The following is a 57,671-nucleotide window of genomic DNA, read 5'->3' on the forward strand; positions in this document are numbered from 1 at the left end:
TGGCTGCGCAGATGGCAGCAAGCGGGCTAAAGCAGTTGGGAAGCGTAACGGCAATGGCAAATCTAAGCAAATGCGGTCTAATGACCGATTTGGGTTAATGTCATACGTTGAAAAGACCTTCCGTGACATGGCAAATATACAACATATAAAGCAAACACATGTATATGCACCAACGGGAAACACTTTTGTTGTTACGATTAATACCAGACAATACAAGATTTAAACACGAGTGGTTTCTGCACTTATATTTTAGCATGTAGCAATTTCGGCTATTTTACTAAGCAATTTCGACGGTTTTACTCGGTAAAACAGCCGAAATTGCTCTCTTGTTCGTGTCTGATTAAAAACCCCAAAACAACCACACTGTAATCAAAAGTGTCACAAATGACAATGCCCGGTGTCAATGTGCGACGGAATATACTCCATGTACGTTTCTACAATATACCCACATACCTTTTTACACGTGTGGATACACCTGTAACTACTCCGACATGTCAAAAATAACAACCGATCGACGAAAGAGAGTGCATATTAAAACCAAAATCGGTCATTAGACCGCATTTGCTTAGATTTGCCATTGCCGTTACGCTTCCCAACTGCTTTAGCCCGCTTGCTGACATCTGCACAGCAATTACATTTCGATGCAGCCCGCTACGCCTTCGATTAAACAGCTGCACATCTGCTCAACAAACGAATAAAATCGGTTGAGGGTTTCTAATGACTGATTTGGGTTAAAAACGACAAGACGATTGTCTCATGAAAAATGGACACAGAAATACAATGATAAAAATGGCAAAGAAAAAGGGACGCGGCATTTGCCACGTCCCTGAATAATATCAGATGAGAAATAAATTATTTCTGAATCATCTTCTTACCGTTCTTAATAACGATACCTTTGTAATCTTTGCCAACTTGCTGACCTGAGAGGTTGAAGATACGGTTGTCTTTCTTAACAGTGTCTGTTGTCACGTTGCTTATGCCTGAAACACTTCCGGAATAATTTACAACAATGTTTGCGAAATAACCCATCCAATAGAAAGATCCTTGAGCATCAACATTGGTACCAATACAATAAACACCGCTGAAGTCTTCTTTTGTATCCTGATTGAAAGTTATAACATTGTCTGCCCAAGTACCCTTTATAGTAACATCTTTAGACCATTTATTTTCAGAGTTTACACCATATATGTGATAAAAATCTCCATAACCTTCGTCTTGCATCTTTTTAGAAGTTCTCTTCACATTCTGTTCCGTACTCATTTCGAATGTACCAGCATCTTTGTCTGCAGTAAGTTTAATTCTTAATTCTCCCACATGACCAAATACAGATATGTCTCCTTCCTCATCGTTTACATATACCGGAATATTGATTTCTGTTACATTATCTTTACCCAATACATGAAGACCTGCCATGGAACCGTTTGCTTTTCCGAATTCCGGTCTGATAGCAAAATCTAAAGCTCCGGCATATTGACCTTCGTCGATTCTCATGAACCAACCATCAAACTTTTTATCATCGTCAATTACGAGCAAGCCATCGTCATTAATTGATAACACGAAATCGTCTTGCAACAAGTTTAAGTTACCGGTTGTTTCATCGGTGAACTTAAAGCCAAAGAATCCCACTTTGCTTCCAAGATCAACGTTTCCTATTTTTATATTAGCACCATCGTTAATATACTGTGCGGGGATGGAAAGTTTGTTATTTTCGAACTTTCCGTAAACCCATAAATCCACAGTACCATTAAATTTAAAAGTAACTTTTACATTCATGTTTTCAACATTTTCAGCTTTCTCGATAAGCGTCAACTTACATGTATAAATATCAGCCTGCTCTTCGTATTCGTTTGAAATCCATGAACCGTACATGCCGGCAGCATCAATCTTGAGCATTTCGGGAGCCTTGTTTACCAAAGAACCGAAATCGATGTTCTCAGAACGTTGAATGTTTGTTGTGATGTCTTTCTCCAAGTTGATTTTTTTAAGTGCAACCTGTGCGTTTACAGAGAAAGAAGCCATGACTGTTGCAGCCAAAAGTAGTAATTTTCTCATAATTATAAAACTTAGAAATTAGTAATAAAATGTAAATATGAATATGCTTTTTATACTCTCCGGCTCCGTAATTCGAGGCCGGAGAGTTTATGGTCGATATTAATGATCGAAAGGATAGTTAACCTGCTCGGCAGACAACGTGAATACGTTGGTGGGCTCGTTAACGTCGGTGAACGTTATTATCGTAGGTTTGCGTGCATTGTCGGTGGTGAGTTTGAAGCGACGTAGTTTAGAACCTCTACCGGCCAAAGACTCGATTATCGGCTTCAACTTGTGCTTACTCATATAGTCCTTAGCCGTTTTGTTGGTAGGCTTATCATTACTATATTTGATGGAAATCTCATTACCTTCCTCGTTTGCATCGACAAAATCTAATCTGACGATACCATAGTCCGGACCTGCCCAGAAATGGAAACCGGTTTTGTTCTCGTATGTACCAACTAAAGCATTCATCAGAACGTTCTCTTTGTTGTTCAATCCGGCAGTCTTAAGTGCTTCGTGGAAATCATCCCAAAGAGGCATCTGATAAGAACCCACCTTAGAGTATGCGAAGAACCACATACCATCGCGAACCGACTCCCACAATGGAGGCACTGCCGTTTCGAGCCATACTTTCTTGTTGTCAGCAAGATAGAAACGCTCGAAAGTATCTCCCTTGGCAAAGTTTCCTATTTTAACACCACGCACCGTGGGTGTATCATACAGGATAAAACCTTCCGGGGTAACGATGAAAGGAGCCGCCACGGTTTGAAGTTCTTCCTTGTCATCGAGATACTGGAATATAAGGCTGCGATAATATTGGCGCACCACAATGTTCACAGTATCGGGGATACCCTCGCCCATGAGACGGTAAGAACGAGACGACATGTAATTGTCGGTTTCCTTAACAGACTTAAGATAGTCTTTCCATTCGAGATTGGCAGGCATCGGATACATTATTATCTTACGCCCGTGCTTACGTCCTGTAAGAACAATCTTCTCGGGAGAAGCCGACAGCACACGGAACTCAAAGTCACCATTAAATCCTTCACCGGCACTACCATAGTCATCATTCTTTGGTTTTGAGAAATAATGGAACACTTCGTTACCTCCGTCGAACGACAACAGCGTACCCATACTCTGCATTACAGTGTAAGTGGATTTCTGCCCTGCACCAACGAGATTTCCCGAATCGTCCAAGCCGGCATTGTGTGTCTTACCCACTTTCTCCGAAGCAAATGTTACATATTCAGAGTCAAACTTGCACAGCACGTTATAACCACCGTATGTCAGATTACCGTAAAACTCCATTCTCCAACCGTTGGGTGCCTCCCTAAGTATCTTCTGAACCTTTGCTATATCCTTTGCCGAACGCTCTGACGAACTTTCGGAAAAATAATTATCAACCTCGCTGGTGCAGGATGACAATGCAAGCACAGACACCAAGAGTGTTAGAAAATAATTCAACTTTTTCATTTCTTAATCAATATGTTAAAGCGTTCTTTTTAATTCTTTGACAAATCGCGCAAATCCAAAGTTCCGATCTCCGACGAACGGCGAAGAACTATGCTGCGGAATTCATCCATGTCAAGTCCCCACTGCTCTTTGAAATATTTACGCATGAGGTCGAGTTTCTTCTGCAACAGCGGAGCACCTTTCTCGCCTGCATTGGTCATAATCATATTCCATGCCTCCGGAGACATCGTAACGTATGTTGAGAAGAGTTCGGCAAAATCCTCGTTATACTCGCTTGAGCCGTAGGCTGTAACGAATCCCTCTTCCTGAACTTTTTTGTCCTTGAGGTTGATCCAGTCCTGCGAGTGGTAACTTCCGGCAGAGATTGTCTTGTATTCCGGTGAATACTCTTTCAACTGCGTGAGGATATGGCAGAACTCGTGATGTACAGTGTGGAACATCCAATGGTTGAGGTCGGCAGGCGATAAACCGGCGTCCTCGTATGGGTCGTCAACATTGATACGCGGGTTATCTATGTCGAACTCGTTAACACCGTACAGCATTATCTTCAAACCACCTTCGGCAGTACCGAGGATTACCGAACCGTTGGGGCCGTACTCGCGCGAACCGATTAACTGTATTTGTCGCGGAGAGTGCTTCTTAAGGAACTCTTCACCGAGAGCCTCGGTATATGCCTCGATCCAAATATGCTTGAACATTATTCCGAGAGCCACAGAGTGATCGTAGTTCGCCGGAACGACGTTATATATCAAGTCGGTAAGGCGGTCGTTGTAACGATACTGAAAATCGATGTTGAACGGAGTCAGATAGTTTTTTACCAACCATTTGTCGAGTTCGTTCTTCGGCTGTTCCTTGTCTCCGTCAAAGACACTCTTAGAGTCGAGCTCATCATCTCCGCAACTTGTGAGTCCGAAACTTACACATGCGAAAAGAAGCGAAGCGAATAAATATATCTTTTTCATGTTATTTCTTTATTAAAGTTATCGTGGATTCTTTGCCAAACCTGCATTTACGACATCAGACGGTATTTGTATTGCACCTCTCAAATCGCCCGGCTTGAATATGATAGGATCTTCACCGGCAACAAAGTGTGTATATGAGATACCATATCGCTTAACATCGTAGAAGCGGTAACCCTGCTGGCGCACCTCGAGACGACGCATGTGGAGGATAAGTTGCAGTACGTTCTCCTGCGTATCCGTACCCGGTGTCAATTCAAATCCCTGCGGGTTGAGAATCTTGCGGATAGAGCGGTCGCGGTTTCCATCGGGTGTAACCGGTGCATACTCAACATGCTTATAGAATGTATCTACAAGAGCCGTTGTCAGAACGGGACGTACTTTTTCTCCATTCGTACCGGCTTTCTCTCTACAGTGAGAAACAATCCACTTGTTCATGTCATCAAGTGCTTTGTCAATATTGTTCTTGAGAGCGTATGCCTCTGCACGCACGAGCAGAGTCTCGTCGGCGGTAAATGCTTGATCCATTACATGAACATAACCGATACCTGCCACCTTGTCGGTGTATTCGAAGAACTCGTACATCTTCGGGAAAATGGCACCCGACTGCGGTCCATAAAGCATATTGCTCCAATAGAGCAGAGCGTCTTCAGAACCTTGTCCCCAAGGAGCCAATGCCCAATAAGTCTCGTAACCGGCAATTGTTCCGTTGTGACCAAAACGCTCTCTGAAAACATAACGCGATGCCGAAGAGTATGTCGGCACGAGTAAGAAGTTTGCCGGCTCCGAAGCACGGTTGTAAAGGTTGTTAATCTCTACCGCACCGAGTTTCTCGTAATTGGCATAGTTGCGCAAGAAGATCTCCGGATTTGCTCCGAGAGCCTTGTCTGCATACTCAACAGCCTTGTCATAGTTCATGTAGTATAGGTTGAAACGTGCTGCGAAAGCGTATGCCGCACGAGTATTCCAATGGTACTTCGGCTTTTTGTAAATAGCATCATTCACATTTGGCAAAGCCTCTTCGATGTCCTTGTTGATAGCCTCGTAAAGTTGACGCAACGTTCCACGCTTATTTTCGGATACACCGGGAACTAACGGATAAGGAAGTCCGGGATATTTGTCTGCTTCCTGCGGATTCCATGCCATGCAGAAAACGTTTGCCAGCATAAACATTCCGTATGCACGGCAGAGTTTTGCCTCGGCAGCCTGTGCTTTCAGCGCTTCAGGTCTTTTAAACTTTGCAATAGCATCAAGAGCCTGATTTGCCACAGCCACTGCCCGGTAGTATCCGTTCCATATATAATAAGGAGAGTCGTTACCCGTAACATCTACGTCTTTGAAGCGATAAAGTTCATCGATCATAATGTCGGAAGAGTATGCCCTGCCGTTATCGCCCATGTTGTCGGAACTCGTCTCACCTATTAACGATATATTACAAGTAGGATATGCCGATACGAGCAACTGCGTAATCTTTTCCTCTGTTGTAAGTTCGGCACGGTCATCAGGCAGTTTGTCCAGATAGTCATCGCAAGAACTGAATGCCAACAATGCCGCCGCTGCTAAAAATAAATATTTGAATTTCATATTATTCGTTCTGTTATGTTAATTATATTCCAAGACGTACTGTGAATGTGAACTGACGTGCCATTGGTACTGCAACACCACCGGCATTTGTAAACTCCGGATCCTGTCCAAGGAGTTTCTTGTCGGAATAGATGAGGAATAGGTTGGTTCCCTGGAACTTCACACTTGCAGATGATAGACCGAGATGCTTAACGAAAGTCTGCGGTATATCATATCCGAGCGAGATTTCTTTCATGCGTACGAAATCGCCTTTAGCCACGCGGTTCTGCGAGTAGTTGTACGAGCCGTATGCACGCGAGAGATATGGGTCGCTACGCATCTGACGGAAGTCCGCTATTGCAGGAATGTCGGTCTTAGCCTCGTCTCCGGGTACAGTCCAACGGTTTTGAAACTCTTTCGGCATCGCGCTCAAGTCAGAGTATCCGAGACCGAATGTCGGGTCGAGACGAACTTTGTTTCCTGCAGCGTATGTGATAAACACGTTAAGTGTGAGTCCCTTGTATGTGAACACGTTTCCGAGTGATCCGGTTATTGTCGGGTCAACCGGTCCGTTGTATATCAAGTGGCTCAGATTATACGACTGGAAATCGAGAGACGAGTATCCGGTGGTACTGTTAACCAATTCTCCGTCTTGATTGATGAATGTAGGCAGACCCTTGTTGTCCAATCCACGGAAATCCATTGAGAAGAGTGCGCGGTACGGGTAACCCTTGCCTGTGAAGCCCGAGCCGCCGATCATGTCGATTACTCGTGTACGAGAGTCAAGTTTGGTAACCTCGCTGGTGTTGTGCGAGAAGATGAAATCGGTATTCCAAGTAAAATCTTTCTTAACGATGTTGCGAGAAGATATTGAGAGTTCGAAACCGCTCGATTTCATAGAAGCCACGTTTGCATACTGAATGATCGAGCCTTTGGTACCGGTTGTACGCTGCGGACCGATAAGGTCGAAGTTGTTACGCTTGTAGTAAGCCAGTTCGACGTTCAGTCTGTTGTTAAAGAAACCGAGGTCGAGACCAAGGTTGAACTCGTGCTTCTTCTCGTAGGTCAGATTCGGGTTTGCAAAATCCTCAATGTTAAGTCCCGATTCCTTGTCATCGCTGAACGGACGCCACGGGTTGTAACTTGCAATGATAACAGCGGCGTTAGTGATTGCAGGTTTGTCTCCGGTGAGCGAGTAACTGGTCTTGAGGGTCGCATGTGTGAGATACGGGTTGAGTTTCTCGAACCATGGCTCCTCGTGAACGTTCCATGCACCAGACATGTTCCAAGTTGGCAGCCAGCGTGCGCTGCGAGCCTTACCAAGACGGTTGCTACCCTCGTAACGTACTGTTCCGTTTACGGTGTAACGTCCCTTCCAAGAGTATGTTGTTGTTCCGAAGAACGATACCTCGCGGCTGTAACCGTTGTTGAGCGAGTAGTAGATGGAGTTCTCTTCGGATGCCTGCTTGAAGAACTTGTAATTGTAACTTCCGAGGCGACCCATATCAAACTGCATACCCACACCATTGAAATACGAGCGGCTGCGCTTAACGTCGTTAACCTCCATACCTCCGTAAACGTTCAAGATGTGACGATCGTTGAACACATCGTTGTAAGAAGCCGTTGCACGGAAATCCCAACTGTTCATTCTATATTTCGTCTCGCGATAAAAACCTCCGCTGGGCAGTACGCTTTCCGGAAGAGTATTGGGGATGTCCGGGTCGGTATAGAGCCACGGGTTGGCATCGCGCATCGTTGCATCGTCCATCATACGGAATGCTATTGCTTGGTTACTATTTTCCGTGATACTGTGGCTCTGCGTTGTCGTAGAAATTTTGTAAGCGCCGAGCAAACTGAGTTCAACCTTTGTAATGGGTTTGTATTTCAACTCTGCTTGGAATTTCATGTCGATAACGTCATAGTTCATGAAGTTGTTGTCCAACTCGTGGAAGATGTTGAACGGTGCGAAACTACGAACATAGAACTCGTTCGGGTCGAGTGTACGAGAAGAATTGAGCGAATAAGAATACGGGTTGATGTCGAAGTCACGCGACACTGCACCGTTCACTGCGTCGGTGGCACGGTTGGTGGTACCCGGCGACTGCTGCTTACGATAACTTGCGTTGCCAATCATGTTCAGTGCAACCCTCTTGTTCAGGTTGTAGTTGGCATTGATGTTTGCCGTGTAACGCTGAACGCGGCTCTTCTTTGTCCACCCCGGGTCATCAAGCAAAGAGAACGATGTATAATACTGAGCCTTATCGGTACCGCTGCTCATGCTTATCGAGTGGTTCATCTGAATAGAGTTTGAGAACAATTGGTCGAACCAGTCTGTGTTCTGGTACTCTGCCTTGCGCAGATATGCTGCCATTGCCTCGGGAGTATTTGCAAGCAGGAACTGCCCCGTTGCCGGATCGTAAGTATTCATCAAATGATACATCTTTCCGAACACACCGCTGTTAGATGCACGGTATGCATTTGCAAAAGAGAAGAAACCGTCTTTCATCATCTCACGATAAACAGACATCTGCTCCTGCGAGTTCATTATGTTGAACTGTGAATAATTCGGCTTAAGACGCATTGTGTATTCACCTGTGTAAGAAATACGAGACGAACCCGCTTTACCACGTTTCGTAGTAACAACAATCACACCTGCCATTGCACGTGCACCGTAAATAGATGTCGCCGAACCGTCTTTCAAGATGTCGAAACTGGCGATGTCGTCAGCATTCAGACCTGCGATTGCGTTAGAGATAACCGTTGCGGCATCACCGGAAGAAAGGGCATCGGCGTCTACCTCCGTAACGTCTTCCATGATCACACCGTCAACAACCCAAAGCGGCTTCGAAGAACCGTAGATAGAAGTTGCACCACGAACGCGGATTTTCGGTGCGGTACCGAACGTACCTGACACGTTCTGCACGCTGACACCGGCTGCACGGCCTTCGAGCGAGCGCGAGATGTCCGACACGCCGTCAATCTTCGCTTTCTCGGCATCGACCTTCGTTGCGGCACCGGTGAACAAACGCTTGTCCATCTTCTGCATACCGGTTATCACAATTTCTCCGATTTGCTGAGCTTTGTCGGGGTTAAGCGTAATCTTCATGTTGCTGGTACCTTTGAGTGTCACCGTTTGCATGCCGATAAAGCTAACTACGATTTGAGGGTTACTAACTTGAGTGGTAATCGAGAAATTACCATCAAAATCGGTTGTCGTACCAACTTGAGTGCCTTTCACTATTACAGAAGCACCAATCAGTGGTTCGCCATCTTCCGATGAAGTGACTGTACCGGAAACAACCGTTTGCGCTTTCGCCATTCCCAAGAAGAATGACAAGCTGACCAAAATCATACAAAGTCTTAATTTCATAAAAAGTTGACTTTTCAGTGTTTTTTAATTAATAAAATAATTTTTTTTACGTTCCGATTGCAAATTTAAGTTTTTTTTCCCTCATAAACAAAATAAATATAACAAAAATGTTTCAGAACGCCTTATTTTTAACAAAGACACATTATTATATATGTTTCCGACCTACATTTTTGAGTTTTACAAAAACGATAAAGGAAGACTTCATCATCATCGTGGGAATAGTTCGACAATTTTGCGATGTCATTCACAGTGAAATCGTTGCCAAATAAAATTGTTTCGTTTTTCACAATCTTTCTGTTTTTTATTTCTCCACAGCAAAATTATAATGATTGCCGTTACAATAAGTCCGAAACATCGACGTTTAAAAATTTTAAAGAACGATAAGAAATGCTTGAAAAATACCATACCGAAGGTGTAATGGAGGCAGGTTGCGACGAAGCGGGGCGCGGCTGTCTTGCCGGAAGCGTGTATGCCGCGGCAGTAATTCTGCCACCCGACTACCATAACGACGAATTAAATGACTCGAAACAACTGACCGACCTGAAGCGCAAACGGCTGCGCGACATAATCGAACGCGATGCCGTGGCATGGGCGGTGGGCATCGTCACTCCGGAAGAGATAGACAAGATAAACATTCTCAACGCATCGATACTTGCCATGCAACGCGCACTCGACAAGTTAACGGTGCGCCCCGAAGCGATAATAGTAGATGGAAACCGCTTCAAACCATACCGCGACATTCCGCACACCTGCATAGTAAAGGGCGATGCAAAATTCCTTTCCATCGCAGCAGCCAGCATCTTGGCAAAGACATACCGCGACGACTACATGGACGGTCTTGCCGAAGAATATCCGCAATATGGCTGGAAGAAGAACAAGGGCTACCCCACAAAAAAACACCGGGAAGCGATCATGTCGCACGGAGTAACGCCTTATCACCGCAAGAGTTACAAACTTTTTTAGAAACTCCGAACACTCGGGAGATTCATAACAGTCAGAGAGTCAGAGGCAATCTTAAAAAACATGCGTCACGACAAACTCGAACGAGAACTCGGTCTGCTATTGTTGTTGGCAGAAAACCGCGGCTACACATTGGAGCAAATATGCGAAAGAATGGAGATGGGACATAGAAATTTCTACTACTATCTCGAGTTTTTCCGCAACTGCGGCTTCATCGTGGAGAAGCGGAACGGAATATACAGCATCGACCGCCAATCACCATTTTTCATGCGACTGCAAGAGCGCATCGACTTTACCGAGGACGAAGTGCTGACCATGAGGCGACTGCTTGAAGCCTCGACCAAACATGATGCCGTGGCAACCAACCTGATGAAGAAACTCGACCGCTTTTACGACTTTAACATACTTGCCGACAACCAACTGCGCGAAAACGTGGCACACAACGTGTCGGCTCTTTACAAGGCGATAAAATTCAAACGTATGGCGGTGCTGCACAATTACCATTCGCCGCACAGCCGAACCGAGAAAGATCGCCTCGTGGAGCCATTCACGTTGCTGAACAACAACAACGAAGTAAGATGTTACGAGCCGGAGTCGCAGATGAACAAGACTTTCAAAGTATCGAGGATTGGCGAGGTGGAGATACTCGACGATGGATGGCTCAACGAGAAACGACACAGAACGGTGCACACCGACATATTCATGTTCTCCGACGAGGAGCAAAAAACGGTGGAGATGCTCCTCGGTTCGCTGTCGTACAACATAATAATAGAAGAATATTCCGGTGCATCCGCATATATCGAAAAAGCATCCGGACAACAATGGCTGCTGTGTCTGCCCGTATGCAGTTACACCGGCATCGGTCGTTTCGTCCTCGGATTGTACGACGACATCGAAGTGAAGGGCGACGACGGTTTCAAAGAATATCTGCATAAGAAAATTGCAAAAATGCAGTCGTACTGACGAGAGACGAACAACAAAAAAGGTCTCGCCAAAAAGACGAGCCCCGGTTAACATTCTTTTCTTATGGTGCAGACAACGGCGGACATGCCATGTGTACACTTTTCACGTTGCAAACCTTAATACTCTCTTCCTTTTTCTCAAACGAACGAATTTGTTTTTAGTTTGAAAAGCCAATGCAGTCGCGACCAAACACTATTTGTATATGAGCGTTGTCATCTTGTCGGGTGCAAAAATTTCCGCCGCCACCTGCCTTATGTCTTCCGGTGTAATTTCATCGATGCGGCGGAAAGTCTCTTCGAGGTCGCGTCCGCTGCCGTAATGGAGGAAACTCTTCCCAAAACTCAACGCAAAGTTCTCGCGATTGTCCGAAGCCACTCCGAGTTGACCCTTCAACTGTCTTTTTGCGGCAGCCAACTGCACCTTCGACAGCGGTTTTGACACGAAACAGGCAAGTTCTCGCCTCACTATGCCGAGACATTTATCCACGTCGGCGGAGTCGCAGCCGAAATACGAACACCACATTCCGGTGTCACCATACGCCACCATCGAACTTTCCACGCCATACACCAATCCCCGCCGTTCTCGCAGCGCGATGTTCAGACGAGTGTTCATGCCCGGTCCTCCTATCATGTTGTTCATAAGATACAGCGTCCATCGCCGCGGGTCGTTGACAGAATATGCACGGTTGCCCGTCATAACGTGTGCCTGATGAGTGTTGAGATGCCTGCACACTTTTCTCTCTCCGCCGCAATCAAGGTTCATCTCCTCGACGGTTCGCGCAGAAACGCCCGTTCTGTCTCCCGTTTCCATGCCATTTACGGGTTGCGAAACATTTTCTTTCCGGCACGAGCCACGAACCGGAATCTCGTCCAACACGGCTTTCATCTTCTTGGTAAGTCCGTCTCCTCCATACACAAACAACACCGCATTGCCCGGAGTATAATACTTTCCTGCAAAACGCAGCGCATCGTCGGTGGTGAAACGGCGCACACTTTCCGTCGTTCCGAGAATGTTGTGCCCGAGCGGATGCCCGCAGAAGAGCAGATTCTCAAAATCATCATAAATGAGTTCTGCCGGCAAATCGTTGTAACTCTCTATCTCGTCACATATCACTTCCACCTCCTTGTCAATCTCCGACTGGGGGTATGTACTGTGAAAAACCATGTCGGTGAGCAGATCGACGGCTTTCGGCAAGTGCTCTCGCAGCACGGCGGCATAATATACCGTATCTTCTTTGTTGGTAAATGCGTTGATGTCTCCTCCCACACGCTCCAATTCGTTTATTATCTTTATCGAGTTTCTGCGTTCGGTGCCTTTGAACGTCACATGCTCGCAGAAATGTGCCAATCCTTCCTCTCCACTCTCCTCGTGGCGCGTTCCGGCCGCTATTTGATAGCCGCAGTAAACCACTTCCGAGTCCGACGGGAGGTGGATTATCCGCAACCCGTTGTCCAATGTATAGGTATTATAACTCATTACGGGCACAAAAATACTTCTTTTTTTTCATTAGTACTATTTTTTTTGTAATTTTGTAGGCTGAAAGTTAAAACCAAACATGTATGAAGGAAATAAAAAGCAATATCTATTATGTGGGAGTTAACGACCGCAACAAGAACCTTTTCGAAGGATTATGGCCGCTACCCGACGGTGTGAGTTACAACTCTTACCTGATAGACGACGAAAAGGTGTGCCTCATAGACACGGTAGAAGTTGGTTTCTTCACACAGTACATAGAGAACATACGCGAGATATTGGGAGACAGAAAGATTGACTATCTCGTAATAAACCACATGGAACCCGACCACAGCGGGTCGATGGCATTGATAAAAAAACACTACCCGGAAGCGAAGGTGGTGGGAAACAAGAAAACATTCGGAATGCTGGCGGGCTTCTACGGAATAAAAGGAGGAAACGACATAGAAGTGAACAACGGCGACACAATAGACCTCGGCAAACATCAACTCAAGTTCGTGCTGACACCGATGGTACACTGGCCGGAAACGATGGTAACGCTTTGCACCGAGAAACGCTCTTCTGCCGCCGGAGCGGAGACACTGCCGGAACAACACGCGGAGAGTACTCCTTCCACACTTTTCAGCGGCGATGCTTTCGGGTGCTTCGGAGCATTGAACGGAGGTGTCATAGACTCGGAGATAAACTGCGACTCGGCATGGCTCGAAATGGTGCGATATTACAGTAACATTGTGGGGAAATACGGAGTGCCGGTGCAAGGTACGCTGAAAAAACTCGCAGGCGTCGACATAGACTATATATGCTCCACACACGGTCCCGTGTGGCACCAATACAAAGAGCGGGTAATTAAGGAGTATGACAGAATGAGCCGTTACGAGACAGACGAGGGCATTGTGATATGCTACGGCACAATGTACGGAAACACCGAACGCATGGCAGAGCACATCGCAGCGGCAGCCTCAAAAGCCGGAGTGAAAGACATTGTGATGTACAACGTGTCGAAAACGCACCACTCGTACATACTGCGAGACATTTTCCGCTACCGGGGACTCATCGTGGGGGCACCTACTTACAACACCGCACTCTATCACGAGATGGACGTACTGCTCTCCGAAATAGCGGGAAAAGACATAAAAAACCATCTCATCGGGTGGTTCGGCTCGCACGGATGGGCGTCGAAAGCCGTGGAGAAAATACGTGAATGGAACGAGAACGCACTGAAATTCGAACCGGTGGGGACACCCGTGGATATGAAGCAGGCCATGACACCGGATATTAAACAGCAGTGTGAGGCTCTCGGAAAGGCAATGGCAGAACGACTGATTGCCGACAGGAAATAAGGAGTGACACGAAAAACAGTGTCCCGTTGACCGTATTCATGTTTCAGTATCAAGCGTGAATAACTGTCAACGGGACACTTGCGTTTATACGGAAAACCGATTGTCTAAACACCTGCATGTGCATAATTCCTGATAATCTGTTTCCTCTTGAACCCAAATCGGTCATTAGAACCCTCAACCGATTTTGTTCGATTGTTAAGCAGATGTGCGGCAGTTTCATCGAAGGAGTGGCGGGCTGCGTCGAGATGTAATGGCTGCGCAGATGGCAGCAAGCGGGCTAAAGCAGTCGGGAAGCGTAACGGCAATGGCAAATATAAGCAAATGCGGTCTAATGACAGATTCGGGTTGAAAAGCAAAATCGGCGAATTTGAAGAGCAATTTCGCCGGTTTTGGAAAACAAATTCGCCTGTTTTACTTTGCAAAACCGGCTGTTTTGTGTGCTCGGAGTACCGATGACAAATATTTGTTCAAACTTAATTATCGATTGAATCGTTTCTTTCCGTTCCGTATCACGATACCTTTCGCATCGGGGTTGACGCGCTGCCCGGCGATGTTGTATGCCGGAGTGCCGTCTGGCGCGGTCTCTGCGGAAACGTCTTTTATGGAATTCACATTCTCCGTTCCCACGAGCATCACGTCGAACCATTCGCTTATTTCTCCCATGTCGTTCGACACCAGTCCTTCGGGGACAACGAGATAGTATTTCACACCTGCCTCGGCGGAGAAAGTAGCGGGTTTCCCGGTTTTGTCGAGACCCATTATTACGATATTGCCGCCATCATGCTTTGCCGTCCATCCGCCTTCGGCGTAAATCTGCGACGTACTCCAGTTGCTACCCTTGCGGAGATGTATGTCGGGATTGGAGTCTTTCAGAGTGACACGGCTGCCGAAATTGATGACAAATTCCATCACGTTCCCGTCGGCATATAGTTCGCCACCGCTTCCGGAAGTTGTGCTTACGGGGCGTAAAGTGCCTTTGTCGCCCTCGACAATATTCATGTATTCGGCATATCCGCCTTTCTCGTAAGATGCCTTTGCACCCTTGGGCACGGTAATGGTGAGCGACGACGGCGACATGTTGTAGAACGGGTGGTCGTAATCTTCGTAAGTATCCATTATCTCCGGTGCCACCGCCGAGCGGCACATAATGTTTTTCAGGGCGGTGCAACCGCTGAAAGCACGGTTGTATATCTGTTTGACACACGATGGCATGACAACGCTCGTGAGCGACTTGCAGCCGTAGAACTGTGCATCGTTTATGTACGGCACGTTCTCGGGGAGGGTCACTTCGGTGAGTTTCGTCTCGGCAAAAGCCTGCTCGTCGATGAACACGAGCGATTTGGGGAAGTTGACAGAGCGTAGTTGAGAGTTCTCGAACGCGCCGAAACCTATGCCGAGAAGACCTTCGGGCAGTGTTATCTCCTCAATGTCAGAGTCCCAGAATGCGCCGCCGTTGATACCCAGTGTTCCCGGTTCGACGACGAGTGTTTTTATACCTTTTATCGGAGCAAGAAAGAGTTTGGTCTTTTCCTTGTCATAGACAATCTCGCCCACCTTCACAAAGTTTTTGCATCCCTTGTCAACAGTTATGCTGTTTACAACCGTTCCGCCAATCACGCTCTCGCCCAAGGTAACAAGTTCTCTCGGGACATTTATCGACTCGAGTGCGGCGTTGTTTAGAAAGGCTTCGTTGCCGATATACTCCACCGTCGATGGCAGAGCCACGTTTTTAAGCACATTGTTGGTGTTGTATGCGTATGTTCCCGATGTGAAAGCCCCCTTGCCGATGTATTTCAGGCCTTCGCCGAGTGTGAGGGTTTGCAGTTTGGGACTGAAAAGGAACGCGCTGTTTGCTATGGTGTCCACCGAAGCCGGTATGACGAGGTTCTCGATGCCGTTGGCATAGAACGCCGCCTCGCCGATGTATTCCAACCCTTCGCTCAGACTGAGTGTCTTGAGGAAGAACTTGGACGACGAGCCGGAGAATGCTCTTTTCCCTATTCGCTTTACCGACGAAGGTATTGTCACTTCCGTCGCCCCTCCCGAATAAGATGCCGAGAAAGCGTTGTCGCCCACCGATGTAACGGTGTACGACATCGTTCCGTCGCTTGCATTTTTCGGAATGGTTATCGTTGTCAACGAAACATTGTCGGCAAAACCTTTTATTTCCACCGTAGTTTCGCTCGTTGTAACAAACTTGAAGTTGCCGTCGGTAAATTCTTTTACATTCTGGGCCTGCACGCTTGTTACCGTAAGCGTTAATAATAACAATAATAAATTTCTCATTTCTGTTGCTTTAAAATAACTTTCATTTCCTTACACAGCGTACACTGTGACCGAAAGTGTAATCGTGACCGCTGTCTTGATAAAGTACAAGATTGGCTGCCTTGTTGTTAAGACGTGCCATGCAGATGGAGTTTGTCTTAGTAAGCGGGTCGTAAACCACTTTGTTGCTCCAGAAGTAAGCATCTATCCCGTCGTGCGAGTCGCCCGTTGCCGACGAGAAATATCCTCCCGGCAGTGCCGAAAATCCCGTGAGATTGGTGCCTTCGCCATTGTCCGTCCACGACAGGGGCGTACTGTCTTTGTATATCGTTGCACTTATACCGGCGTATTTCTTCATTTTCTTCCATTGTTCCATTGAAGGCACTTCCCAGCCCTCGGGAGCCAGTCCCTTATCGCTCAACACGGCATAACCATTGTACAATCTGCCGTACAGCGGTACCGAGTTTTCTTCGTTGTCGGCATATACATGGCATGCTCCGGTGGTGTTGGCATTCCATTCGGCAACAGCGGTAAAAGCAATCTGTGGCATTTCGCTGCCATCGGCAAAGCGTTTCGTCTTTAAGTTCTCCGCCATCCAGTATTGTGTGCCTATCTTCACAATTTTGTACTCGTTCGTTTCGGTGCCGCGCACGTCCTTGAGGAGTTCCGGCTTTACCGTTGCAGCCCCCGTAACCTCTGCCGGCATCTCCGCAGACAATCCGTCGTTGCTGATGTAGAGTGTTGCGAGCGATGCCGTTCCGGCAGTGTGGCTCACGGTGTTTGCCGTTTCGTTCCATACCACCGTACCTCCGTCGGTTGCCGATATGCCTTTGGAAAGGTCCACCTTGCGTGTCGCCCTGTCAACCGGATATACCACAACCATCTGTTTCTTTGTCGGCCTTATGTATTCGAGACATATCTCGGCTATTTTCTCTTTGCCCTGCATTACATTCATCACATAACTTTCATCTAACTTACCGGGTATTGCAATGCTCAGCGTTCCTTCTATGTCAAGCATGTCAGAAGGTTCGTCTCCTTCCTTTATAAAATTCACGAAATCGATGTCTTCTGTCATAAAAGAATGCTTGGTGCCGTCTTTCATGTTAAGTATCATACGTCTTTTTTCCGTCTGTCCCCACGCAACCGCCATGAGCGCGAGAAGCAATAATGTGGTAATGTTTCTTTTCATAATATCTATAATTTAATTTGGTTTCAAAAAAGAATCTTTCTTAGGATTACGGATTGCAAAAATAAATAATTTATTTCACAAGACAATATTTTTTAACTAAAACTTATATAATTGTTTTCCGGCAAGCAGGTGTTAAAAATCAATCAACTGTATATTTACGTTTGTTTTTCAATCAGTGACTTGCATGAAAAAAGGATTGGGGCGGACTACAAGACAGATTGTTGCCGGCATAATGACAAAAAAGAACATAATTTGCAACCATTCAACATTCAAATGTCAATCCTTTAAACGTATGCAGCAAAGCATTCATCGCAGTGTCTGTGTTTAACAAACATGATTTTTGCATGTCGGCATGCCCGGCAATATATGATTGATGCAAAAATATTGAAAATTTCCTTTGCAAATACCTTAAAATTCATAATAAAGGAGTACTTTTGCAACGTCAAAGTTAAAAGTAACATAAATATAAATAATCAAGCGGCATGTGTCCGCAATGAAAACGGGAAATCTATAATAAAAACCTAAATAACAAAACATGGATGAAAAAATGAAAGGCAGGAACATTTTCTCTGCCGAAAACGTGAAATCGCAAGTTGGTCAAATAGGACATTTGTTGACCACAAAGAAATTCTGGGTGGAGTTGGTCATCATGACAGCGGGCATGTTTGTGGCTGCGGTAGGAGTTCATTTCTTCCTTATACCGAGCAAACTCATCGTGGGATCAATAACCGGTCTCTCTCTGGTAATTTCCCAACTGATACCGTTCTTTTCTGTGGGAACGGTGATTTTCTCCATTAATGCCGTTCTGTTGGTAATGTCGTTCCTGCTCATTGGAAACGAGTTCGGTGCAAAAACAGTATATACCGCGCTGATACTCGGCCCGTTGGTGGATTTCCTTGCTTTAATAAAGCCCATGGAAAATTCGATGTTTACCGAATATATTGCAGGGCAGGCATTGGCAAATCCGTGGTTCGACCTGCTGTGCTTCGTTGTAATTCTGAGTGCATCGCAGAGCATCTTGTTCAGTATCAATGCCTCTACCGGAGGGCTTGACATTCTCGCAAAGATTCTGAACAAATACACCGGTATGAACCTCGGCACCGCAGTTACCATCTCCGGAGGAGCAATCTGCTGTACGGCATTTGCCATAAACCCTGTAAACCTCGTTATAATAGGTCTGATAGGTACTTGGCTCAACGGACTTATTCTCAATCGTTTCATGCTCGACATGCACTCGAGGGCACGCGTTCTGATAATATCAAAGGAGTATGAAAGAATACGCGAATATGCAGTGAAGACACTCGCAAGGGGGGTTACCATGCACGAAGTGGTGGGCGGATACAGCCACGAGAAGAAAGTACAACTTGAGATAATAATGACCGGCGATGACTTGTCGAAAATGATGGAATGGCTGGGCGACAACAAGATTGACGCATTCTGCACCACCGACAACATTCGTGAGGTGCGCGGACTGTGGGTAAAGAAAAAGAAACTGACAAAGATTTCTCACAACAAAGAGGAATGATAAACCTGTAAAAAACAAAGAATACTATGAAATTCAAAACCTTTTTGGCATCACTGTTGGTATTTGCCTCGGCAACATACGCACAGGACAACAAACCCGTAAGTCTCGACTTCGAGGCAAGAGGCGATGTTCAGTACCGCGACATAGACGGGAAAAAGATAAAGGACGACTGCGGCTTCAAAGGGAATGTGGCAAACGTTATTCTCAAGGGAGAAATATCTCCGAAATTCTCGTTCGCTTTCCGCAACCGGCTTAACGGTATTCATCGCGACTACTCGTTCTTCGATGCCACCGACTGGCTGTTCCTGACATACAAACCCACGGAGAACATATCTGTAATGGTAGGAAAACTTATAGTGAATGTGGCAGGTTGGGAACTGTATCCGGCACCGATAGACTGCTATTTCCTTTCTGAGTTCTGCTACAATTTCCCGTGCTATCAGTGGGGAGCAACGGGACAATACACCACGAACAGCGGAAACGACACTTTCATTTTCCAAGTATGCCAAAGTCCGTATCAAAAAACTTACAATGCCCTATCGGGAAAGAACGAGGACATGTATGCTTTCAACTTGGAATGGATGGCAAGGCACGGAATATACGAACCGATGTGGTCTGTAAACCTTCTCGAATATGCTCCGGGTAAGTTCATAAACTACATTTCACTCGGCAACCGTTTCCATTTGGGCGACAACATGCAGGTGGAACTTGATTTAATGAACCGCGCGGCATCGCATCAGGCTTTCTGGGGAAAAGATTGCTCGGTAGTTTGTCAAGTGTCTTACCAACCCACGGATAAGATAAACTTATTCGCAAAAGCAAGTTACGAAGTGAACAAGTCGGGCGCCGATGCCGACGTGGCAGTGAGAAACGGAACGGAACTGAAGCGACTTAGCGGAGGAGTGGAGTTCTTCCCGCTGAAAGACAAAAACGTTCGCATACATGGAAACTATAGTTACGCATTCGGCAAGAACGGCAATCCCAACGGAACGGTTCAAGACAAGGAGACAAACGTGAACATGGGCATAACGTGGAGAATGAAAGTTCTTTAAAGAAGAAACATATACCATTACCATATAACATAATCGGCAAGTATCACACATAATGATGCTTGCCGATTTTCTTGCTATTTTCTCCATAATGTGAAAGTAATGTACGGCTACATGTATGCCAACAAAATATCACCGTGTGGGACTTTATTGTAAACAGTATTCCGCCCCAATCCGACAAGGCTTCTTTTTATGAAAAGTGATACTTTGCAGGCGTTCTCCGGGAAGACTTGCCGGCAAATACAAGAAAACAGCACCCCGTAACTGCGGAGTGCTGCCTTAACGTCTTTATTATTATAAATCTGCCTATGGCCATAAGTCGTCATCTTCGTCATCGAAGAAACCTTCTTTGGCACCAATTTCATCTTCCTCTCCCGGACCGATACCGGGATCATTAGGATCTATGCCTATACTCCAATGTTCCATCAAGGCATTGCCTTGAACATTGACAATTTCCATTTCCGGTTTTATATATGCTATTTTCTTCATTGCTCGTCATTTTTAGTTATTCAACAATCACTTTCTTACCATTGCGTATATACACACCTTTCTGTTTGGGAGTTACCACTCGAGTACCATTAATGTTGTAATAAGCATCATTGGCATTATCCTCCGGCAAAGTGTTAATTTCCTCTATGCCTGTTACAACCGGCTCATCATCAAAGACGATGGAGAAAGGCTTCGCACCGGAACCGGCAGGCGGCATGCGAAGATAGGCCTTGAAATATGGGAATCTGGCACCATCTTTGAGTTTCACCAATTTACCCGTACTTTTCTTGAAAGCATAAAGTTCTTCGTTACCGTTGTGGATGATGGTGTCTTGAACCATGCCTTTCATACGATAAGTGGCGGGATTGTAGGCACCGGCAGTCTGAAGGGTGGTTGTCACGTGCTTCTGTAATTCGTCCATCTGACAATAGGAAGTTACAGTTTCTTTATTCTTGCTGCGAATGAACACTCCAACAAATGCCGGAACATAATAGTCATCGAGACTGTAAGCACGAACAAACGGATCTTTAATATCATGTGCGTGTTCGTAATCTTTCGGTATGTATGGCTTAATGTCCTCATCACCCTGTCCTTGGGGATATTTCACATCGAATGGGAAGCAAACCGTTCCACCGTTCTTATGCGTCTTCTGAGGTATCTTGTGCGTAATTTGCAATTCAAAGAAATCTGTCCTCCATTTATGCTTATAAGTATCAACCTTGCTCTCTTTCACATAGATGTTCTGTGTTTCTGTGAAAGGGTAATCAACAGAGTAGCTTTTGAAAATTTTCGATCCGAGTTCTGCCGGTTTATCGCCCACAAAATAGAGATTCTCAATACTGTTACTGCTACCGTTATACATGAACGCTTTCAGTCCGATGTATTCAATGTCTGCCAAAAAAGTAATGGCTTTCGCCGTTTGTTCATTCTCAAATGCGAAGTCAAGAACACTGCTTACATCATAGTCTTTCTCGGGATGCTCCTTCCCGAACTTATCGGTATATCCTTTTTCCTTGGCCTTGGGGAGGATTATTACTGAGGTGCGCGGCTTTAGGGTATCGGGATCTGTGTTTAATAAATCATTGAACTCGTTGAAACTGATTACACCGACATACTCCATAGATGTAGGGAAGAACTCAATGCCACGGTCATAGCCGGTTGTGGGAACGAACGAGGGATGCACTTCCTTGAACATAGTATTGTAATTCCTAATGGTTGCCTCGTTTTCGGGCTTCTCAAACCATGCCTTACGCACATATACGGTTATATCTTCCGGTTTAGTTGATTCATAAAGAATGTCCTTTTTAAGTACAGGAACATTATCCTTACCCATGAAACTGAATGACTTCAGGTTTTTACACAATGCTATCGAACGGTCTCCTATCTCTGTTATCGTTCTCGGGAACGTGATGTTAGACAATTTGCTGCAAGCATAAAATGCGAATTCATCAACTTTCTCAAAATAAGGAAGCAGGGTGTATTTCGAATCTGCCTTGCCTGCAGGGAATACTTTAAGCGTTTTCCTGTCCTTGCTGGACAACATTCCGTCTAATTCGCTGAAATGCGGATTGGCCTCATCAACCTCGAATTCCAATAGTCCCTCGCAGAAATTGAACGCTCCTGCATCTATCTTTTGCACGTTCTTGGGTATCATAATTTCCGTAAGTTTCGTGCAATGATCGAAAGCCAATGCCTCTATAAATGTAACGCTTTCGGGAAGATTTATATGTTTAATGCCACAATCGGCAAATGCCCCATTAGCAATAGACTTAAGCGAGGAAGGAGTTTCAAACTCAATGGTTTCCATTCCGGAGGCACCCTTGAATGCACCACTGGCAATGGTCTTGACTCCTTTCGGCATCTTAAACATTTTCAGTTTCTGACAATTTAAGAAAACGAAACTTCCTATTGATGTTAATTTATTCTCACCATCAAAAACAACTTCCTCAAGACTTTCATTGTTCTGGAAAAGGAATGGAGGCAACCTATCCAACTGTGAACCGACCGCAAAATGTACTTTCTTGAGTGTTTTGACATCGGCAAAAGTAGCATCTCCAAGTTTCTTTACCGATGCGGGGATAGTAATATTCTCCAACTTGGAGTATTGGAAAGCATTTTCTCCAATCTCTTCAAGTTGGGAAGTTGGCAAGAATTTAATTTCCTTCAGTTTCTTTGCAGACTTGAATGCAGCCATGCCTATGTCCTTAACGGTTTTTGCAATGTTAATTTTCTCCAAGTACACAACATCGGTAAAGGCATTGGCATCAATGTGCACTGTATTTTCGAGTACCGTATATTCTGTTGCCTCCTTTCCGGTGGGATAAATCAAAAGATGTTGTTCGGCAAGATCCTTTGTGTAAATTATACCGTTGTCAGACTTATATTTCGCATTCTCGGATGCAACATTAAAGGCCTTAACCTTAACACAATTGCTAAATGACCCCTCACCTATCTTCTCCACATCCTTACCAATGTTCACACTTTCCAAAGCACCGCACGAAGCAAAAGCATTTTTACCGATAGTTTTAACTTTATTAAGGTCGAGACTCTTCATAAAACAGTTGACAGCCGCATTCTTCAACACTTCTGTTACACTTGCAGGAACTGTCAGTTTCTTATCTGAACCCAATTGATCGTATTCATAAGGAACATGAACAAGCTTGGTACCATCTTTGCTGCACAACAGACCATCCTTGTCGCAGAACGTCGTGTTACCACCATTTACTGTAAAATGCGTTCCACTACTGCTAAAAGAAGGAAAATCATCCAAATCCGAAACTTTGTTTACAGAAGCGGGAATGGTTATTACTGTCATTTTTTTGCAATTGGAGAATGCCGTCGGCATAATTTCCTGCACACCGTCAGGCACTGTGTAAGGACCGGTCTTTGATGCCGGTACACGTACCAGTTTCGTTCCGTCCAAAGAAAGCAACGAACCGTCCGTATTTGACTTATAGTTAGCGCTACCCGTCTTCACTTCAAAACGTTCCATTTGCTCACAGCCTGCAAAACTTCCATTTTCCACTGCTTCGCAACTTGCGGGAATAACAATCTTCTTCAACTTGGTGTTTCGGAACGAACCTGTTGAAAATTTCTTGAAACCTTCCGAGAACTCAATTTCGGTAACAGAATCGTCTGCCTTGGAACTCCAAGCCATGCTCCCTACCACATTATACTCCTCCTGGTCCATTCCTTCCGGAGTCCGTACTTTAGCGGGAATAACAATTTTCCCGGAACCATGTACATGCCGCACTTCCACCTCATAGACTTTAGGCGTACTCGTCACATCTTTCTTAGATACCCTATATTCACAGTTACCAACTGTGAATACCGTACCCACAGATTGGGCAAAAGCTGTTGTTACCGACATCACCGATGCCAGCAGCAATAATAATAAAATTCTTAATCGTTTCATTCTTTTCTTAATTTACGTTTACAATATGATTACAACTTGTTAATCGTTTAAATATATTTTGATATAAAAAGATAAAGATATTGTTAAATATTCTATTCCAAATGCCATTCCACTTTAAATTAGGCATAACCAATGAAGTAAATTTGAAAAAGAATTTATTCCTATTGGTATTAAGTTAATTAAAAACACGTTCATATATTATGCGCATATCTATTTTTGAAATTTTTATTTTATATATATATTAATAATCTGATAATGTTAAATAATGATGCACTTAATTCGTTTAGAAAAAGCCAAATCACCTGTAACAACCAAATAATTCAATCGTTTTTAAATAATACTAACGTCCTACCGCTCTCTGCATTATTCTTTAAAAACACAAGGAAAAATGCGAGGAACGGATAATTGTGCGATCCTAACACTTTAAAATCACTATTCATAATCCGATGCAAAGGTAGTGATATTTTTTGAAATATGCAAATCCCCTCTCCTTTCCTTTTTCCTTGTTTTATAAAAAAACGTTGTAACGACAAAAAAAAACGCCATTTTGTTTTGTGTTAACATCATTTTGCTATAATTTTGCAAATAATAAAAACATCATCAGACAGCGACATGAAACTTTATTTTATAAAAACCGCCGCTTACATAATTGTTGCCCTGATTTTGGCAGCGTGCGAGGAAAAAAAGTTCCACATATCTGGAAACATTACCAACGCCAAGGATTCGGTGCTTTATCTCGAGAACATGAGTCTTGACGGACCAGTAAAGACAGACTCCGTGAAACTCGGTGAGGACGGTGCATTCTCCTTCAACGGCGCGAAACCGGAGGCTCCGGAGTTTTACCGCCTTCGAATAAATACACAGATAATAAACATAAGCATAGACTCCACAGAAACGGTTACGATAAAGGCACGCTATCCGGAAATGGCATTGCAATACACCGTAGAGGGATCGAAGAACTGCTTGAAAATAAAGGAACTAACACTGCGACAGATGTCGCTGCAACAAAAGCTGGACGAGATTGTCCGAAATCCGGAAATCGGGGTGACGGCAACCGAAGACTCTGTAAGAAAATTGGTAGATGCTTACAAGCAAGACATCGCGAGAAACTACATATTCAAAGAGCCGATGAAAGCATACTCTTATTTTGCTTTGTTCCAGACGTTGGGCAACGTATTCATATTCGACACCCGAATCACTTCCGACGACGTACGTGTGTTTGGAGCCGTGGCAACAAGTTGGGACACATATTACCCAAACACGTTGCGCGGACAGAATCTCCACAACATCACAATCGAGGGCATGAAGAACCGGCGAATACTACAAAGCAGAAACGGAGGGATAGATCCGGCGAAGATAAATACCACAAACATAATAGACATTGTGCTGCCGGACAACCACGGGGCAATGCGTCGGCTGACCGACTTTCACGGCAAAGTAATATTCCTCGACTTCCATCTTTTTTCATCGGAAAACAGCACCGAGAGAATAATGATGTTGCGAGAACTTTACAACAAATACCACGATGGCGGTCTTGAGATATTCCAAGTTGGGCTTGACGAAGACGAACATTTCTGGAAACAGCAGACGGCGGCACTGCCGTGGATCTGCGTTCGTGCCACAAGCGAGAACGCAAACGATATTATTATAAAATATAACGTGCAGAAACTGCCCACGTTCTTCCTAATTGACCGCAACAACATTTTGTACAAACGAGACGTACAGATGAAAGATTTCGAGGCAGAATTGCGCAGTCTTCTTTAACAACTACAGCAACAGCATTTCCCTTATGCCAAAGCAGGAGACATCACACCCGCTATTCAAATACAGGTTTTGCCCTGTGTGCGGTTCGGAAAAATTCGGCAATTCTTCCGAAAAGAGCAAAAAATGCGCGGCATGCGGTTTCGAAATGTTCATGAACCCGTCGGCTGCAACTGCGGCTTTTATTTTCGACAACAACGAAAGAATGCTCGTGGTGAGACGTGGCAGAGAACCTGCCAAAGGTACTCTTGACCTCCCCGGCGGCTTCAGTGACATCGGAGAGACTTCCGAAGAAACGATGAAGCGCGAAGTAAAGGAAGAGACCGGACTGACAGTTTCCTCAGCAGAGTTTCTATTTTCTCTGCCAAATACCTACCGATATGGTGGCATTGCCATACCCACCATCGACATGTTTTACCGCTGCAATGTGGCAGATACCGACATTATAACCCCCGGCGACGATGTCAACGATGCCGCTTGGATACCCGTAAACGAGTTAAATCCGGAGAAATTCGGACTTCAAAGCATTTGCAACGGTGTAAAACGACTTATCGACGAACATTTTTCAAAACGGTAATCAGAAACAGGTATTTTTGTTTTTCAATCAAAATTGTTTACCCGTATCATTTTAGAAAAGATGCCTCCGGAATTACAGGAAGACACCTGCGTTGCAACAATTAAAAAGAAATTGTTTTCGAAATAATATATCCGAATTTCCGAAAGCATATCTTTCATACGATAAATTGGGCGAAATTGGTTGGTAATTCCGCCTAATTTGCCAATCAATTTTGCCCAATTTGCTTTCATGGCGATTACATAAATTATCTTTGTAAGAGCCAAATTTATTTTACGGACAATGTTTTGTAATCGGAAACAATCTCTCAACCTGACAAAGAAATTTCATAGCACCCGATTTCATTTACATGTCGCACCGTGCAGTTGTACGTTTTCTGCGCCCTCATATAAGTATGTTTTCTTACCGTTTTCCCATACGAATACGCCGTTGACGCCACCTATCCCTTCCGATTCCTCGCTGCCCACAATCAATATATTGTCCCCGTTCACGCTTAGGAATACCACTTCGATATTCCAGGCCGAGGTTATGTCTTTTATTTTCTTTCCATTTTTCCAAAGTGTGCATTTGTCGTCCCCTACTCCTATATTGCATACAGCGGCATATAAATTTCCTTGTTTGTCTGTATCAATGGCCATTGCCCTTCCTTCTTCGGCGAAAGTCTTCGCCTTTCCGTTGCGCCATATTGCCGCCGAGGATGGGTTTTCTCCCTCCGGAGAATCATCGAACTGTTTACCCGTAAATTTGCTTCCGCACACAAAAACATCGGTTCCATCAATTTTTATTTGGTAGGCTTCCGACATATATTTCTCAAGCAAGGTTACTTTTCCATCTGCAAGTACGGCTGCTTCTCCGAATTGTGATGCTGTGTTTAAAGCACCATACACCTTGCCGTTGACCACCGCAATATCTCTCAGGAAACAGTATCTAAAATCTTCCGAAGCCAAAAGCGTGGTTGTCTTCCCGTTGCAATATCGTTTCAGTTCAGCCTCGCCAACATCGTTTGTCGTCACAAAATATGCTGCCGGCACGCCGTTCTCGACAACAATCTCTGCCACATTCTGCACCTCCACACTGCAAATCACCGTGGCATTATTGTTCTCCCACAACACCAATTCCTTATCGTTGCCACACAGTGCATAGATGTTTTCGCCCTCGGTAACGGCAGCGAGCACACTGCCACGCATGTCGTTTAACGACAGGCTCTTGTCATCGTCTTTCAAAATCACTCTCTTGTGGTTTATCCAAAGCGCGGGTCGGGAATCCACATTGCCGAAAACACACAGTTTTGTGTTATTCCTATCGGTTTTCGCTTTCTTGTTTCCGAGGTTAAACTGCTTGCTTCCCACAGCATTACAACTTGTCAGAAACATTGTACATAACAAAGTCAGAAATATTTTTACCATAATTACCGTTTTTAAAAATGTTGATATCAAGTAACCAAGTAGAGAGTAAGAATTAACCTTACGCATGTATTTATTGATTTCTTTTACTTTTATATGTTTGCAAATATACTACTTTTTTATGATTTACACATTAAATTATGGCAGAAAATATTTATGTTTACAGAGATGTCAATGGTTAAAAAAGCAAAAATAAGGATATATAATAATGTATATGCAAACTTTTTATTCTAATTTTGTCGCCCAAAATAAAACATCAATATAGTTATGTATAGAAATTTGGTTATAGTGGAGAGCCCCGCCAAGGCAAAAACCATAGAGAAGTTTTTGGGAAAAGATTTCAAGGTGATGTCAAGTTTCGGTCATATACGCGACTTGAAAAAGAAAGAGTTGAGCATAGATACCAAAACGTTGGAACCCGACTACGAGATACCGGAAGACAAGAAAAAACTTGTGGGCGAACTGAAAAACAGTGCCAAGAATGCCGAGAAGGTTTGGCTCGCTTCCGATGAAGACCGCGAGGGAGAGGCCATCAGTTGGCATCTATGCGAAGTTCTCGGGCTTGACGAGGAGAAGACAAACCGCATAGTGTTCCACGAAATAACAAAACCCGCTATACTATCCGCCATAGACAACCCTAGACATATCAACATGAATCTGGTAAATGCCCAGCAGGCTCGCCGAATGCTCGACCGTATCGTGGGTTTCTCACTATCGCCGCTGCTTTGGCGCAAAGTCAAACCCGCTTTGTCGGCAGGCAGGGTGCAGAGTGTCGCCGTAAGACTGATAGTTGAACGCGAGCGCGAGATACGCGCGTTCAACAGCGAACCGTACTTCAAGGTAAACGCCATATTCGGACACAAAAATTCCGACGGCTCGCTAAGCGAGGTAAAAGCCGAACTCGATACGCGCTTTAAAACGGAAGAAGAGGCACAGCAGTTTCTCGAAACATGCAAAAACGCCCGTTTCATCGTCAACAATATACAGAAAAAGCCAATTCGGCGAGTGCCGGCACCGCCTTTCACAACGTCAACACTTCAGCAGGAAGCCGCAAGAAAACTCGGTTTCACCGTCAGTCAGACAATGATGGTGGCGCAACACTTGTACGAAAACGGTCTCATAACGTATATGCGTACCGACTCGGTAAACCTTTCATCGCTCTGCATAAACACCGGAAAGGAAGAGATAAAAAAACTTTGGGGAGACGAATACAGCAATCCGAGACAATACCGTACCAACTCGAAAGGAGCGCAGGAGGCACACGAGGCAATACGTCCCACTTACATGAACAACCAGACAGTGGAAGGCACACAGCAGGAACGCCGCCTATACGACCTGATATGGAAACGTACCGTGGCATCGCAGATGGCAGATGCGCAGATAGAAAAGACCAACGTAAGTATTGCGTTGAGCGGAAGCAAAGACGAGAAAGGACAAAATCCCACAGCCTCTCAGCAAGCCTCGCCCAATTTCATTGCAACGGGCGAAGTGGTGAAGTTCGACGGTTTCCTGAAAGTTTACCGCGAGAGCAGCGGCGATGATGACATTCAGGAAGATTACTCGCATCTTCTGCCGGCAATGGAGACCGGAGACGAACTTCAACATCGCGAGATTGTTGCCACCGAACGATTCAGTCAAAGTCCCGTGAGATATACCGAGGCATCGCTCGTACACAAGATGGAGGAACTCGGCATAGGTCGCCCGTCAACCTACGCACCCACAATATCTACCATACAGCAGCGCGAATATGTGCAGAAAGGCGACAAAAAAGGCTGCGAGCGTCAATACAACGTTTTCACACTGAAAGGCATCAAGGTAACCAAATCAAGCCGCAAAGAGATGGTGGGCAACGAGAAAGGCAAGTTGATTCCCACCGACATAGGCATCGTGGTAAACGATTTCTTACAGAAGAACTTCCCGGGTATAATGGACTATCACTTTACTGCGCGCGTGGAACAACAGTTCGACAAAATCGCAGAGGGCGAGGAAGAGTGGAAGAGCATGATGAAAGTGTTCTACGGCGATTTCGAACCAACAGTTGAAAGTGCGATGAATCGACGGGAAGAACACAAAGCGGGAGAACGGGAACTCGGGGACGACCCTGCCAGCGGGAAGCCCGTGTTCGTGAAAATAGGACGATTCGGACCGGTGGTGCAGATTGGTGCCGCCGATGACAAAGACAAACCGCGCTTTGCGCAACTGCCTGCCGACAAGAGTCTTGAAACAATAACGCTCGACGAAGCTCTCGAACTGTTCAAACTGCCACGCACAATCGGTGAATTCGAAGGCAAGGAGGTAATAATCGGCACAGGACGTTTCGGACCTTATGTACTAAACAACCGAAAATATGTATCAATACCAAAAGACAAGGATCCGTTGGAAATAACACTCAAAGAGGCGGTGGCACTTATGGACGAGAAACGCCGACAGGAAGAGAAACGGCACCTGAAAAAGTTCGACGAAGAACCGAAACTCGAGATTATGAACGGTCGTTTCGGACCTTATATAGCATACGACGGGAAGAACTACCGACTGCCGAAAGCGATGCATGCCAAGGCGGCGGAACTTACTCTCGAGCAATGTATGGAGGTGATTGACAAGGCAAAGAAATGAAACGGATAATCCTCATAGGATACATGGGGGCAGGCAAAACGACGATAGGTCGTGCCATGTCGCGAGAACTGGACATGATGTTCTATGACCTCGACTGGTACATAGAAACTCGCATGCACCGTTCCGTGGCACAGATATTCGCAGAGAAAGGTGAGGAAAGTTTCCGCAAGATGGAATACAACATGCTGCACGAAGTGGCAGAATTTGAGAACGTCATAATAAGTTGCGGAGGAGGGACACCGTGTCATTTCGACAACATGGACTACCTGAACCGACAAGGCGAAACGGTATATCTCAAGGCAAGAGCCGAAGTCCTCTGCGGACATCTTAAAATGTGCAGGGTGGAACGCCCACTGATAAAAGGGAAAAGCGGGGAAGAACTACAAAGATTCGTAGCCGAACAGCTAAAACTGCGAGAACCCTATTACAACAAGGCAAAACATCATCTCGACGTGTCACTGATGGACAACTATGAGAAGATAAAGATAAGTGTGGCGGCAGTACGGGAAATGCTCGGAGTGTAGAAAAAAGGATAAAAACGAAACATAACATAAATTAAACACATAATCCAAATGAAGAAGTGGACCATTGATGACTCCAAGGAACTTTACAACATCAAAGGATGGGGAACGTCCTACTTTGGCATAAACGATGAAGGCAACGTGTATGTGTCGCCGTGCAAGGACGATGTAAAGATAGACCTTCACGAAGTAATGAACGAACTGGCACTTCGCGATGTATCATCGCCGGTGCTGCTGCGTTTCCCCGACATTCTCGACAACCGCATCGAGAAAACGGCATCGTGTTTCCGCAGGGCATCCGAGGAATACGGGTTCAAAGGTGAGAATTTTGTAATCTATCCGATAAAAGTAAACCAGATGCAGCCCGTGGTGGAGGAAATCATAAGTCATGGGAAAAAGTTCAATCTCGGACTCGAGGCAGGTTCGAAACCGGAATTGCATGCGGTCATTGCCGTGCAGTGCCAAAGCGACTCGCTGATTATATGCAACGGATACAAGGATCAGAACTATATCGAATTGGCATTGCTGGCGCACAAGATGGGAAAACGCATCTTCATAGTGATTGAAAAACTGAACGAACTCGAAATTATAGCACGCGCGGCAAAGAAACTAAATGTGAAACCAAACCTCGGCATACGCATAAAACTGGCATCGAGCGGAAGCGGAAAATGGGAAGACAGCGGCGGCGATGCATCGAAATTCGGACTGACAAGTTCGGAACTGTTACAGGCTCTTGAGATACTCGACAACAAGGGAATGCACGACTGTCTGCGACTGATACATTTCCACATCGGCTCGCAAATAACCAAGATACGACGGATACAGACCGCATTGCGCGAGGCATCGCAGTTCTACATACAACTGCACAAAATGGGATACAACGTGGATTTCGTAGATTGCGGAGGCGGACTCGGAGTAGACTACGACGGCACGCGCTCGCCATCGAGCGAGAGTTCCGTAAACTACTCCATACAAGAATATGTGAACGACTGCATATATACGTTCGTGGAGGCTGCGAACAAAAATAACATTCAGCACCCGAACATAATAACGGAAAGCGGTCGGTCGCTTGCAGCACACCATTCGGTTCTTGTAATAGACGTACTCGAAATAGCCTCTCTGCCGGAAATGAAAGAAAGTTTCGAACCGACAGAAAACGCACATCATCTCGTAAAAGACCTCTACGATATATGGGACAATCTAAACCAACGCTCCATGCTCGAGGACTGGCACGATGCCGAACAGATACGCGAGGAGGCTCTCGAACTGTTCAGTCACGGACTTGTCGATCTCAAAACACGTGCAGAAATAGAGAGCATGTTCTGGAGCGTGTGCCGGGAAATAAACACTCTCGCCAAAGGATTGAAACACATGCCGGAAGAACTTCGACAACTCGACAAACTGCTCGCAGACAAGTATTTCTGCAACTTCTCCATTTTTCAGTCGCTCCCCGACTCATGGGCCATTGACCAGTTGTTCCCCATCGTGCCGATACAGCGACTCGACGAGAGACCCACACGCAGTGCCACCTTGCAAGACATAACATGCGACAGCGACGGAAAGATTTCGAATTTCGTCACCGACCGTCACATCTCGCACATCCTGCCGGTACACACATTGCACAAAAACGAGCCGTATTACCTCGGAGTATTCCTCGTCGGGGCATACCAAGAGATTCTCGGAGACATGCACAACCTCTTCGGAGACACCAATGCCGTACACATTTCGGTAAAAGACAACAAATACCATATTGACCAAATATTCGACGGAGAAACCGTGGAGGACGTACTCGACTATGTTCAGTACAACCCCAAAAAACTCGTAAGGCAACTTGAAACATGGGTAACCAAGAGTGTGAAACTTGGAAAAATATCCCTCGAAGAAGGAAAGGAATTCTTATCAAACTATCGTTCCGGACTATACGGATATACATATCTTGAATAGGAAAAGGAGAAAGCAAAGGCATTTTTAATAATCAGGCATTCAAAATAAATGTTAAACTCGATAATGGTTTTGTAACTTTCGATATACTTAATTCGTCATTTTTACAGAGATAAGATGAAAAATATCAGTTTCCGTAATGATGTATTGCCGTTGAAAGACGTGCTCTACCGCCTTGCGTTGAGAATAACTCTCAGTCATGAAGAGGCAGAAGACATCGTTCAGGACACACTGATAAAGGTTTGGAACAGACGAGACAGTTGGCAAACCCTTGAAAGCATAGGGGCGTACAGCATGACAATATGCCGAAATCTCGCGCTTGATGCAATAAAGAGAAAAGACAACAACAACGAATCTCTTGAACAAGGAATTAACGAAACGTCCCACCGAACATCCGATCCGCACGAATTGATCATCCGAAAAGACAGAATCGAAATGGTGAGACAACTCGTGAACAAACTTCCCGAAAAACAACGAAGTTGCTTGCAACTAAGAGATTTCGAAGAAAAAACATACAAAGAAATTGCTGAAATAATGGCAATTTCCGAGGAACAAGTAAAAGTGAACATATTCAGGGCACGCCGGTCGATTAAGCAACAATTTGACAAAGCGGACAGTTATGGATTATAAATACATCGAACAATTACTTGAGCGTTACTGGCAATGCGAGACATCGCTCGAAGAGGAGAAAATACTGAGAACTTTCTTCTGCCAGAAAGACCTCCCCGAAGAGTTGCAGAAATATGCCTCGCTCTTTGCTTACGAACACGAGGAGACACGCACCGACCATCTCGGCGACGATTTCGACAAGCGCATGCTTGAAATGGTTGTCGAACAGCAACCGGTAAAGGCTCGCAACATAAGCCTTACCCGGCGTATGATACCGCTGTTCAAAGCGGCAGCCGTGGTGGCAATATTCCTTACATTGGGCAATGCCGCACAAGTGGCTTTCAACGGTGGTGACAAGTCGCAACCGGCGAACAGCACCGGCGTATCAAAGTCTGTCGGCATTCCGTCCATGGCAAAAACCGACTCCATTCATCTCGACTCACTGAAAAAAGTGGGGCAAAAGGTGTCGTCTGTCATAATAAAATAAGACAATTTTCTAAGCTTTCTCTATAAATAATCATGTTTAAGTAAAACACTACGAAGCTGCGAAGCTTCTTTCTCTCAAATTTTCATAATATATTGAATTAGATGCAGAGACACCGCTCATTAAGAACGGTGTCTCTTTATTTTATCAACAGTTTCCTCGCAACAAATGCCATTGGAACATGTTACGGCAACAGCAAATCTGAGCAAATGCGGTCTAATGACCGATTTAGGTTTAATTTTGCACTTGCTTTCGGAATCCGACTTGAAATCCCACATCATTAATTAAAGTTAATATCTTTCATTCTCTATTTATTTTTTATTACCTTTGCAACATAAACAATTTAAAAAGAAAAAAATGAAGAAAATTTTATCTTATTCTTTGATACTGTTCACTGTTTTGGCAGTATCTTCTTGCGGAGAACTTGCAAAAAAAGCAGCAAAAGCGGCTATGGGACAAACCTCTGGCGAATCCGTTGAATTCAATGTCTTGACTCAGCCACAAGAGTTGAAGAAATGGTATGATAAGATTGCAGAAAAATTAGGTGAAAGTTCTTCCGTAATGGATGAGATTTCATTAAACGTAAACAAATTGCAAGACAACAAAGGAGACTTGTTGATTAATCTTGTTTACCAGTCAAAAGAGGACAAACATAACGTAGTGCAACTTTTATATTCTTCAGAGTCAATAGGTTGGCAAGTGCCTATAACAAAGGGAATAGACGTAGTAATAGGAGATGCAGAGGACTTTAAGTTGGAAGATGAATTGTTCGACATGAAAGAAATTCCTTATGCCAATCTCCAAAAGATAGTGAATGCGGCTTTGGAAAAATATAAAGATGAAGCAAAATACGAGTATCAGTACGTTGAAGAAATCACCATTAAAAAGAATCGCGTAGATGTTACCATTTCAGGCAAGTTGAAGTCTAATGGTCTTGACAAAGAAAAGTATTATTACACAGATTTCGATGGCAAAGAAAACAGATAACGCAAGTAATATGAATTATAAGCACCTGTAAACAGGTCTCTAAACATAAAAGAGCCATATCAAACTCGGGTTTCGAGTAATGATATGGCTCTTTTCATTGTTTTAGAGAGCAGTCAAATCGCAGACTAAAAATAAACCCAAATCGGTAATTAGACCGCATTTGCTTAGATTTGCCATTGCCGTTACGCTTCCCAACTGCTTTAGCCCGCTTGCTGACATCTGCGCAGCCATTACATCTCGACGCAGCCCGCTACGCCTTCGGTGAAACGGCTGTACATCCGCTCAACAATCGAACAAAATCGGTTGAGGGTTCTAATGACCGATTTGGGATAAAATCATACTCTGTTACAACAAAATTCCGAAACGCCTTCATGAATTTATAATGCCATGAAAGGTTTGTTATACAAGGTAAAACACTAAATGTATGTGTCCTTTATACCTCTATCTTTTCATTGCGAGATTCAACTGAAACAGCGCGGGCAGCAGTATGAGCAATGAGAAAAGTACGCTGAGCACAACATGCAATGTGCTGCCGCCGTACAAATCGGAAAGGGTCATTTCGCCACTGCCGGACAGCGCACCGGCAATGATGAACACTATGAGGTTGTTTGTGCCGTGTATAATAATGCCGGGAATAACGCTGTCGGTGCGTACAAACACCCAGCCGAGCAACAATCCGAGCAGAAAAGCATGTGGCATCTGCGCCGGATTGACGTGTACAACGGCGAACATTATAGCCGAGACGATTACCGCCAATTTACCATTGTTGCGCCACCCGAGCAATGCACGTATTACCGCTCCGCGGAACACCACTTCCTCGCATATTGGCACACATACCACAACGGCGATATACCCCAAAGGAGAACCGAGCAATTCATCTGCAGACTGTGAAATATTGGGAAGGAAACTAAGTTGCTCTTCCAGCCACATCGACGGAATTATGGTTCCGAGCGATGCCACAACACACCACAATGCCACTTTTAAAGGACGGCTGCGCATGTAATCACGGCTAACGGGACAATATTTCCGCCACAGGAAAACATAAAATATAATGATGTCTGCGACAATCATTGCCACCAAGTTAACTTCAACCGGAACAGAAGCAGCAGCCTCCTTGCCGAGAGAGTGAACCGCATTGCCCGATATGGCAAACTGATAAATTGTGCTCGCTGCCAATGCTGCCGTCCATGATATTAACAAGAACAACAACATATAACATACTGCCTTTCTCATTCTTCGATATATTAAAAAATGTTTGTATTAACAATATGGAGTACATACAGTAACCATTATTCTTTTTCTATTTGTAAAAGACAAAAGTCAAATGATGCCTGCCTTACACTTACGCATTAACGAAAACTCTCTTTAGCCGTTTCCGCATCTTTCTCAAGTTGTTCCATAAGTGCCTCTTTAGACGCAAAACGCTTCTCATTGCGGATTTTATGCATGAATGCCACGCTTATGCGACAACCGTATATGTCTCCATTGAAATCAAAAATATGTACCTCGAGCGATTGCTCCGAACCATCGAACGTGGGTCGGGTGCCGATGTTCATCATGGCATGCTTTGTTTCTCTCCGGCCTTCCATCCTCACTTTCACGGAATATACCCCCGGAGCCGGTATTATTTTTAGCATGTTCTCCGGCTCGATATTTGCCGTGGGAAACCCCAGTTCTCTGCCAATACGATGCCCTCCGACCACTTTTCCCGAGAAGAAATAAGGATATCCGAGACACTGCTCTGCCATTTCTATCTCGCCTTCGCCAAGTAACGAACGTATGACAGACGAACTGACATCTATCCCATGTAGCCGGAAAGACTGCGACGGCAATACCTCGATACCCATTTCTCTGCCATGACGCACATAGTCATCGAAGCCTTCACTGCGGTTATGTCCGAAGCGGTTGTCGTAGCCAATGACAAGAACCTTGACCCCGAGCAGTTCTTTCAGAATCTTTTTCATGAAATCGTATGCCGTAAGTCGTGCCATTTCTTCACTGAACGGCAACACCACACACTGCTCTATACCGGTTTTTGAAAGCAGTTTTGCTTTCTCATTGTTTGTAGAAAGCAACCGGGGGTTATATTCGCTGCCAAGTACCCGGCGCGGGTGACAATCGAAAGTAATTACCATAGAAGCCAAGGAATGTTTCTCTGCCTCTCTCACCACACTCTCAATAAGAAATCTATGACCGCGATGTACCCCGTCGAAGAACCCTATCGTGGCTACACTGGGGCGTTTACATTGATAGTCATCGGTAAGTATTATCTGCTCCATTCCAACACCTTTATTAACAAAAACTCACAGTTCTTCAATCCACAGCAATCCTTCCGGGTCGTGCATAGTCCGTATGCCGACACTTTCCGCCGCCGCACAATTAGCAGCCGAATCGTCAATGAACAGCGTCTCACCGGCTTTTATTCCTGCGTCATTAAGCATCTTGATGAATATCTCACGGTCTGGTTTTACCATTCCCATTTCGTATGACAGGAAGATATGTTCAAAAAAGTCGTTTATGCCGAGAGATCCGAAGTGGAAGAATTCCTCCACAGAGCGTTGCCAATGTATAACATTAGTGTTGCTGAGCAGGAATATGCGGTATTGTTCTTTCAATTCCACTATCCTCCGTAGTTTCTCTCGAGGTATTCCCGTGAGCAATTCGCCCCATGCCCACGCAATCTTCTCATCGGCAGCATTGCATCTTGGCGACTTTCTGCGCACCTCGTCGCAGAACTCCGGTACACCGATGCGTCCCACCTCAAGTTCGTGAAACAAGTCTTCCTGACGGCATTCGTCAACATATCCCGACATTTCATTTGCCCCGATACTGTCAAATGCGGCAATGCAACGGTTTTTGTCAAGTCCCACGAGTACCGTACCGAAATCGAACACGAGGTTTCGTATATTTTTATTCTTCATAACTTACATGGTGCTCTTTACGATACGTTTTGCCATTCTCCACAATTCGCCTACCCACAAGACAACCGATGTGGCAGATATTACGATAGCCCATTCCTGCCAACTCATGCCGTCTGTGCGGAACATTTTTCCACCGAACTCCACTATGAGCCACTGTCCTGCCACGATGGACAGCAGAACTACGAGCAGTCCGCGGTCGCGATGCAAGTATCTGAAAGCACTGTGATTGCTGCCGAGCGTTTTGGCATTGAGCAGATTCCACACTTGAAGCATGACGAAAGTTGTAAAAAAGAGTGTCAACTCGTGCTGCAGAATACCCGTATCGGCATCATTGTGCAGGCAGTGCCACAACATAGCAAAGAGCATTGCAAAAAACGTCATCCCGCAGAACACTATCCCGTTAATTAAAGGACGCGACAGAATGAAATCGTTCTGCGGACGTGGTTTTTCTGCCATTACCTCGCGCGACGGTGGCAGTGAGGCAAGTGCCATTGCCGCGAAAGTATCCATTATGAGGTTAACCCAAAGTATCTGCGTTACGGTAAGCGGCAGTTCGGTACCAATTATCGAGCCGGCAAGCACCAAGAGCAACGCCGTTACGTTTACCACCAACTGGAAGAAAAGGAAACGTTGTATGTTTTTGTAAAGCGAGCGTCCCCACATCACGGCGTGCGTTATGCTTCGGAACGAGTCGTCGAGCAGTGTCATGTCACTCGCCCGCTTTGCCACACCGGTGCCCGACCCGAGCGAAAGACCGACGTGAGCATAATGCAGTGCCGGCGCATCGTTTGTCCCGTCGCCCGTAACAGCCACCACATGTCCTCTTTTCTGCAGCATCTGCACCAATCGTTGCTTGTCTTGCGGTCGTGCCCTGCTTATCACTCTCAGTTTCTCAACCCTTTGCAGAGCCTCCTCATCATTGAGCGCGGCAAACTCCGCACCTGTGATATGGAAACCTTCTGTGGGTTCTATACCTATCTGTCTCGCAATCTCTATCGCCGTCCCGGATATGTCTCCGGTAACGATTTTCACGTCAATTCCTGCACCGTGACATTGTGCCACGGCATCCGGCACATCTTCGCGCACGGGATCTTCGAGTGCCGCTATTGCTTGAAGTCGCAGTCCGTGCAATTCTACATTTATCCTGTCGCCCCCGACGGGCTTTGCCGCCAATGCCAGCGTTCGCATTGCTCTCCCCTGCTTCTCGCGCAGAAAATCTTCGGCACGGCGGCGTTCGGTGTCTGTAATATCGCACATCTGCATTACAATTTCCGGCGCACCTTTCACCAACAGCCATGTACGTCCCGCAACATTTGCTGCCGTTGCCATCATTTTACGTTCGGTAGAGAATGGCATGACATCGGTTATCACAGCCTCGCGACGTACTTTTTCGCAGTCGGCTCCCTCCCCGCCAATCCACTCTATGAGCGCGATTTCAGTGGGGTTTCCCACCCCGGCGTATGCCGTGGTGTTGATTGCTATTGCCGTTGTCAGCGGTATGTCTTTCAGAAAGTCGTCATCATTAATACGAAGCATGTCTTTCACGCTCATCCGGTTCTGTGTCAGCGTACCTGTCTTGTCGGTACATATTACGTTTACCGCCCCCATCGTCTCGCATGCATGCAACTTTCTAACAAGGTTGTTGCTCTTCAGCATTCGTCTCATGTTAAGAGCCAATGCCAGAGTCACGGCCATGGGCAGTCCCTCCGGCACAGACATTACGATAAGCGTTACGGCCATCATAAAATATTTCAGCACCGTCTCTGCCATCCCGATGTAATCGTAAGAGTGCCACAAGGCAGTATTTGTTATTATGTCATGAACAAGGAAGATAACGAATGCAGAACCCGCTATGGTAAAACCAACCTTGCTGATTAGTTTTGCCAGACGGTCGAGTTGTCTGTTCAGCGGAGTTTTTATGCCCGTGTCCTCACTACTGCTGCGTGCCACATTGCCAATCTCTGTGCGGTCTCCCACGGCGGTAACCAAATATTCTCCACTGCCGTTCATCACCATCGTCGAGCGCAGCAGCAAATTCTGCGGATATGCTCCATCCCTCTCTCCGTATTTTTCCATGTCGGCATGCTTGGTTGTCAGCGGTTCTCCGGTAAGCGACGACTCGTCAATCTGCAAATCGGACGATGCAACAAGTGTTCCGTCGGCAGGAATTTCGTCACCGGTCTCAACAAGAACGATGTCTCCCACCACCACTTCGCGTCTCGCTATGCTCATTACCTGTCCGGCACGGCGTACCTTAACCGGTTGTTCTTCGCCAAGCGATGTCAGTGCCTCGAATTTTCTTGCGGCATCGGATTCAAAGTAGAATCCTATTGTTGTGGCAAGGAATATTGCAATAAAGATACCTATGGTCTCCATGAATTTTCCATCGAAGAAAGCAAGTGCCAAAGATATTGTTGCCGCAACGAGCAATATTTTGATTATCGGATCATTGTATTTCTCAATGTACAATCGCCACATCGAGGTTTTCTGCGGCGGTGTGAGAATGTTGTCTCCATGTAGGTTGCGACTTTCGTTCACTTCTTTTTCGCCGAGTCCCTCATGTTTGAACGGAATGTTGCTTTTTTCTATTCCCATAAAATAAGATTCATAAAGTATATAATCAGAGTGCAAAATTACTAATTTTTAGTCACGCCCGATTCCACAATATTCTTTTTTACACTTATTTAGCAATATATCCCCCAGATTTCCTTGTTTTGTAACCGTTTTACTTTGAATTATTCCTCCGGTTCCGGATAAACGGTTGGAAAAGCCATGACAGTTTTGTATCCTCAACCGCATATCCATCAAGTACAGCGGACTTGTCGTTATCAAAAGAACAGTAAAATTACGATACAGATATAATGTTCATTAAGAAATGATTTAATTGGAATATACAATGAAAAAGCTACTGAATAGGGGCAATGCTCCACAAGTTCGATTAAAGCCCGTCGTCACTTGAACCACCAACTTCATTAGGTTGTGGTGTAGGCCTTGTTGTTTTCTTCTTGGGTTTGGCGATTGTCTACTCTATAAAGATAACTCCAACTTGCCCAATGGCACTTCCTAAGATTATATAGGAATAATTGCTTTTTTGTCTTTGGGATATACTATTATCATTATCGGAAATGCGGTTAGAATGGCTATTAAGGCACCTTTGAGCCAAGGGTATATATCGATATTTACAAACGGAATAATCAAGCCAAGTACGAAATAATGCACAAATGCCGAGATACAGCTTGTTTTATCTAATTTCTGTAAAATCATTGGGATTATATCAATTATTCCTGCTACAAATCCGATTGTAGCTCCAAATAAAAGTTCTTTCATTATTTTTTGTAATTAATAGTTATATCAGAGAACACATACCTAATCTTCTCTGCCGTGTTTTCGTTCAAATAAATTCTTTGCCAACCTTTCGGGTAGTCAGGCGGAGGCTTCACACATACAGTTATAAAAACATCCCACGCCACAGTCTTGGGATTGAAAATGCGGAGTGTGGTCCATGTCTTTTTATTCTTTTTTCTTCGGTAATTTATGTGAGGCTTGTTCTATCTTTTCTCGTCCCTTACAACCTTGCGCTCCAATTTTTTGATGTCTTCCGCAGGTGGCAATTCTTCTGGTTTGATGCCACGGTTTCCCAACATGGCACGCACACTCTGATTGTTCTGAATATGCTCACGAGTAATAGATGGTTCTCCGTGCAGGTCTTTGTTTTCCACATTGTACGTGGCAAGATTCTTTGCAGCGATGGTTAGGGTGGGCAGAAAGTCTGCCAACGGTCTATTGGATTTCACGCCCAGCCGTTTTTTCATATCTTCCGTAGTATGCCCTCCGAAAAGAGCCGTGTCGCCTTTGGAGCGTATTCGTCCAAACCCCTTGTCATCGACACCGCGTTCATATATATTCTGCGACAATTGTTTTTCCGCTGCTCTCAATTTGTCTCGTGTTTCCAAGCGAGAAAGCAAGTTTAGTCGCTCTTCTATCAGCTCAGCCCTCCGTGTTTGAACGGCAAAATAACTTTGTGCAAAGGCAATCTCTTCTTTCTTCGGGTTTCCGTTTTGAGCAATGAGATAACAAGCGTAACGAGTAAGCATAAAATCAGAAATTTCACGCTTGGCACCACTACCCAATTCTACCATTTTCGTGGCCTCACGAAAATGGTCATCTACGTTAACTACCTGCGACTTACACGAGGCAACTGCCCGATGTATCGCAATGAGAAAATTCTCCCAGCGAGCATAGCCCAATATAGTTTGCAACTCGCGTGCAAACCAAACTTCGATTTGTTCTTTAGCATCATCACTCTCAATATAACGGACAATACTGTCAAATGATGATTTATACTGCAATATACTGTTCTTGTCCATTGTTTTTTGGTTTTATAGATTCTAAATATTCCGAATAATATTTATCTCGCAGTTTTTGCTTTTCTTTCTCGCTTATAGTTCCTTGTTTACCCTCACTCTCATCTATCATTCCTCGCCACTCAAGTGCAAACCACGATTGCATTAATACACGAGTTAGAGATAAAAACTCACGTAATGGGTTATTTGCCATAATTCAATAGAGTTTCCTCCTTTGTCTTCTCTCCTGAAATCGGAGGATTTCGCTCACGGTTTTCTTGAAAGAATAACGCAAATGTACTTGATTTATTGCGAAAAGATACCGAGCGATTGCGAGATTGTTCAGTATTTTTCAGGCGACCATTCGGCAGATTCTTTCTGTGTGATTGCCAAACGGCAAGAAAATGTCTCTTGCAAATGTTTTATCTCCAATAGTTACAGTAGTCAGTTGATGTCAGAGAGCCAATAGAGGATTTTTCCTGCAATTTTGAGTGTAGGGTATAATACCATCGTCCCGTGAGGTAGATTTTTCCACCGAATAGCGGACGATACGTTTGGCAATCTACTGAATGCGTATGCGGACTTCTCGAATGTGGGTGAGAACATTTACCTTGAAGCAAATCTGCGGTAAATGCTCCGTTGCTATCAGAATTTATGGCATATTTTTTATTGTAGTCTTATCACGAACCGGAGTAATTATTGCAAATGTCTTTAATCACAAGTCCTGCAAGGGTGAACCCGAAAATTGCCGTAATATGGGCAACGCTGCCGTTAATCTGTGCTTTGCGGAAAGTGTCGGTCTCTATGGCACACGCAGCATTGTTGCCGAGGTTTGGCAACAACTCATCGCTATAAACACATAGAAATTTGCGCACGGGATACTGTCCGGAGTTTTTGAAACGCTTGCGCAATGCTCGTGCCAAAGGGCAACCCTCCACCTTCCAAAACTCGGAAACGCGAATACGTGCAGGATCCATCTTCAGTGCAGCCCCCATGGAGGAGAACAGCGTGGCACGGCTCTCGCATACCTTATTTATTAATAGAGCCTTGTCCTTGAGCGAATCAATGGCATCGATGACATAGTCGTAATCGTCAAAACGGAACTCGGACTGTGTTTCTTTACAGAATATCTGTTGGCGGACTGATATGTCGGCATAAGGATTTATGGAAAGGAGTCTATCGCGAAGAGCCTCTACCTTGGGGCGACCAACGGTAAGAGCGGTTGCCATCAACTGACGGTTGATGTTGGAGACGCGCACGTTATCGCTGTCAACTATGGTGATGCGAGTTATCCCCGAACGCACGAGGCTCTCGGCACACCATGAGCCGACACCGCCCACACCGAGAATAATTACCCTGCGGATGTTAATCAAGTCTGTAGCATCATCGCCGACTAGAAGTCGTATGCGTGCGAGGAAATCGTTATCGTAATTCATTTCGACTGCAAAGATACGCAGAAGATGTGAAAGGAACAATAAATGTAGCATATATGTAGCCACCTGACACTTGATTTCGCTTGCAAAACATGCTACCTTTGCAAATGCAAACAGGAATACGCGGTTGCGGCTCGAGACACAACAACGTACGACAGAATGCAAACCGCGCGGTAAAAACAGTGATAAAAAATTAATTGACAAGCAATTTAAAAAAAGAAAGGAAAAAAGATGGCAGTATTCTATAAACTTTATCAGGATAATCGCAAGAACAGCAAAAAGAAAGGCGCATGGTATGGCAGAGCGAAGCACATAGACACCGTGACAACCGAGCAACTCGCAGAGGAGATGCAGGAGAACTGTACCGTGAAACGTGCCGACATATTGGCGGTAATCTCCGAACTGGTTACAACCATGCAGAAGAAACTACAACAGAGCATGGCAGTGAAGATAGACCGACTCGGGACGTTCAAAATAGGCATAAACACTTCGGCTGCCGAGAATGTGAAAGATTTCAGCGTTCAGAAAAACCTGAAAGGCACACACCTCTTGTTTCAGCCGGAGACAAAGATTGACAAAAACGGCTACCGCCGGCGTGCAATGCTTACCGGAGTGAGCGTGAAAGAGTTGCCGAAGAACGATGTGAAAACAGAAGGAAAAGAAGACGAAACAGTAACACCTTAATGGCAAAAAGTATGAACAAGGAATCATGGAAGATTATTCTTAAAGTGATTGTAGCCGTGGCAACAGCGTTGCTCGGAGTATTCGGAGCCAATGCCGCAATGGGGATATTTTAGGTAGTTTCAGCGGTGCAGGTTTCCCCCAATGACCTGCCAACGCACAATAATCATGCCCTCGCACCCTACCGGAATAAATCTCCGCTATCGGTGCGAGGGCATTTTCCGTATTTCAGACGATGAAATAATAATGATATTTTTCCATTTTTTATTTGTATGATTAGAAATAATTTGTATCTTTGCAGCATGAAAACTTTTCCAAAACGGGAAACTTTTTGTTTGTCAAAAAGAAAAAAGTTTTCCAAAACAGAAAACTTGTGATGATACACAAAGGTAATAAGAGCCTGTTAAAACAATAAAAAAACAAATAAAATAATGATGGAAAGCAAACTTTTCTCTATTACCAAACGCGATGGACAAAAGGTTCGTTTCTCGTTAGACAAAATAATGAATGCCATCATAAAGGCGTTCGAGTCTGTGAAAGAACCCGTTGATTTAACGATACTTAGCAAAGTTCTCGCACATCTTGACATCCATGAAGACATAAAGGTGGAGGAAATTCAGAACCAAGTGGAAGAGTCGCTGATGAAAGAAGGTTACTACCATGTGGCAAAATCGTTCATGCTCTATCGTCAGCGTCACACGGAGGATCGCGAGACAATGGAGAAGTTGAACTTTTTGGTTGACTACTGCCATGCAGAGAACGCCGCCACCGGTTCAAAGTATGATGCCAATGCCAACGTTGAACACAAGAACATCGCAACACTTATAGGCGAACTACCGAAAGCAAGTTTCATACGACTTAACCGCCGCCTTCTTACCGATCGTATAAAGAAAATGTATGGCAAGGAACTCGCCAATCGTTACATCGAAATGCTCAACAGCCATTTCATATACAAGAACGACGAGACAAGTCTCGCAAATTATTGTGCCAGCATAACGATGTATCCGTGGCTCATAGGCGGCACGGCTTCCATCGGCGGCAACTCCACCGCACCGACAAACCTGAAATCGTTCTGCGGAGGATTCGCAAACATGGTGTTCATGGTAAGTTCGATGCTAAGCGGAGCATGCGCCACACCCGAATTTCTGATGTATATGAACTATTTCATCGGCAAAGAATACGGCACGGACTATTGGCAGAATACCGATAAAGTGGTTGACCTGAGCATTAAACAGAGGACAATAGACAAGGTAATAACAGACTGTTTCGAGCAGATAGTATATACCTTGAACCAACCTACCGGGGCACGCAACTACCAAGCGGTGTTCTGGAATGTGGCATACTATGACAAATTCTATTTTCAAAGTCTCTTCGGCGAGTTCCATTTTCCCGACGGCAGCCAGCCCGACTGGAACGGACTGTCATGGCTACAGAAACGATTTATGAAATGGTTCAACAAGGAACGTACCAAGGCCGTGCTGACATTCCCCGTGGAAACAATGGCCCTGCTTACAAAAGACGGAGACTGCATGGACAAAGAATGGGCAGATTTCGCCTCGGAGATGTATGCCGAAGGACATTCGTTCTTCACTTATATGAGCGATAATGCCGACTCGCTAAGTTCGTGCTGTCGTCTGCGCAACGAGATACAAGACAACGGATTCAGTTACACACTCGGCGCAGGAGGAGTATCTACCGGTTCGAAGAGCGTTTTGACCATAAATCTCAACCGCTGCATACAATATGCCACTAATAACAAAATAGTATATACCGAGTTCTTGAGCGACATTATAGACTTATGCCACAAAGTACAAATAGCATATAACGAAAACCTGAAAGAACTTCAAAAATCGGGAATGTTGCCGTTGTTCGATGCGGGTTACATAAACATCAGTCGGCAATATCTTACCATAGGAGTAAACGGATTGGTTGAGGCTGCCGAGTTCCTCGGGATAAAGATTAGCGACAATCCGGAATACCTGCGCTATGTGCAGACGGTACTCGGACTTGTGGAAAAATACAACAAACAATACCAAACGAAAGATCTGCTATTCAACTGTGAGATGATACCGGCAGAAAACGTGGGTGTTAAACACTCGAAATGGGATCGCGAGGACGGTTATCTCGTGCCACGCGACTGCTACAACAGTTATTTCTATATAGTGGAAGACGACTCACTCAACATCATAGACAAGTTCAAGATGCACGGTGCTCCATACATAGAACATCTGACAGGAGGCTCGGCTCTGCACATGAACCTTGAAGAACATCTCACACAACAGCAATATCGCAACTTGTTGCGAGTGGCGGCAAAGGAGGGATGCAACTATTTCACATTCAACATACCGAACACGATATGCAACGAGTGCGGAACGATAGACAAACGGCATCTTAAAGAGTGCCCAAACTGCCACAGCCGAAACGTGGATTACATGACACGCATCATCGGATACCTCAAGCGAGTAAGCAATTTCAGCGAACCGCGGCAACAGGAAGCAACACGACGCTTCTACTATGAGGCAGCACCGAAAGAACTCGCCGAGACTTGAAAACATCTCACTAAATGCTGAAATATGTTAATACCGGCGTGGTCTTTCAGGAGATACCTGACGAGACCACGCTTTCAATAAACATCTCAGGTTGCCCGAATAGATGCCCCGGCTGTCACAGCCGCTATCTGTGGGCGGATACGGGGACAATACTCGACACTGACGCAATAGACACTTTCGTAGAGGAATATCGAAACGATTTCACGTGTATATGCTTCATGGGAGGAGATAACGACCCGGCAGAAGTGGAACGGCTCGCATTGTATGTACACCAGCGATACCCACAGTTGAAAGTTGGCTGGTACAGCGGCAAACAGTATTTCCCACACCATATAGACCGCAACTCTTTCGACTATTTCAAACTCGGACCGTACATCGCACATTTAGGATGCCTTAAAGACCGCAATACAAACCAACGCATGTACCAAAAGACTGCTCACAATTGTTTTGAAGACATAACCGCACGTTTCTGGGAAACGGAATAATTTTTCGGTCAATTATTGCAGTAATAATTGGTCTAACTGTATTATATTCATATTTTTAAGTTATTGCTGTCCAGTAAAACTTACATTGCATAGAAATCCTTGCGGAATTGTCTTTATATAGGTAATTCCGCTTTCATTTTTGAAATCCAAGCCCCCTAATCAAATAAATCAAGTTCTTTTGGTGGTGCATTTGCTTTTTCTGCCATTATGATGAGTTCATCATTCTGTGGATTTTCCATAAATGAGATGAAATCGGTGTAGTACATCAGTGTAAGCCTTAGCATGGTTACCAATTGCGAGAAAGATACATGCCTTTTTATCATTCCGGCAATAACAGTACAGAGTAGATTGGCAATGAGTACTACCCATGTCTGTATCTGTATAGCATTTACACTGTCACCATAGAAGAAATGCAGGAGAAAGTTCTGCTTAAGCTGCTTATAAAGAGACTCAACAGCCAATCTGCGCTTGTAAATCTCCTCAAGGTCTTTTACATCAAGTTCAAAGTTGTTGGTCAATAGGACAACTGACTTATGTGAGTTATTACTCCACAGTTCCACTCGTCTTGCCTCGTGTTTTATCTCTCCCCTCTCAAAGAGAATCTTCTTGTCTATATGTGTAACCGGCCCGTCAGGACTTACATAGGCTACTGAGGATAGCTCCTTATACGTGAGATTCTTCTTCATCTTAGCCACATGGCATACTCCTTCCTCTGTAAGTCGATGGAACTGTGCATAATCAACGTATGCCCTGTCCATTGTAAGGGTTGCATCTTTTGGAAGATGTACTTCTTTAAGTAGATAATGATCATGCTTGGCTGCAGAGGTGAGCTGTACAACCATAGGAACACAAACATGATACTTCATGAGCGTATGAACCTTCATACCGCCTTTCTTCTTGCCACTCTTAGGATGTCTGCCTACTCCTTTGAGGATATTGTCAAAAAGAGTAATCGTGGTTGAATCCATCATATACAGAAGTTTCTCCCATGTCTTCTGTTCACCTTTTGGGCGGCTGTCCGCTAAAAAAGCAATATAACGCTCTAACAGGTACGCATAAACGCTTGCAAAGAACTCTTGTGGGCAACGCCTATTGGCTTCAGCAAGCGTACTACGGCGAGCAACATAGGCGATACCAAGGTGATGCAGTTTATTTACTTCAGCCTTCATACCAATCTCCACTTCCCGCAGAGAATCAAAGTGTTTAAGAATGCCAAAGAGCATTATAACAAGATGAGTCCACCCGTCAAGACGCTTAACATAAGCCTCACTTCGGTGTGTTTCAAGGCTAATTTGCTTATTATTTTGCTTATCGAGTAATTTTATTACCTGATTATAGACCGGCTGTCCGATAAAATGTGTACTTTTACCCATGTTATTGAAGTTTGGTAGCAAAAACAAAGGTAAAAAAAAGGGCTGAAATCCGAGAGAGGATTTTAGCCCTTAACTTTTATATAACAAAAATGTTTGCTGGACAGCAATAGTAATAAATAAAGGACATTCGAGAAGTTTTCAGCCTACCAAATGCCCATTACGCCTAAAAAACAAACAACTCCAGTCGTAATTACTGATGATCAAATATCAATTTTGTGTTTGAAACGATTTTTACAAAGGTTTAACCCAAATCGGTCATTAGACCGCATTTGCTTAGATTTACTATTGCCGTTACGCTTCCCAACTGCTTTAGCCCGCTTGCTGACATCTGCGCAGCCATTACATCTCGACGTAGCCCGCTACGCCTTCGATGAAACGGCTGCACATCTGCTCAACAACAATCGAACAAAATCGGTTGAGGGTTCTAATGACCGATTTGGGTTTAATAATATAAGTCTTCCTGCAGGGCATATATGTCATAACAATGCAGAATGGTAAAGAGACTGCCACACGCAAGTTACTCGTAAAATAAAACAAATTTAGTAAGCGTACATTTTGAAATAAACCCCAAAAGTTTTTATGTAACTTTTGGGTTTATTTCAAATATGATTGTCCTGTCATTAACAGACAAGGAAAGGATTATCAATTCCTTACTTTCAAAACAGTATCGCCTATTTTTACAACATAGACACCACGTCCTGAAGGGGTCACGATAATGTTACGCTGTCCGGAATTGTCAGCATACACCTGTGTACCATCAACGGCATACACAATGATTTCATTACATTGTGGATTGGCAATTATTAATGCACGGTCTGAAACTGTCACATTCGGTTTCTCACAAAGCATGTTGTCGTTAACAGATGAAACTTCATTGGTAACCCTTTCAAGATTTGAGTATGCGCTTTCTCTATATTTGGCACCGCCGGACTTGTTTCCATCTTTAGACTTAACCGCATTTACCTTGTGATAAATAGGGGAAACAAAAACTTTAACCGGAAGTTGTACATCGATTGATGTGTTCTCATGCCAACGAGCGAAGAAGAACGGCTCCATGAGCGACTCTCCCTTCTTGTAATTCTGCGTTATCTTTAGGTCGTCCATATACAGGTTTCCCGGAGCTTTCACTGCATAAATTCCTATCTTTGTACGTTTTGTTCCCTTTGTGAGATTGACGTTAAATGTTTTCCACTCGGCTGCAACCCCTTTAGGATAAATAAGTTCGCTCTGAACGTAGTCGCCTATTGCCTCGTCATAGTTGAAAAGAGCCACTGCACACTCTGTCTGGGTAGGTATTGGATTTCCGTCCTCATCATACAAGTTGGCTATCTCACCATAAAGTTTTATACTCAAATTAAATTTGCCATCATCTTTAGACATGTCAAGTTCCGGAGAAATAAGTCCTGCATCACCCTGACCGTTCATATACTGCCAACCGTCAACACAGATATAATCGGTGTAAGGCATATAATTAGAGCCTTTCCAACCAGCCTGGCTCAAGTCTGCGAGATAAAGTTCGCTATAAACATTATAGGAGGGATTTTCTATGGTAAGTCCCGTGAGTTCTCCGTTGGCATCTCGAACTCCATCGAAATTCTCGTCTGTAACCACAAATTCCCCGTCAGCCTCTGCCGTACGTACATTGTATGCACAGTAATTGTACCTTTCGGCAGAAGGCACATTATTCCACTCGGCAGTGTACTTGGCTTGCTTCACCTCACTTGTCGGACTGAGTACAGGAGCCTCAAGGTCAAACACCTCTACCGGCAAAGTCTCTATACTTTCATGTGTTCCCTTCACTGCACGCAATGTGTAATAATAAGTCTCTCCGGAGGTTATTCCTTCAACGACAAATGATGTGCCTGTAACCTTTTTGTCTTTCAACAGATAATTCGGTTGCTTGGCTTCGTTAAGCGAATATACATTGAGAAGATAACTTTCTGCTCCGTTAACGGCTTCCCAATTAGCAGTAAAAGTGCTACCTGTATAATTGTTATGAGGCAATGTGACGGGTGTATTGACATACTGATCTATCTGGTAAACCCTTATGTCGTCTATGTAAATCTGAGATGTGGGTTTCTGAACAAAATTGAACATGGTGCTGGGACCGGTTCCTTTGAACATAACCTCGTAAGTTTGCCACTCGTCTGTAATCTGTGGAATTTCCACAGGTCCCATAAATTCCCAACCTGTGGGCGACATGTTTTTTGTTTCCGCAGCCTCAACAAGCAATCCTGTAGCCGTACCCGTGAGTGTGCGAGCCTTAAACTGCAAGAATGCGATGCGACAGCGTCCACTAACATCAATCAGTGGTGTGTTGAGTTGTGCTCCTTCTTCATTGTCGGCATCCATAAACAGACATCCTCCGGCAGGATAGGCATAGTGCGAGCCCCAGTTAGGCAACGTTGTGTACTCCGGCTTGACATTCCACCAATATACTCCACCCGGCACATATTCGTTTATTTGTGTGTCACGGTCGGGAGACTCTATTGAACCTGTTGACATTTTCGAGAAGTCCTCATACATTATCTCAACTACCGTTCCATAAAGGTTCTCTGCCTTTCTGGGAACCTTTATCAAACGTGCATTATCCATGAGGTTAGTTTTCTGTGCATTATTAAGGGCAAAAGCATCTTCATAATTATTCCGAATGGTCATTTGTACGTTCTGACTGCGTGACACAAGCCCCTCAGAAGTCTCGGACTTCGCTGTGCCAAGCGTAAACGAACCTTGTCCGAAAGCAACTGCCGACATGCCGGCAGCAATGGCAAATAATGTAAATCTGTTCATCATCAGATAAAATATTTTTGTTATAAAATTTGTATTTATGATTTATTCTCTATTATAAAAGTGCAGATAACACCTAACAGAGAAAAAGACAAAAATCCTTTGAAGCCGTTTATTATAGCTTCAAAGGATTCATAGTGTTTTTATTTTGCAACACACATCTTGGTTATGTAAACTCGACCCTTGCGGTCTGTAACCTTAATGACATACGCACCTTGTCGCAGATACGCGTTTACGGTTGTTGTGCCTTCTGAAACATTATTGTTGAGCACCATACGTCCCATAAGGTCGTAAACTGCAACAGAGGCTGCATCAATACCACCAAAATTAATTGTTGCACCATCATAACTAATGCCACCACCAATCACAACGTCTCTTACACCAGTTGATATTTCATCCACCGCAAGATGAAGAACCGGTAAGCACGGATTACCAAAGCCATTACCTTCTTCAGCCTCTTGTGTATTGTTGTTGTCATAAAGAATCGTACGATATTCATCTGCATCCCAGTTATCATTGTATATTTTGAAGAATGCAGGGAATAGTTCCTGATATTTCTGACTTTTCTTGAGCACAGTAACAACAAGATTTTTCGTATTGTCGTAATCAAACGGTTCGTTAAAATTGAACACCAACATATTGTTTTCGCCCGCCATGAGCCCCAACTTGCCTTCATATACCTTTGTTTGGTTAACAAGAGGTTCCCACTCAACATTTTGTTTGTCATAAGCGGCTTTATCGCTCATTCCTAAATACAAAATCACATCAAACTCAATATCTTGAAGTGGTGTACTACTTTCGGCATTTCCGTTATACTCAAATGCCAAACGATATATCTTATTCACACCGCTCAATTCCGAAGCCTTGTAAATTGACTGTGAATGGCTGTAAATCTTAGTGAATGAAACAGGGATGCGAGTATATACCCCAGAGTTTTCTCCGGTAATTTCCTTGTTAAACGGTTTCGTTCCTGCCGGTTCGACATAAACTTTGATTGTCTCCGACACGTTATTGTCGGCATATTGGTCACCTTCAAGTATCACAACACCGGCCAATTGGATTTCGCCCTCTACATCGGAAGTAACATTTACAGTCACATCTGTCTCTGCTTGTGGTTCGATAGTATTATTAACTGTGGTCTCACCTAAAACAACATGGTTATTAGCATCAAAACGCGCTACTTGCACCTTGTAAGAATTTACCGCATTACCACCCATATTCTTAACCTTTACAGTATATTCACTTGGGGTGTCTTTAACTGCAACCGAATTCCCTTTAACCGACATGGCAGCGAGATCTTTAGCAAACACTTCCTCTATAGATGCACTTGCAATTGTAATATCATCATAAACCGGCGAATCAAAATAATGGTAGGAAACATTGTAATCTCCGTCGCTCTCCGGAGTAAAGAATGCCTCAAACTCGAAAGTCTCACCGTATTTGAAATGTTGGAATTTATCCCATTTCTTCAATTCTATATTTTGTGCTTCAGCAGTGGCTCCCCTACCGGCAGTAATACTGAATGTTTGAGCTCTGTCGGGATCCAGATCTGTGGTGCAATGATTAAAAAATACTTTGAATGTTACCTTATATGTCTTCCCTGCTTTCAATTTCAGTGCAGGAGAAATTGCATAATCATCATTACCACTTTCAGAAGAACTCAAATACAATCCCCATGGCTCCATGTAATCTTTATAAAAGAATATCCGTCCGTCGCCATTCGCATCGATCTTTTCCCATTGGTCGGCCTCAGCTTTTGTAGCAAACTCTGTGGAATAAGGAATCTCGTAGGCAGAACCTGCCATCACTGCCGGGCTCTCGGTTTCTAGTCCCTCTCCATCATTTGTATAGGCCCTAATCGTATAATAATACGACCCCATGCTGCCCAATTCATTGTCTGTAAACATTGTCTCGGTAATGCCAGTGGCAACATTTTTCTTATCAGGATAGCGTTTAATGTCATATTTCACATTTGTCTTGTCATACCAGCCGTCATTCTTTCCCAATGATGGCTGTTCCCATCTAAGGGTCAGAGACATGTTGTTGTTCTTTGTCAAAGTAACATTCTTAACTTGTCCTGGAACATCACGACCAGAAAATGCTCTCCAAGTCTCAGGCACACCTTTTTCTCCCATTACACGGCAAGGTACAATATAGTAAACGTGTACTCCTTGTCCGGCTCCATTGTCGGTCCATGACATATTGCCACCAACCGTCACATTTTCTGTAATAGTTGTCACGAGTTTGTCGTCCTCCATACCATCACGATAAATGAGAATTTCTGCAAGTTCGGCAAGAGGCTGCTTGTTCCATGCCGTGACGGGGTTTTTCCATTTCAGCGTAACAATTCCGTTATCATCGAATTCAGATGATATTTCCGTGACACGACTGGCAGCTTCAAAAGAATCTGGTTTATATCCGGGAATATACAAACCCGTAACAATGTCTGCGAATCCTACTCGACCTTTGCTTTCCATCTCACCAGTCAAAGTATCTACCATACACAAATATTGTTTACCCTCGTTATTGGATGCAACAATCCACAAGTCGCCGGTTGATACGTCAAAGTAAATTGAATTCTGGAAATAAATTTTAAAGTCCGAACCGTCTTTCTTGAGTCTTACGACTTTATCCTCTTTATATCCATCGTTGGGATTAAGCGTTACAAGACGTGCTCCATTCACTTGATCATCAGAACCGGCATTCCAACGAACAGCCCACAACGTTCCATAAGCATCATATGCAATGGAAAAATAATATTTGTCAAGTGCTGCCAATTGTGTGTATTCACCGGTTTCGGGATCGATTTCACCTAATGTTGATGTAATCGAGCCATCACGATTCCTAGCCAAGCCCATTAGTTTTCCTGTTGTCGGATTGGTGTACATTGCCTCTATGAAATCCCAGTCGTCTTGCATATCCGACATGTCTTTCTTTGTTACCCATGTACCCTTTTCCAAATCAATTGAGGCAAATGCCTTTACATAATTAATACCAAAGTCATAACGATAATAAAAGTATCCTAGATATTCACCATTGTGGTAAGTTCCGCCGGACATTGTCCATCTGCGATGTTCATCCTCCTCCCGCGATTTTATTAGACCTGTCTTTTTTAATTCACTTGTATTGTTTGAGTAAAAATACACAAAACCAGGGTCATTATTATAATCGGTCACTGTCGTGGCCCACATCTTGACGCCCAAGTCTTTATCGTCATTGAGTCCTTCTCGCACCACATTATTTGCAAGCGCATTCTTAACTGTCGGTGCACGGTCGGGGAAGCGGTCAGTCCTGCCCCCCCTTAAACCATTATCGGCATTTGCGAGCGACATGCACATTAACATGCAGCACGCCAGAAAAGTAGTTTTTCTTTTCATATCAAAAACATTTAAGTTAAACACATTTATATTATTGGATTTTTATGCTTATTTTATTATTACCTTTGAACTTTTTGAACCTTGCTTCTTGATGTATATGCCAGGACTGAGAGATTCTTTACCCACTTTCACACCCTCAAGAGTAAAATACTCAACCGGATATGTCAAGTCATTATCTACGCCAGAAATATTAGCGGTAACATCTACCGGAAGAACAAGTTTGAATGATCCTTTAAGATTTGCCCAGTACCATGTGTCCACAACATCAATAAATTTGATACACAAAGCCTCATTTGGAAACGTTATCACCTTACCGTTACATTTGCCGTACAGGTTCATTTCCTCTATCTCCTCCTTCGTTTTCGTACCCTCGGTAAGATATCTGTCTGCCCTGGACCAAAGTTGCATTGTCCCCGCATTGAAAACGAGACCGCAACCATATTCCATTTTATGAATCACAACCCGGTTTGGATCGGCAACATCAATCTCCATATAATAAGGATGACTGGTGTCATAGTTTTGCTCTGTGGAATATCTATAATTCAAACCATAAGGGTCAACAAGACGAAACAAGCGTGGATGTTCTGTGCTTTCCTGAACTTGAACTTCTGTGGTTACTACTTCCAGCCCCATGTCAACAGTACAATCGGCAAGATAACCCTCGGTATAAAATGCAGTACCAATATCTTTCCAACCTTCATGCAAATATGATAATTCCTTAGTTAAATATATTGCAGTTCGAACATTCCCCTTATAATAAGGCACAGCCACAAAAGTGAACACACCGTCTTTCTCGTATGGGAAAAGATGTTTCCCGCTCTTTGTCATCTCTGCAGATGTTACAGAGCCATTGACAATATTATCGGCCATGTTTTGATTATATTCACCCTCAAACATCGCAATCTTTATTTTCTCTACATCTTTACCTATCGTAAAATTAACTGAAATGAACGATTTGTCACCTTCATCAACCTTACCCTCCACAGCAGCCACGACATCAAGATCCGGCGTTCCGGGAAGTTTCAGGCGGAACTTGCTGTTGACATTAGCAATTTTATAACCTTTATCGCTAGGTACCGTGCCATCTAAAACAAGCAAAGTACGCGTAGGAAAAGTAATGATACCCTCCTTGAGAGTACCGCAAATTCCCTCTGCAATGGCAGCATTGAATTTACCTAAATCATAATAGTCGCCGGCCATGGAATTAACAATTATATTTCCGTTTCCCCAGTTCATACCAGTGTCATATCGACGGAAGAAAACATGATCAGGGTCAGTGGCGTCAACCTCCATGTAGGTATCGGTGTCAGGTGTTGCAGGACTCATCGGATAATTTTTGTAAGGCGTTACCAAACGATAAAGCCCCGGAGTGGACAAACTTTCTTCCATATCCACTTCAAACTCATAGTTATCCACCAAATATAAAGCGGTTACAATGTCATCACGGAACAATCCCTTGCCAAGAGGTTTCCACTCTCCTTCTCGGGCTTTCACTGCCTTTTGTTGAACAGCACAGACATACATGTCTGTTTCCGTCATAGGTTTTCTTACCGGTTTTTCTTGTGCGCCAACTGTTTGAAAAATGAAAACAGTCAACACGAGCATTAAATTTTTAAGTAAAAAATGATTCATTAGTATTACGAATTTAAATATAATTAATCTTGTTAACTCAATTTTAAGGCATGAGAATTTAAATCGTTTTATAAAACTCGGCGACAAATATATAAAATAAGAGATACTTTTACGGCCAAAAATATCTCTTTTCAATTTCTAATTCACGAAATCGTAACTAATTTGGAACAAAAACATACTTTTATTACTATTTCAAAAACTATCTGCACAGAGTACAACCGGAGCATTTGCTCAACTGTCCTCTGAAACGTTGCTCCACGAGATGGTGCAAGCGGTCGCGAAGTGGCTCGAGTTCCATCTTGTCAATTATTTCGTTTATAAAAGCGAGTTCGAGTAAGAGTTTCGCTTCTTTTAACGGAATACCACGCTGACGCATGTAGAACAATGCCGCATCGTTGAGTTGACCGACTGTGCTGCCATGGGCACATTTCACATCGTCGGCATAAATTTCCAGCATCGGCTGCGAGTACATTCTTGCTGTCTTCGATGCACACAGATTTTGGTTTGTCTCTTGAGATACGGTCTTCTGCGCACCATGCTCAACAAGTATCAATCCAGCGAATGCTCCCACGGCATTTTCATCGAGAACATATTTATATAGTTCGTTACTATTACAGTGGGCTACGCGATGATCTATGAGAGTATTGTTGTCAACATGCTGACTTTTGTCTGCAATTACACACCCGCAAAGGTTACACTCCGCTCCCTCACCGTTGAAAATGAGATCGGTACGGTTTCGCGTCACTCCGTTGTGCAACGTTATGACATTGTGATTTACTCTGCTGCCTGCCTTTTGATCGATATACACATTGCTGACGCGTACATTTCTTGCATGAGTTTCCTCAAGACAGTAGAACTCGAGATGTACATTTTCGGCAACGCTTGCCTCTACAACCTGTGTGGTAAGAAAATTGCTTTCATCGGCAGTATGGTCGCAGAATAGTAACTTAATCTCCGCATTTTCCTCCACCACTATCAACACACGGCGGTTTGTCATGACATTCATTGACGAAGATGACATTGCAGAAGGCGACTTGAGCATGTTTATAATTTGTATGGCACGCTCCACTTTTACACCTCGTGGCACATAAACGAAGAGCCCGTCTTGTGCAAGCATGGTGTTGAGTGCG

43 protein-coding genes and 1 pseudogene (1 of these 44 running past the window's edge) are annotated in these 57,671 nt (G+C 44.3%); 19 read left to right on the forward strand and 25 right to left on the reverse strand.

The window, feature by feature from the left end:
• Positions 1-852: 852 nt before the first annotated feature.
• The 5 genes from EII32_RS05070 to EII32_RS05090 all read right to left on the reverse strand — a co-directional run bounded on the left by EII32_RS05070 (position 853) and on the right by EII32_RS05090 (position 9,399).
• Positions 853-1,971 (reverse strand): hypothetical protein, encoded by a 1,119-nt coding sequence (locus EII32_RS05070; protein WP_125234362.1) that lies wholly within the window; start codon positions 1,969-1,971, stop codon positions 853-855.
• Between the two features lie 180 nt (positions 1,972-2,151).
• Positions 2,152-3,507, reverse strand: a complete 1,356-nt coding sequence (locus EII32_RS05075) for a DUF4302 domain-containing protein (RefSeq protein WP_125234363.1) — start codon at positions 3,505-3,507, stop codon at positions 2,152-2,154.
• A 29-nt stretch (positions 3,508-3,536) separates the two neighbouring features.
• Positions 3,537-4,469: a putative zinc-binding metallopeptidase gene (locus EII32_RS05080; RefSeq protein WP_125234364.1), complete on the reverse strand. Its 933-nt coding sequence runs from the start codon at positions 4,467-4,469 to the stop codon at positions 3,537-3,539.
• Positions 4,470-4,487: 18 nt separating this feature from the next.
• A complete protein-coding gene (locus EII32_RS05085) occupies positions 4,488-6,050 on the reverse strand; it encodes a RagB/SusD family nutrient uptake outer membrane protein (RefSeq protein ID WP_125234365.1) in 1,563 nt (520 codons plus the stop codon).
• A 22-nt stretch (positions 6,051-6,072) separates the two neighbouring features.
• Entirely contained in the window at positions 6,073-9,399 is a 3,327-nt protein-coding gene (locus EII32_RS05090) for a SusC/RagA family TonB-linked outer membrane protein (RefSeq protein WP_125234366.1), read from the reverse strand.
• 387 nt (positions 9,400-9,786) lie between these two features.
• On the opposite strand from EII32_RS05090, the gene EII32_RS05095 reads away from it, so the two are divergent.
• Positions 9,787-10,362: a ribonuclease HII gene (locus EII32_RS05095; RefSeq protein ID WP_125234367.1), complete on the forward strand. Its 576-nt coding sequence runs from the start codon at positions 9,787-9,789 to the stop codon at positions 10,360-10,362.
• A gap of 60 nt (positions 10,363-10,422) precedes the next feature.
• On the forward strand, positions 10,423-11,322 hold the full coding sequence (locus EII32_RS05100) for a helix-turn-helix transcriptional regulator (RefSeq protein WP_125234368.1): 900 nt from the start codon (positions 10,423-10,425) through the stop codon (positions 11,320-11,322).
• 192 nt (positions 11,323-11,514) lie between these two features.
• Here the strand turns inward: EII32_RS05100 and EII32_RS05105 are convergent, their stop codons facing one another.
• Positions 11,515-12,798, reverse strand: a complete 1,284-nt coding sequence (locus tag EII32_RS05105; RefSeq protein ID WP_125234423.1) for a M16 family metallopeptidase — start codon at positions 12,796-12,798, stop codon at positions 11,515-11,517.
• 83 nt (positions 12,799-12,881) lie between these two features.
• On the opposite strand from EII32_RS05105, the gene EII32_RS05110 reads away from it, so the two are divergent.
• The gene (locus EII32_RS05110; protein ID WP_125234369.1) at positions 12,882-14,135 is read left to right on the forward strand and encodes an FprA family A-type flavoprotein; all 1,254 of its coding nucleotides are present in this window, start codon (positions 12,882-12,884) and stop codon (positions 14,133-14,135) included.
• 104 nt (positions 14,136-14,239) lie between these two features.
• Here EII32_RS05110 and EII32_RS05115 read toward each other — a convergent pair whose 3' ends face one another.
• The 3 genes from EII32_RS05115 to EII32_RS05125 all read right to left on the reverse strand — a co-directional run bounded on the left by EII32_RS05115 (position 14,240) and on the right by EII32_RS05125 (position 17,589).
• Positions 14,240-14,446, reverse strand: coding sequence for a hypothetical protein (locus EII32_RS05115; RefSeq protein WP_125234370.1), 207 nt, complete (start codon positions 14,444-14,446; stop codon positions 14,240-14,242).
• Positions 14,447-14,612: 166 nt separating this feature from the next.
• Entirely contained in the window at positions 14,613-16,421 is a 1,809-nt protein-coding gene (locus EII32_RS05120) for a leucine-rich repeat domain-containing protein (RefSeq protein WP_125234371.1), read from the reverse strand.
• Positions 16,422-16,443: 22 nt separating this feature from the next.
• Positions 16,444-17,589 (reverse strand): fibrobacter succinogenes major paralogous domain-containing protein, encoded by a 1,146-nt coding sequence (locus tag EII32_RS05125; protein ID WP_125234372.1) that lies wholly within the window; start codon positions 17,587-17,589, stop codon positions 16,444-16,446.
• 535 nt (positions 17,590-18,124) lie between these two features.
• Here EII32_RS05125 and EII32_RS05130 point away from each other — a divergent pair.
• Positions 18,125-19,114, forward strand: coding sequence for a YitT family protein (locus tag EII32_RS05130; protein ID WP_125234373.1), 990 nt, complete (start codon positions 18,125-18,127; stop codon positions 19,112-19,114).
• A 26-nt stretch (positions 19,115-19,140) separates the two neighbouring features.
• Positions 19,141-20,166, forward strand: coding sequence for a porin (locus EII32_RS05135; protein WP_125234374.1), 1,026 nt, complete (start codon positions 19,141-19,143; stop codon positions 20,164-20,166).
• Positions 20,167-20,469: 303 nt separating this feature from the next.
• On the opposite strand, the gene EII32_RS05140 is transcribed toward EII32_RS05135, so the two are convergent.
• A complete protein-coding gene (locus EII32_RS05140; protein ID WP_125234375.1) occupies positions 20,470-20,652 on the reverse strand; it encodes a hypothetical protein in 183 nt (60 codons plus the stop codon).
• Positions 20,653-20,668: 16 nt separating this feature from the next.
• The gene (locus tag EII32_RS05145) at positions 20,669-24,067 is read right to left on the reverse strand and encodes a leucine-rich repeat domain-containing protein (protein WP_125234376.1); all 3,399 of its coding nucleotides are present in this window, start codon (positions 24,065-24,067) and stop codon (positions 20,669-20,671) included.
• A 612-nt stretch (positions 24,068-24,679) separates the two neighbouring features.
• Here EII32_RS05145 and EII32_RS05150 point away from each other — a divergent pair.
• Together EII32_RS05150 and EII32_RS05155 are read left to right on the forward strand one after the other, a co-directional pair.
• Positions 24,680-25,831 (forward strand): DUF4369 domain-containing protein, encoded by a 1,152-nt coding sequence (locus tag EII32_RS05150; protein WP_125234377.1) that lies wholly within the window; start codon positions 24,680-24,682, stop codon positions 25,829-25,831.
• Positions 25,832-25,856: 25 nt separating this feature from the next.
• Positions 25,857-26,405: an NUDIX domain-containing protein gene (locus EII32_RS05155; protein WP_125234378.1), complete on the forward strand. Its 549-nt coding sequence runs from the start codon at positions 25,857-25,859 to the stop codon at positions 26,403-26,405.
• A 338-nt stretch (positions 26,406-26,743) separates the two neighbouring features.
• Here the strand turns inward: EII32_RS05155 and EII32_RS05160 are convergent, their stop codons facing one another.
• Positions 26,744-27,808 carry a hypothetical protein gene (locus tag EII32_RS05160; RefSeq protein WP_125234379.1) on the reverse strand — a complete coding sequence of 355 codons (1,065 nt, stop codon included), beginning with the start codon at positions 27,806-27,808 and terminating at the stop codon, positions 26,744-26,746.
• A gap of 264 nt (positions 27,809-28,072) precedes the next feature.
• On the opposite strand from EII32_RS05160, the gene topA reads away from it, so the two are divergent.
• The 7 genes from topA (at position 28,073) to EII32_RS05195 (ending at position 35,343) form a co-directional block, all read left to right on the forward strand.
• Positions 28,073-30,418 (forward strand): type I DNA topoisomerase, encoded by a 2,346-nt coding sequence (gene topA / locus EII32_RS05165; RefSeq protein ID WP_125234380.1) that lies wholly within the window; start codon positions 28,073-28,075, stop codon positions 30,416-30,418.
• Positions 30,415-30,942 (forward strand): shikimate kinase, encoded by a 528-nt coding sequence (locus tag EII32_RS05170; RefSeq protein ID WP_125234381.1) that lies wholly within the window; start codon positions 30,415-30,417, stop codon positions 30,940-30,942. The genes topA and EII32_RS05170 overlap by 4 nt, the downstream gene beginning before the upstream one ends.
• A 48-nt stretch (positions 30,943-30,990) precedes the next feature.
• On the forward strand, positions 30,991-32,883 hold the full coding sequence (gene speA, locus EII32_RS05175) for a biosynthetic arginine decarboxylase (protein WP_125234382.1): 1,893 nt from the start codon (positions 30,991-30,993) through the stop codon (positions 32,881-32,883).
• Positions 32,884-32,997: 114 nt separating this feature from the next.
• The gene (locus EII32_RS05180) at positions 32,998-33,510 is read left to right on the forward strand and encodes an RNA polymerase sigma factor (RefSeq protein WP_125234383.1); all 513 of its coding nucleotides are present in this window, start codon (positions 32,998-33,000) and stop codon (positions 33,508-33,510) included.
• On the forward strand, positions 33,500-33,976 hold the full coding sequence (locus tag EII32_RS05185) for a pyruvate ferredoxin oxidoreductase (protein WP_125234384.1): 477 nt from the start codon (positions 33,500-33,502) through the stop codon (positions 33,974-33,976). The genes EII32_RS05180 and EII32_RS05185 overlap by 11 nt, the downstream gene beginning before the upstream one ends.
• 354 nt (positions 33,977-34,330) lie before the next feature.
• Positions 34,331-34,960, forward strand: a complete 630-nt coding sequence (locus EII32_RS05190; RefSeq protein WP_125234385.1) for a hypothetical protein — start codon at positions 34,331-34,333, stop codon at positions 34,958-34,960.
• 170 nt (positions 34,961-35,130) lie between these two features.
• Complete coding sequence (locus EII32_RS05195; RefSeq protein WP_125234386.1) at positions 35,131-35,343, forward strand: hypothetical protein; 213 nt, start codon at positions 35,131-35,133, stop codon at positions 35,341-35,343.
• A 58-nt stretch (positions 35,344-35,401) separates the two neighbouring features.
• On the opposite strand, the gene EII32_RS05200 is transcribed toward EII32_RS05195, so the two are convergent.
• From EII32_RS05200 to EII32_RS05235, 8 genes and pseudogenes are all read right to left on the reverse strand, one after another.
• Complete coding sequence (locus tag EII32_RS05200) at positions 35,402-36,193, reverse strand: CPBP family intramembrane glutamic endopeptidase (RefSeq protein WP_125234387.1); 792 nt, start codon at positions 36,191-36,193, stop codon at positions 35,402-35,404.
• Positions 36,194-36,309: 116 nt separating this feature from the next.
• Positions 36,310-37,239 carry a bifunctional riboflavin kinase/FAD synthetase gene (locus EII32_RS05205; protein ID WP_125234388.1) on the reverse strand — a complete coding sequence of 310 codons (930 nt, stop codon included), beginning with the start codon at positions 37,237-37,239 and terminating at the stop codon, positions 36,310-36,312.
• 24 nt (positions 37,240-37,263) lie between these two features.
• Positions 37,264-37,881 (reverse strand): HAD family hydrolase, encoded by a 618-nt coding sequence (locus EII32_RS05210; RefSeq protein ID WP_125234389.1) that lies wholly within the window; start codon positions 37,879-37,881, stop codon positions 37,264-37,266.
• A gap of 3 nt (positions 37,882-37,884) precedes the next feature.
• Complete coding sequence (locus EII32_RS05215) at positions 37,885-40,476, reverse strand: calcium-translocating P-type ATPase, PMCA-type (RefSeq protein WP_125234390.1); 2,592 nt, start codon at positions 40,474-40,476, stop codon at positions 37,885-37,887.
• Positions 40,477-40,950: 474 nt separating this feature from the next.
• Positions 40,951-41,208: a hypothetical protein gene (locus EII32_RS05220; protein WP_125234391.1), complete on the reverse strand. Its 258-nt coding sequence runs from the start codon at positions 41,206-41,208 to the stop codon at positions 40,951-40,953.
• A 183-nt stretch (positions 41,209-41,391) separates the two neighbouring features.
• A pseudogene (gene dinD, locus EII32_RS05225) lies at positions 41,392-42,248 on the reverse strand (DNA damage-inducible protein D).
• The gene (locus tag EII32_RS05230; RefSeq protein WP_125234392.1) at positions 42,220-42,438 is read right to left on the reverse strand and encodes a hypothetical protein; all 219 of its coding nucleotides are present in this window, start codon (positions 42,436-42,438) and stop codon (positions 42,220-42,222) included. Before EII32_RS05230 ends, dinD begins: the two are co-directional and overlap by 29 nt.
• A gap of 466 nt (positions 42,439-42,904) precedes the next feature.
• The gene (locus EII32_RS05235; RefSeq protein WP_125234393.1) at positions 42,905-43,660 is read right to left on the reverse strand and encodes a ThiF family adenylyltransferase; all 756 of its coding nucleotides are present in this window, start codon (positions 43,658-43,660) and stop codon (positions 42,905-42,907) included.
• Positions 43,661-43,888: 228 nt separating this feature from the next.
• Between EII32_RS05235 and EII32_RS05240 the strand changes: the two genes are divergently transcribed.
• The 4 genes from EII32_RS05240 (at position 43,889) to nrdG (ending at position 47,372) form a co-directional block, all read left to right on the forward strand.
• Entirely contained in the window at positions 43,889-44,341 is a 453-nt protein-coding gene (locus EII32_RS05240; protein ID WP_125234394.1) for an HU family DNA-binding protein, read from the forward strand.
• An 11-nt stretch (positions 44,342-44,352) separates the two neighbouring features.
• Complete coding sequence (locus EII32_RS12090; protein ID WP_158611131.1) at positions 44,353-44,454, forward strand: smalltalk protein; 102 nt, start codon at positions 44,353-44,355, stop codon at positions 44,452-44,454.
• Positions 44,455-44,772: 318 nt separating this feature from the next.
• A complete protein-coding gene (gene nrdD / locus EII32_RS05245) occupies positions 44,773-46,887 on the forward strand; it encodes an anaerobic ribonucleoside-triphosphate reductase (protein WP_125234424.1) in 2,115 nt (704 codons plus the stop codon).
• A gap of 14 nt (positions 46,888-46,901) precedes the next feature.
• Positions 46,902-47,372 carry an anaerobic ribonucleoside-triphosphate reductase activating protein gene (gene nrdG / locus EII32_RS05250; RefSeq protein WP_125234395.1) on the forward strand — a complete coding sequence of 157 codons (471 nt, stop codon included), beginning with the start codon at positions 46,902-46,904 and terminating at the stop codon, positions 47,370-47,372.
• Between the two features lie 155 nt (positions 47,373-47,527).
• Here the strand turns inward: nrdG and EII32_RS05255 are convergent, their stop codons facing one another.
• A complete protein-coding gene (locus EII32_RS05255) occupies positions 47,528-48,745 on the reverse strand; it encodes an IS4 family transposase (RefSeq protein ID WP_125234396.1) in 1,218 nt (405 codons plus the stop codon).
• Between the two features lie 219 nt (positions 48,746-48,964).
• On the opposite strand from EII32_RS05255, the gene EII32_RS05260 reads away from it, so the two are divergent.
• Positions 48,965-49,243, forward strand: a complete 279-nt coding sequence (locus EII32_RS05260) for a hypothetical protein (protein ID WP_125234397.1) — start codon at positions 48,965-48,967, stop codon at positions 49,241-49,243.
• Between the two features lie 144 nt (positions 49,244-49,387).
• Here the strand turns inward: EII32_RS05260 and EII32_RS05265 are convergent, their stop codons facing one another.
• The 4 genes from EII32_RS05265 to sufD form a co-directional block, all read right to left on the reverse strand.
• Positions 49,388-51,538: a fibronectin type III domain-containing protein gene (locus tag EII32_RS05265; protein WP_233582309.1), complete on the reverse strand. Its 2,151-nt coding sequence runs from the start codon at positions 51,536-51,538 to the stop codon at positions 49,388-49,390.
• Positions 51,539-51,675: 137 nt separating this feature from the next.
• The gene (locus EII32_RS05270; protein WP_125234398.1) at positions 51,676-54,909 is read right to left on the reverse strand and encodes a T9SS type A sorting domain-containing protein; all 3,234 of its coding nucleotides are present in this window, start codon (positions 54,907-54,909) and stop codon (positions 51,676-51,678) included.
• 48 nt (positions 54,910-54,957) lie between these two features.
• Positions 54,958-56,448, reverse strand: coding sequence for a hypothetical protein (locus EII32_RS05275; RefSeq protein ID WP_125234399.1), 1,491 nt, complete (start codon positions 56,446-56,448; stop codon positions 54,958-54,960).
• Between the two features lie 292 nt (positions 56,449-56,740).
• On the reverse strand, positions 56,741-57,671 hold the 3' portion of the coding sequence (gene sufD / locus EII32_RS05280; RefSeq protein WP_125234400.1) for a Fe-S cluster assembly protein SufD. Its footprint extends 434 nt past the window's final position; 931 of the gene's 1,365 nt are visible here — the last part of the coding sequence; its start codon lies beyond the right edge, outside the window; the stop codon is at positions 56,741-56,743.

Source organism: Prevotella sp. OH937_COT-195, from assembly GCF_003932845.1.
Classification (GTDB): Bacteria; Bacteroidota; Bacteroidia; order Bacteroidales; family Bacteroidaceae; genus Prevotella.

Bases quoted from the DNA above. Each gene is read 5' to 3' on its own strand.
- EII32_RS05090 (WP_125234366.1), bottom strand. From the start codon at position 9,399: ATGAAATTAAGACTTTGTATGATTTTGGTCAGCTTGTCATTCTTCTTG.
- EII32_RS05110 (WP_125234369.1), top strand. From the start codon at position 12,882: ATGAAGGAAATAAAAAGCAATATCTATTATGTGGGAGTTAACGACCGC.
- EII32_RS05275 (WP_125234399.1), bottom strand. From the start codon at position 56,448: ATGACGGAAACAGACATGTATGTCTGTGCTGTTCAACAAAAGGCAGTG.
- EII32_RS05185 (WP_125234384.1), top strand. From the start codon at position 33,500: ATGGATTATAAATACATCGAACAATTACTTGAGCGTTACTGGCAATGC.
- EII32_RS05085 (WP_125234365.1), bottom strand. From the start codon at position 6,050: ATGAAATTCAAATATTTATTTTTAGCAGCGGCGGCATTGTTGGCATTC.
- EII32_RS05125 (WP_125234372.1), bottom strand. From the start codon at position 17,589: ATGAAAAGAAACATTACCACATTATTGCTTCTCGCGCTCATGGCGGTT.
- EII32_RS05255 (WP_125234396.1), bottom strand. From the start codon at position 48,745: ATGGGTAAAAGTACACATTTTATCGGACAGCCGGTCTATAATCAGGTA.
- EII32_RS05205 (WP_125234388.1), bottom strand. From the start codon at position 37,239: ATGGAGCAGATAATACTTACCGATGACTATCAATGTAAACGCCCCAGT.
- EII32_RS05155 (WP_125234378.1), top strand. From the start codon at position 25,857: ATGCCAAAGCAGGAGACATCACACCCGCTATTCAAATACAGGTTTTGC.
- EII32_RS05150 (WP_125234377.1), top strand. From the start codon at position 24,680: ATGAAACTTTATTTTATAAAAACCGCCGCTTACATAATTGTTGCCCTG.
- EII32_RS05270 (WP_125234398.1), bottom strand. From the start codon at position 54,909: ATGAAAAGAAAAACTACTTTTCTGGCGTGCTGCATGTTAATGTGCATG.
- EII32_RS05130 (WP_125234373.1), top strand. From the start codon at position 18,125: ATGGATGAAAAAATGAAAGGCAGGAACATTTTCTCTGCCGAAAACGTG.
- nrdD (WP_125234424.1), top strand. From the start codon at position 44,773: ATGGAAAGCAAACTTTTCTCTATTACCAAACGCGATGGACAAAAGGTT.
- EII32_RS05145 (WP_125234376.1), bottom strand. From the start codon at position 24,067: ATGAAACGATTAAGAATTTTATTATTATTGCTGCTGGCATCGGTGATG.
- EII32_RS12090 (WP_158611131.1), top strand. From the start codon at position 44,353: ATGAACAAGGAATCATGGAAGATTATTCTTAAAGTGATTGTAGCCGTG.
- EII32_RS05160 (WP_125234379.1), bottom strand. From the start codon at position 27,808: ATGGTAAAAATATTTCTGACTTTGTTATGTACAATGTTTCTGACAAGT.
- EII32_RS05080 (WP_125234364.1), bottom strand. From the start codon at position 4,469: ATGAAAAAGATATATTTATTCGCTTCGCTTCTTTTCGCATGTGTAAGT.
- EII32_RS05180 (WP_125234383.1), top strand. From the start codon at position 32,998: ATGAAAAATATCAGTTTCCGTAATGATGTATTGCCGTTGAAAGACGTG.
- EII32_RS05235 (WP_125234393.1), bottom strand. From the start codon at position 43,660: ATGAATTACGATAACGATTTCCTCGCACGCATACGACTTCTAGTCGGC.
- EII32_RS05095 (WP_125234367.1), top strand. From the start codon at position 9,787: ATGCTTGAAAAATACCATACCGAAGGTGTAATGGAGGCAGGTTGCGAC.
- nrdG (WP_125234395.1), top strand. From the start codon at position 46,902: ATGCTGAAATATGTTAATACCGGCGTGGTCTTTCAGGAGATACCTGAC.
- EII32_RS05140 (WP_125234375.1), bottom strand. From the start codon at position 20,652: ATGAAGAAAATAGCATATATAAAACCGGAAATGGAAATTGTCAATGTT.
- EII32_RS05200 (WP_125234387.1), bottom strand. From the start codon at position 36,193: ATGAGAAAGGCAGTATGTTATATGTTGTTGTTCTTGTTAATATCATGG.
- EII32_RS05240 (WP_125234394.1), top strand. From the start codon at position 43,889: ATGGCAGTATTCTATAAACTTTATCAGGATAATCGCAAGAACAGCAAA.
- EII32_RS05105 (WP_125234423.1), bottom strand. From the start codon at position 12,798: ATGAGTTATAATACCTATACATTGGACAACGGGTTGCGGATAATCCAC.
- EII32_RS05075 (WP_125234363.1), bottom strand. From the start codon at position 3,507: ATGAAAAAGTTGAATTATTTTCTAACACTCTTGGTGTCTGTGCTTGCA.
- EII32_RS05100 (WP_125234368.1), top strand. From the start codon at position 10,423: ATGCGTCACGACAAACTCGAACGAGAACTCGGTCTGCTATTGTTGTTG.
- EII32_RS05215 (WP_125234390.1), bottom strand. From the start codon at position 40,476: ATGGGAATAGAAAAAAGCAACATTCCGTTCAAACATGAGGGACTCGGC.
- EII32_RS05120 (WP_125234371.1), bottom strand. From the start codon at position 16,421: ATGAGAAATTTATTATTGTTATTATTAACGCTTACGGTAACAAGCGTG.
- EII32_RS05135 (WP_125234374.1), top strand. From the start codon at position 19,141: ATGAAATTCAAAACCTTTTTGGCATCACTGTTGGTATTTGCCTCGGCA.
- EII32_RS05230 (WP_125234392.1), bottom strand. From the start codon at position 42,438: ATGGCAAATAACCCATTACGTGAGTTTTTATCTCTAACTCGTGTATTA.
- speA (WP_125234382.1), top strand. From the start codon at position 30,991: ATGAAGAAGTGGACCATTGATGACTCCAAGGAACTTTACAACATCAAA.
- EII32_RS05265 (WP_233582309.1), bottom strand. From the start codon at position 51,538: ATGATGAACAGATTTACATTATTTGCCATTGCTGCCGGCATGTCGGCA.
- EII32_RS05190 (WP_125234385.1), top strand. From the start codon at position 34,331: ATGAAGAAAATTTTATCTTATTCTTTGATACTGTTCACTGTTTTGGCA.
- topA (WP_125234380.1), top strand. From the start codon at position 28,073: ATGTATAGAAATTTGGTTATAGTGGAGAGCCCCGCCAAGGCAAAAACC.
- EII32_RS05170 (WP_125234381.1), top strand. From the start codon at position 30,415: ATGAAACGGATAATCCTCATAGGATACATGGGGGCAGGCAAAACGACG.
- EII32_RS05220 (WP_125234391.1), bottom strand. From the start codon at position 41,208: ATGAAAGAACTTTTATTTGGAGCTACAATCGGATTTGTAGCAGGAATA.
- EII32_RS05210 (WP_125234389.1), bottom strand. From the start codon at position 37,881: ATGAAGAATAAAAATATACGAAACCTCGTGTTCGATTTCGGTACGGTA.